The following is a 57,671-nucleotide window of genomic DNA, read 5'->3' as shown; positions in this document are numbered from 1 at the left end:
AGGAGGTCATCAATTCGCCCGTCGCCAGCTTGGGCAGGTACTTTTTCTTCTGCGCCTCGGTGCCGGAGATCATGATGGGGAGCGCCCCCAGCTCTTGCACCGCGACGATCAGCGCCGACGACGCGCATGCCTTGGAGATCTCTTCGACGACCTTGACGTAGGTCAGGAAGCTGCCGAGCCCGCCGTATTCCTCGGGGAAAGGGATGCCGAGCAAATCGTTTTTGGCGAACAGGTCGCGTAGGTCTTTGGGATACTCGCCGGTGGCGTCGATCTGCATCGCGCGCGGCTCGACCTTCTCGCGGACGAGCTTGCGCACGGTATCCAGGATCATCTGCTCGGCTTCGAGCATCTCGGCGGTGCGTTCCGGTGCGAGCATATGCGGTGAGCCTCCAAGTTCTGGTTGGGTCACAAATGTTTCGGGCCGATGGCAGACCCGCCCTGGCGCTAAAGAGACAGGCTGCGGACCGCCCATGCAAGCGATTTCACGTACCGAACCGGGCCGTACTCCGGAGGGGTCAGCTCCTCCAGCGCGACTCTGGTAGGGCCGGGCCACGAGTCGTTCGCGTCGTGCAGCGCGACGATGCCTCCGGGTTTGACAAAAGGCGTCCAGAGCACGAAGTCCCGGTGCACCGCCTCGTACGCGTGGTGAGCATCGATGAAGAGCAGGTCGACCGGCGCAGACCAACGAGGCGCGACATCGAACGAGTATCCCTGCACGGGCTCGACGATATGGCTCAATCCGGCCTGCTTCACGTTGCGCTCGAAGATCTCCAAGCGTCGTCCCGTCTCATCACTGCGGAGCGCCTCGGTGATCTGACCCTGGTAATCCGTCGGAGCCGGAGCGAACGGATCGATGCAATACAAGCGCGGATTCGCCTTGCCGGCCAGTCCGCCGGCAAGCATCAACGAGCTCTTGCCTTTCCAAGAGCCTAATTCGACGACTCGCGCATCGCGCTCGGGCGTGCTTTCCTTGGCGAGCAGGAAGAGCTGGTGCGCTTCATCGAGGTGGAGCCAGCCCTGAACGCTGTCCGAGAGCCCGATCCAGGGCCAACTCTCGGCATAGCGCACCCGCAGCCATGCTCGTGCGAGCGTTAGTCGAGCTGTCCTTGCAGCGTGCGGATCTCCTCAAGCAAACGCAACACGACGTCGACGCCGGCGAGATTGATCCCGCAGATATCCGTCAAGCGCCGGATCGTCGTGAGCCGCTCGATGTCGCCTGTGGAATAGAAGCGCACCTCGTTGACGAGCGTCGGGCGCAGCAAGCCCGCGCGCTCGTAGCGCACGAGCGTCTCGGGCTCGACGTCGAATTGCGCGGCGACCGCCGTGATCGCGTACAATGCTTCTCGCGTGTCGGTGTCCATTCGTTTGTGGAGCGGGATTCTTAAGTCCCGCTGCTTCCTTTCTTCGCCAGCTCCGCCAACTGCTTGAAGAGTTCGTGTTCCTTTTCGCTCAGGTTGGTCGGGACTTGGCCGACCAGCTTCACGTAGAGATCGCCTTTCTCCGAGGCGCCCAGTTTGGGCATACCCTTACCGGTCAAGCGCAACACGCGGCCGGACTGCGAGCCAGCCGGTATTTTGACGTCCACATGTCCGGTCAAGGTCGGCACCGTGATCTCGCCCCCGAGCACGAGCGTGTAGATGCTCACCGGCTGCTCGATATACACATCGTCGCCGCGCCGCTCGAAGAGCGGATCGCGAGCGAGCTTCACCACGAGATACAGATCGCCGTTCGCGCCGCCGCCGATGCCCGGACCGCCCTGTCCGGCGAGGCGGATGCGCTGCCCATCGCGCACACCGGCAGGGATCGTGACCTCGAGCGTTTTCTGCGTCGTGATCGTGCCGGTGCCGCGGCATGCATGGCATAGCTTGCCGTTGTCCGAGCCGGTTCCGCCGCAGCGCGGGCAGCGGGCTTGTGTTTGAAACGAGAACGAACGCGAGCCGCCCGAGTACGCATCGCGCAGCGACAGCTCGATGCCGGATTCCAGATCGCTGCCGCGCATGCCGCGGCGCGAGCGCGAGGCGCGCCCTGGCCCCGGACCCGAGCGCCCGAGGTCGCTGAAAAAAGTCTGGAAAAAGTCGGAGAAGCCGTTCTCGCCGAGGTCTTGGAAATCGAACTGGACCCCATCGCCGCCGAAGTTCTCGTAGCGGGATCCCTGGTTCTGCGCGCGCTGCTGCCAATCAGACCCGAGCGTGTCGTACTTCTTGCGCTTCTCCGGGTCGGACAGAACCTCGTTGGCCTCAGAGATCTCCTTGAATTTCTCTTCGGACTCTTTTTTGCGCGAGGGATTGACGTCCGGATGCCATTGCCGCGCAAGCTTGCGATAAGCCGATTTGACCTCTTTGGTCGTGGCGGTCTTCGGCACGCCTAGGGTCTTGTAGTAGTCCTTGTATTGCAGCGGCATATATCATTTGGCTTCTTCGCGGGCGACGACGACTTGGGCCGGCCTCAGCACCTCATCGCCGAGCATGTAACCCGGGCGCGCCTCTGCTACCACCGTTCCTTCAGGCGTCCCGTCAGCAGCCGGCTGCGTCGCCACGGCTTCCGCCACGAGCGGGTCGAAGGGCTTGCCGAGCGTGTCGATCGGGCGCACGTTCTCTGCCTCGAGCGCGGATTGGAACTGCCGCACGGTTGCGAGCACGCCGTCAACCAGTTGCTCCGCGGGCGTATCTTTGCGCCGATACTCGGCGGCGCGCTGCATGTTGTCGAGCACGGGGAGCAGCCGCCGCAGCACGTCGCGCTTGCCCTCGTCGGCGCGCTCGCGCGTGAGCCGCTCAGAGCGTTTGCGGAAGTTGTCCAGATCGGCAAGCGCTCGCAAATACAGGTTGTGCTGCTCTTCGGCTTCGGCCTTGGCGGCTGCAAGCTGCGCGTGGACCTGGTCGAGGCTGTCGCGCAGTGACGCAGACGGACGGCCGGGGCCGTCCGTCGCTTCTGCGTCCACGCCTGGGAGCGGTCCCGTCGATAACGAGTCGAACTCGTCGGTCGGGTTGAGTTCAGGCATCTTCTCGTGGAGCGGAATCGTCAGATCCCGCTGCTTCCTTCTTCAGTGCTCTTTGAACTCAGCGTCGATGACGTCCCCCTGCGGGGTGCCCGCGCCGGCCGAAGCCCCCGTGCCGCCCTCGGTGCCCGCAGCAGCGCCTTCTCCGGCGCCCGCCGCTGCGCCGTTGCCGGCTGCGCCATCGCCCGTCGCAGCGCCCGCGGCTTGACCGGTCTTCTGATAGACCAGTTGGGCGAGTTTGTATGAGGCTTCCTGGAGCGCGTCCGCCGCGCGCTTGATCTCGTCGGCTGAGCCGGATTTGAGCAGCGAGCGCACGTTGTCGAGCGCTTTCTGCACGTCCGCTTTTTCGGTGTCGGGCACTTTGTCGCCGATCTCCTTGAGCGTTTTCTCAGCGGCATAGGCCAGGCTGTCCGCGCGGTTGCGCGCCTCCGCCTCTTCCTTCTTACGGCGGTCCTCGTCGGCGTGCGACGACGCGTCGCTCACCATGCGGTCGACTTCCTCCTTCGAGAGGTTGCTCGACGCCGTGATGGTGATGCGCTGTTCCTTGCCCGTGCCCATGTCCTTCGCATTCACGTGCGTGATGCCGTTCGCGTCGATATCGAAGGTGACTTCGATCTGCGGCACGCCGCGCGGCGCCGGCGGGAGGCCTTCGAGCCGGAAGTGGCCGAGGGTCTTGTTGTCGGAGGCCATCTCGCGTTCTCCTTGGAGCACGTGGATGTCCACCGAAGTTTGGCCGTCATCGGCGGTCGTGAACGTCTGCGACTTGCGCGTCGGGATCGTCGTGTTGCGCTCGATGAGCTTCGTCATCACGCCGCCCAGCGTCTCGAGTCCCATGGACAACGGCGTGACGTCGAGCAGCACCACGTCGCGCACTTCGCCGGACAGGACGCCTGCCTGGATGGCTGCGCCGATGGCGACCACTTCGTCGGGATTGACGCCTTGGTGCGGATCCTTGTGGGTGAGCGACTTGACGAGTTCCTGGATGATGGGCATGCGGGTCGCGCCGCCGACCAGCACCACTTCGTTGAGCTGGTCCACGGTCAGCTTCGCATCCGCGATCGCATTCTCGAAGGGTTTGCGCGTGCGTTCAGTGAGATCCGCAGTCAACTGCTCGAACTTCGCGCGGGTCAGTTTGTAATCGAGGAACTTCGGACCGCTCTGGTCCGCGGTGATGAACGGCAGCGATATCTGCGTCTCCACCAGCGACGACAGCTCGACCTTCGCTTTTTCCGCGGCTTCGGTCAATCGTTGCATCGCTTGCCGATCGCTCGAAAGATCGATGCCTTGGTCTTTCTTGAACTCGGCCACGAGCCAGTCGACGATGCGCTTGTCGTAGTCGTCGCCGCCCAGCATCGTGTCGCCGTTCGTCGACTTGACTTCGAACACGCCGTCACCGACCTCGAGGACCGAGACGTCGAATGTGCCGCCACCGAGGTCCCATACCAAGATGGTCTCGTTGCCCTTCTTGTCGAGGCCGTACGCCAACGCAGCAGCCGTCGGCTCGTTGATGATGCGAAGCACTTCGAGCCCGGCGATGCGCCCGGCGTCTTTGGTCGCTTGGCGCTGCGCGTCGTTGAAGTAAGCCGGCACGGTGATTACCGCCTTGGTCACCTTCTCACCCAAGTAGGTGCTGGCGTCGTTGACCAGTTTTTGCAAGATCATCGCGGAGATCTCTTGCGGCGTATACGACTTGCCGTCGATCGTCACTTTGAAATCCGAACCCATCTTGCGCTTGATGGACGAGATGGTCCGGTCCGGATTGGTGATCGACTGGCGCTTGGCCAATTGACCGACCAGCCGCTCGCCGGTTTTGGTGAAACTGACGACCGACGGCGTCAGGCGACTGCCTTCCGCGTTGGTGATGACCGTGGGCGTCGTACCCTCCATGTAGGCCACGACCGAATTGGTCGTGCCGAGGTCGATGCCTACGACTTTAGCCATGTTCTTGGTTCCTTCCGAATATTTCCCGAATATGTAATGCCGAATATGTAGTGCCGGGGCTTTAGCCCCGGTTCGTCATCCCTGTGGCAGCTGCTCCGGCATCTGCGCGAGCGTTACGTTGTACGGCGTCAGGCTTCCCTTGCGCCAGACGAGCAATGACACCTTGTCTCCGATCTTCAGCTTGGAGACGGTGTTCGAGATGTCCGTCGGGTCTTTGACCTTGGTGTGGTTGAGCTCGACGATCACGTCGCCTTGCTGCAAGCCCACCTGGTCGGCCGGACTGCCATTGACCACGTTGGTGATGACGACGCCCTGCTTGCTGGTGTAGCCGAGATAGTTCGCCATGCGGTCGTTCACGGCCGACATGACGATGCCGATGTACGGGTGACTGATGTAGTGGTTGGTCTCGAGCTGCGCCAGAATGGGCTGCGCGAGGGTGATCGGGATCGCGAAGCCGATGTTCTGAGCGCGCGGATCGACGACCGCGGCAATGCCCACGACTTGACCGCTCACGGTGACCAGCGGACCACCGGAGTTGCCCGGGTTGATGGGCGCGGTGGTCTGCATGAGATCCGCATAGCGGATGGGCGGAATGCCGTAGTTCATGTCGCCCGCGACGATGTCCGTGCGATGGAGCGCCGACACGATTCCCAAGCTCACCGAGTTCTGGAACGATTCCGGCTCGCCGATGGCAAGGACGAATTGACCTTGCTGCAGCGCGTTGGAGTCACCGACGGGCAGCGCTGCCGGCAGGTTGGCGCCGTGGATGCGCAGCACCGCGAGGTCCGTGCGCAGATCCGAACCGACTTTTTCGGCGTCGACCTTCTTGCCGGTCGACAGCCATACTTCGATCTTGTCGGCGTTGTACACGACGTGCGCGTTGGTGGCTACGTATGCCGTGTCGCCCTCGCGCTTGACGATGAAGCCTGAACCGGATGCTTTGGCGATGAACGGCTGTGCCTGATCGCCGCCCTGACCCGGGACCGCGGGACCGAAGAAATCGTTAAAGGGGTTGACTTGTTGACCTTTGATGGTCGACTTGATGAGGACGACCGAAGGCTCAGCTCGTTTGACGGCTGCGATGATGCGCTGCTCGAGGTCGTCTCCGTTGCTGGAGATCGAGCTCGCGAACGCGGCGGTGACGCCGGTGGGCGAGACCGCCACCTGCGAGTGGCTGCCTTGCCAATTGACGATGATCGCCGCCCCCACCAGCACCCCAAGGATGCCGACGAGCAGCATGGCCAGCGTCGTTCGTATGGATGTGTTCATTGGAAAATCAGACTCCTAAACCGTGCCCCGCGGTCGCAAAAGAGAGTTAAGCGGTCCGCGCCGCCCCAGAGCCTGGACCATTTCAAACTACCCTGGTTTGGGGGCAGAAGTTCCCGCCGGAAACCGGGCTCATTGTCCCGTTCCGAGGTCCGGTAACGCAGATCAGCTTTCGTTAGCACTATAACATTGAGAGTGCTAACCGTCAAGAACGCGGGCGTTTTATCGCTTGAGCGTGCGGTTTGCGACCAGCTCGTCCGCCACGATCAGCCCGTCGCGCAGGCGGATGATGCGCTTCGCATGATCCGCGATGTCCTCGTCGTGCGTGACCATGATGATGGTATGGCCTTCGTCGTTGAGTTGCTGGAACAGACCCATGATGCTCTCGGCCGTCACCGAGTCGAGGTTGCCGGTCGGCTCATCCGCGAGCACGAGGGCCGGGTCGTTCACCAGGGCGCGCGCGATGGCCACGCGCTGCTGCTGGCCGCCCGACAATTCATTGGGACGATGGTAGAGCCGGTCGCCCAGCCCGACCTTCTCCAAAACCGCAGAGGCGCGCTCTTCGCGATCCCGATCGCCGCGATAGAACAGGGGCAGCGCGACGTTGCGCAGCGCCGAGGTGCGCGCCAACAGATTATAACCTTGGAACACGAAGCCCAGTTTCTTCAGGCGCACAGCTGCCAATTCTTGATCGGCAAGCGCGGCGACGTCAACGCCGTCGAGCCGATACAGACCCGTGGTCGGTTTGTCCAAGCAGCCGATGAGATTCATGAGCGTCGACTTACCCGAGCCCGACGGCCCCATGATCGCCACGTATTCGCCGGAGACGACCGAAAACGAAACGCCCCGCAACGCCGGCACCTTGATGTCGCCGATCATGTAGGTCTTGGTCATCTGCTCGATCTCGACGACTAAGTTCGTCTTGGGCCGGGCTTCGGTCAACGTTTCACTCATAGCGCAAACACTCGATCGGGTTGAGGTAAGAAGCCCGCACGGCGGGGTAGGTGCCGAACACGATGGCCACGCCGAACGAGAAGATCAGCGACACGGCGATGATCGGCGGCCACGCGAAGTTTACGATATCCGGCGTCAGCTTCGAGATCAGCGTGTGGATGACAAGTTCGGCCAAGCCGACCCCCGATACGAGTCCGATCAGTCCGCCGATGCAGCACATCAGCACGGCTTCGGTGAGGAACTGCACCAAGATGTCGCTGCGCGTGGCCCCGATCGCCTTGCGGATGCCGATCTCGCGCGTCCGCTCCGTCACCGAGACGAGCATGATGTTCATGATGCCGACACCGCCGACGATCAGCGAGATGCCCGCGACGACGCCGATCACGCCGGTGAGGATGGCGAACACCTTTTGGATGCCGTCGTTGAGGCTCTTGATGTCGCGCTCCTGATACTGCGCGCGTTGACCGTGGATCTTCTTCAGCGCCTCTATCGCCAGGTTGCCGACCCGCGCGACGTTCGCCGGATCGGACGCGACCACCGAGATGCCGAACACGTACGTGAAGCCGAGCGCCGGGATCAGCGAGTATGGGATTGAGATCGTGATCAGACCGTTGTTGCCGCCGAGCAGGCCGGCGTTGAGCGGGTCCGCCTGCACGCCGACCACCATGTAGTCGCTGCCGTTGAGCCGCACGGCTCTGCCCACCGCAGACGCCTCACCCGGAAAAAGCTCCTTGCGTGCTTGCGAAGACAGGATGCAGACGCGCCTGTGCGCGTCGATGTCGAGGCTGGTGAACAGCCGTCCTTCCGAGAGCGGCGTGGTGTCGAAGCCGGTGCCCGGGCCCGCCGTGACCACGCGGATGGTCTTGACGGTGTGGTTCACACGCGTGTCCATAGAGGTGGCCATGACCGGCAGGACCGCCACGGCGTCGGGCACGAGGCGCGCTACGCGCTTCACGTCGTCATAGCGGATGGCGGCGTTTTGCGGGTCCGGCTGATTCTGCTTGGGCAGCACGAGCGCAGAGGACTGCGAGTACGGCGACAAGATGTGCTGGACCGACTTCGTCGTCGAATCACCGACCGCCAAGATGGCGATGACCGAACCGACGCCGATGATGAGCCCCAACATCGTGAGCAGGGAGCGCAGCCGGTTGTTCCAGATGACTTCCAGCGCCTGCGCGAGGAACTCGAGAACTTTATTCATGGCGCAGACATTCGATCGGCGAGAGCGCGGCGGCGCGCGCCGCCGGATAGGTGCCGAAGAAGAGCCCGATGGCCACGGAGAAGCCGACCGCGGTGGCGAGGATCGAGAACCAGTTGATGGACGCCGATTGACCCGCGACCGCAGTCGTGATGAAAGAATTTGCCGCCAAAGCCGCGCCCACACCCAAAGCCGTGCCGATCATGCCTCCTATCAGCGTGATGGCGATGGCCTCCATCAGGAACTGCGCCAAGATGTCGCGGCGCGACGCGCCGATAGCCTTGCGGATGCCGATCTCGCGCGTGCGCTCGATGACCGAGACTAACATGATGTTCATCACGCCGATGCCGCCGACGACCAGCGCGATGCCGCCGATGGCGGAGATACCGACCGCCACGTACGCTATGACGCTGAGGAACACGCCGGCCTGCTGCGAGAAATCTTGCGCCTCGTATTTGGCGCGCGGTCCGTGGATGCGCGCGAGCTGCGCCTGCACTTCGTCGATGGTCTGCGCAGCGCTGGAGTCAGCAGAGCGGAAGACCTGCAATCCCAAGATGTTCGCGGTGGGCAGATGGTGGAAGGTCGTGTACGGAATGAACACGGTGTTGTCGCCGCCTGCGACCCCATTGAAGATACCCAGGCTGACGTCAGCGTACACGCCCGTCACCAAGAAGCGCCGACCCGCGACCCGGATATACTTTCCCAGGGCGGGGCCGTCGCCGAAGAATTTCTTCTTCGTCACCCACAAGATGTTGCAGATAGGCTTGGCGGCGGCGACGTCGTCCGCGGTGAATCGCTGCCCTTCAGCCATCGGCAGTTTATCCACCACGTAGTCGGAATCCGACGCCAGTTCGACGACTTCTTTGGTGTGCCCGAGCCGCACTGAGAAATACTGATCGTAGATCGGGAAAACTCTGAAACAGCGCGAGCAGCCGTCGCGAAGGATCGCGACATCCCGCCACTGGATCTGCGCCGCGCGGATGCGCCGCGACCCGGCGTCGGGGAAGAAGAAGATGCCTTGATCCCCAAACGTGCCGAGCGACGCAGCGATGGAGGTGGCGGCGCTCTGACCGAGCGCGAAGATCGAGATGACCGCAGCCGTGCCGATGACGATGCCGATCATGGTCAGCGCTGAACGCATCTTGTTGGCCCACAGCGTGTCCAGCGCCGAGGCGAAGAACTCCCAGATCTTCACGCGGAAAGCCTCAACGCTATCCGCCGCTCGCCGATGGGCTCCCGCTGGCGTTCGGCGCCGGCGTGGCCTCCGTGGTCTTCATGGGAGCGCCTTCCTTGAGCTGCTTGATGTTGCTGCTGGCGACGACGTCCTTTTCGGCGAGCCCCCTCGTGATGACGACCTCGGTATCGCTGGCGAGTCCCTTGCTGACCTCGACCTTGTGCGCCTTTTTGTCTTTCACCACGTAGACGTAATGCTTGCCGGCGTCATCGAACACCGCCGAAAGCGGCACGACCAGCGCGTGCGACGCCTTCCCGGTGATGATGTCGACGTCGCACGACATGCCGGCGCGCAGGAACGGGTAGGTCTTGTCCAACGAGATCGTGGTTTCAACGTTTTTCGCGCTGGTGCCGGCGGTGTTCTGCTGCACGACGACCGCTGCGATGCGCGCGACCGTTCCCGATAGCGAGCGGCCGGGGAAATCCTCGCCGCTGATGATGACATGCTGGCCGATCTTGACGTTGATGATGTCCTGTTCGTCCACTTGCGCCTTCACGACCATCGGTCCCGCGCCGGCGATGGTGAACAGCGCTTGCCCGGGCGTGATCGAGTCGCCGACCGACAGGGAGGTCGGGCCGCTGGCCAGGGCCGACGGCGTCGTTCCCACGGTTTGGATCACTCCGTCAAACGGTGCGCGCACCTCGGTGTCGGCAAGCTGCTGCGCGTGGTACTGCTCGCCGGTGGCCGCTGAAAAGACCTGCGCTTGAGCGCTTGCGACGGCGGCGCGATCCGCCTCGATCTGCGTGTCCAACTGGCCTCCGGTCTCGTGCAATTGCTGCTTGAGCAGATCGTACTGGCGCTGCGCCGCCGACAGATTCGCAACAGCCTCGTCATATGCGGCCTTGTCGCGATCCAGCTGCTGGCGCGGCAGGCCGTTGATCTTATAAAGCGCCTGGTCGGCGTCGTAGACCTCTTTGGCCGTATTCGTCGCTCGCCGCGCGTTGTTCAGCGTCTGTTCCGCCTGCACCAATTGCGAGGCGCCGGAGAGACCGATCGACGACGCGCCGAGGCCGCCCGAGATCTGGCCCTCCTTCTTAGCGTTGATGTCCGCTTGCAGCCGCGCTTGCGCGGACGTCAGACCGGCTTGCGCCTGCGCGACCGCCGCCTGGTCGGTCGCCACTTGGGTGACCAAAAGGCGATCGTCGAGCTTCATCAGCAGCTCGCCCCGCTGGACTCTTTGACCCTCGCGCGCGTACACGCGCAGGACGTTGCCGGTCGCTTGCGCCGCGATGCTGGCCGTCTGCGGCAGCGACAAGATGCCGTTTTCCGGCAGCTTCACCGTCAGCGTCTTTGGTTTGACCGTCACGACGTTGGCTTCGATCGGATCCGCGCCGTGATGCGCGGCGAAGCCTATGCCGATGATGAGCAGCACGGCGCCGATGATGAGGACGGCGCGCCAGACCTTGTTCTTCCAAAGCTTCTTCATAGCGTTCCCGTGGCGAGTTTGAGTTTTTCAAGAGAGAGCACGTAACCCACTTGCGCGGCGAGCAGGTCTTTGGCGGCCTGCAGGTAGGTTTGTTGGGCGTTGGTGGCGTCGAGTTCGCTGATGATGCCGACCTCATACTGGACTCTTGAGATGTCTGCGGTCTGTTTGGCGACCTTCACATTGCTGAGCGCGAGCTGCAGGTTTTGCTGATTCACCTTGACGCGGCGCGCGGCTTGATCGACGTCGATGAGCGCTTGACGCCGGGCGGCATCCAGAGCGCCGGCCTCTGACGAGATGCCGGTGTTCGCGCTCCGATGACCGGCCCTGCGCGCGCCCCAATCAAGGAGCGGCACCGACCACGTCGAGATGATGCCGATCGTGTAGAAGTGCGAACCGGGTGGGCCGCACGCCGACGCCGGTAGACCGTGCGCCAAGCACGCGTTGAACAGCGTAGCATTCGCGGTCGGCGAGACCTGATTGCCCCATTGCCCGTCGAGCGTCACGATAGGAAGGTTGGGCGCCTCAACAAGACCGGGCGCGAGCTTCGCGTTATCAAGCAGGGCCTGCGCGATCGCCACTTCCGGCCGATTCGCAAGCGCGATCGCGTCGAGCGCGGTCGTGTCGAGGTTCGGCGCCGGCGGCGCCGGTATGGACGGCAGGACCGCGAACTGCTGCTCGACCGGCGCGCCCACGGTCTGCGCGAGGTTTTCGCGAGCGTCTTCGAGGTCGGCCTGCGCCGAGGCGAGGTGCTCGAGACTCGTGTTGAATTGCACTTCGGCCTTGAGCTGATCGATGCCGGCGACCTTGCCCGCCTTGAAGTTGACCGCCGCGGCGTCGAGCAGCGCTTTGTTGTACGCCGCATCGCCTTTGGCGATATCCGCGAGCTGCGCATCCTCGATCAGCGTGTAGTACGAAGTTTCGACGTCGAGCGTGGTCTGCTCGCGCGCCAAGTGGAGCTTGTCCGCTGCGGCGTCGTAGCTGTGCTTGTCTTGGCGAGCGGTCAACAGCGCGCCGACGTTCACGGCATTGTAATTGCCGCGCAGCGCCGCCGTGTTCTGCGAGAATGTCTGGCTGGGCGTGAGGCCGATCTGGGCGAACGAGCCGGCATTGCCGCTCTGCTTGTTGAGCGTCGAAGCCAGCTCCCCGTTGACGGTCGGCAGCGTCAGCGCGCGATCGCGCGCGAACACCGCGCCGGCCGAATCGGCGGCGGCTTGCGCCGCAAGCACGGACGAATTGTGCGCCAGCGCGTAGTCGATCGCTTGCTGCAAGCTCATCGGCGAGGGCGCCGGCGCCGCGCACCGGCCCGCGAGCGGGGCCGCGAGCACGCCCGCGGCGAGCACCGCAACGAAGATGTTCCTCATGGCGCTACTTGGAGAACGCCGCGGCGATGCCGGCGCCGATGAGGGCGAGCACCACAACGGTCGCGATGGCCGCGCCGCGGCCCATCTTCACGGTGTGTTGCAGCGCGATCACGGCCACGACATACAACCAGATGTTGACGATGTTGAAGGAGTACAAGAACCCGGCGAGTTTCGGCGAGCCGTGCACGAACATGGCGAGTGACGGCAGCGCGAATAGGTCGATCGCGGAGTTCACGTTTTCTCCGCCGCGCAGCGCGACGATCACGCCGGCGATGATGCTGCCGACCGCCCCGATGATGTAGAGGTTCACGGCCGTCACCCACGCCAGTTTGAAGCGCGCCTCGCCGCCGCTGAGGGCGGCCGCGATCAGGTACACGAGCGCCCCGACCAGCCACACGACCCAGGGGCCGATCAGACCCCCGACAGCGATTGCGCTGAGTGGATAGATCCAGTGCGGGATCTTCGTTATGGCTTCGCGCGCCGCCGCGGCTTGGTCGGCCGGCATCTGCGAGAGCTGCTGCGCTTGCTGAGCAAGTGACATGTGCATGACGGCTTGCCAAAGGATGGCCTGACCGATCATGGTCAGCACGATGCCGCCGATGGCGGCCCAGCCCCACATCGGCACGCGGCCGAGCAGCGCAAACGCCTCCGCCGGCGAGAAGATCACGTTGAAGTACGTGGCAAGTCCATTCGCCTTTTCGGCGGGCGGCGTGGCAGTCGTCTCAAGCGTGGTGCTCATGGATCCCCTTTCCCTGAAGTTCGCGCTTACGAGATTTGGGTTCGCTTCGTCAACGTGATGACGAGCGATTGCGACGGCACGTCGATCACATCGACGATGAGCGTTTTCGGATCGTACCAGACGGTGAGCGGCAGCGGTGACATCACGCTGAGCGCGACGTCGCCGGCGGCCGCATTCGCCGGCTTCGCAGGCGCGGCGCCGGCATCGATTCTGAGCGCAAGCGCTAGATTCGCGCTGGGCACGAGCATGGTCAGCAGGCCGGCCTTCCCGGCTGCGACTTGCGCGGGCAAGACCATGAATCCGCTGACGAGAGCCTGATCCAAAATGGTGATGCCTTGCGTTCCAGGCTGCTGCACGAGCGGTACGCGTGATGCGCCGTCGACGTTCTGGATCGCCCTGGAGCCGGAGATCCCGAGGCGAAACGAATGGCTCGCGCCGCTTGCGGTATACGTCGCGACCCAGGTGAGCGGTGCGTAGTTGTTGCCGTCAACGGCCTCGTCGGCTTGCGCATCCACTGGTCCCAGTGGCGTGGTCAGCGTCTGCGACTCGCGGAAGTGCACGCCGTCGGCGCTCCGCCTAACGGTCACGGTGCTGTTGCCCAGCACACCGCCGTTCTGCTTGAGCGTGTACGAGTACACCCCGTCAGGTGACACCGGAGCCGCCGCATCCGCGTATGCCGGCGCAGCCGAAAGCAACGCGACGATGATCAATGCGATTTTTGGTTTAGGCATGACGTTGTCCACCCCCCAAGCGGACGTTGCCGGTACGTACGGCCGGCGCGAGCGTATGTTTCAATTCTTGTCCTGACGCGCGACCCGCTCGACGGTCTCGATCAGTTCGTCGACGCTGAAACCGAAGGCGCGTGACTCGCCCAACGCGCGGCGCGCGATGTCCTTGAGGCGCACTTGCTGGGATGACACGTCCGCCGGTTTGCCGCCCTCGCTCACGAAGGTGCCCCGGCCCCGACGGCTTGTGAGCAGCCCATCGCGTTCGAGTTCGGCGTACGCGCGGTTGACCGTGTTCGGGTTGACCGTCAATTGGACGGCTACTTCGCGCACGGTGGGCAGCTGATCGCCGGCCTTGATCTGCCCGCGCGATAGCGCGTGCAGCACCTGCTCCTTGATCTGCAGGTACACCGGCATAGGGCTTGCGTCATCGACTCGAAATAGCACGTCAGCTTGCTTGTCCTATTGTCCTAGTTGCCCAGGACAATAATAGCCATCGGCCCGTCTCGTGTCAATCCCCTAGACGCGAGCGCCGCGGTACGTGAAGAGCAGCCGTGATCTTTCTGGCCGCTCCGATGCTCGCCGCCGCGATAACCTACGCTCCAGCGCGCCATCACCACACCAAAAAAAGGCACCACGCGGCCGGTTTGTATAACGGCGCTCGCCCCGCAAAGGATCCCGGAATCATCCAAGAACGCGCCCTGCGCCGCCGCACGGTGCGTCTCGCGCGCATCGTCTACTTCGAGCGGCGCGAGGCCCAATTGATAGCCTTTCTCACCAAGACGCGCACGGAGACGCTGCTCTTCACAGATCCGGCGGTCGTGGATGCGGGCGGCGGCATCGCAGTCGGTCCGACGACGATCAGCATAGATTTTCTCGGCAGCGCCGTCGTCCGCGCACGCGTGCGGAACGGGTCAGCCGCGACTGCGACGATGCTGCTCACGGTGACGTTGCGGGCCGCCGACGGAGGCACGGCGCGAGCCTCGACCGTGCTGCCGGCTCTGCGTCCTGGGCAAACACGCCCGGTCGAATTGACGAGCCCGCAAGCCATCGCACCGACCAGCGCCATCTGGTCCGCCCAGCGCCTATAGATGTAGCGACCCGAACGAAGTTCGGGTGTAGTGCCGGGGCTTTAGCCCCGGTTAGCACAGGCCAAGCGCGCGCCGGCGCGAAACTAGGGCGTCTCGGATGCAGCACGAGTTTTTCCCTGTGGCGACGCCGCACGATGACGACGCGGTCCTCGCCGATCCTCCGCGCGGGCCTTATCTTCGGGTCGTCCCCCTCGGCGGCTGCGGCGAGATCGGCCGCAATATGGTCGTCTACGAGACCAACGACGATATCGTCGTGGTCGACGCCGGCGTCCAGTTCCCCGAAGAAGAGATGCTGGGCGTCGATCTCGTCATCAACGACATCAGCTATCTGCTCGAACGAAAATCAAAAGTCCGCGCGCTGCTCCTCACCCACGCGCACGAAGACCACATCGGAGGCGTCCCTTACTTCCTGGCGCAGCTCGCGCTGCCGGTCTACGGCACCGACGTCACGCTCGCGCTGCTGCGCGGCAAACTCAAAGAGCACAAGCTCTTGGATCGCGCCGATCTGCACGTCATCGAACCCGGCGAGGGCTTGAGATTCGGCGGCATCAGCGCGGAGTTCATCTCCATCACGCACAGCGTGTCCGGTTCGTGTTCGATCGCGCTCACCACGCCGCTGGGGACCGTCATCCACACCGGGGACTTCAAGTTCGATCAGACGCCGATCGACGGCCGGCCGTCCGACATCGCGGCGCTCGCCCGCTATGGCCGCGAAGGCGTCCTGTTGCTGGCTTCGGATTCGACCAACGCCGAGATCCCCGGCCACACGCTCTCGGAACGCGTGGTCGGGGAGACGTTCAACGACATCTTCGCGCATTGCGAGGGGCGCATCATCGTCACGATGTTCGCTTCGAACGTGCCGCGTCTGCAACAGACGGTCGACGCCGCCGCGCGCTACGACCGGAAGATATGCTTCGTGGGGCGCAGCATGCTGAACGTCTCGGGCATCGCGATCGAGCACGGCTATCTGAGCATCGCGCAGGGCCAGCTCATCCGCGAGCACGAGATCGACGATTATCCGCCGCACAAACTCGTCATCTGCACGACCGGGAGTCAGGGCGAGCCGACCTCGGCGCTGGTGCGCATGGCGGCGCGCGATCACCGCCGCGTGAAGCTGGTGCGCGGCGATACGGTGATCCTTTCCGCCACGCCCATCCCCGGCAACGAGCGCAGCGTCGGACGCACCATCAACAACCTCTTCAAGCTCGGGGTCGACGTCATCTATGGGCGCCGCCGCATGGCGCACGTCTCCGGACACGGCTGCCAAGAAGAATTGCTGTTGATGCTCAACTTGACGCAGCCCAAGTATTTCATGCCGGTGCACGGCGAATATCGCATGCTCGTGCAGCACGCCCGGCTCGCGCAGCGGATCGGCATCGAACCGCGCCGCATCTTCGTGACGGACAACGGCGAAGTCGTGCAATTCACGGCGCAGGGGGCGGAGCGCGCGGGGCGCGTCTACGGCGGACCGGTCTACGTCGACGGGTTGGGCGTCGGCGACGTCGGCGAAGTCGTGCTGCGCGATCGCAAACACCTATCGGCCGACGGCATGATCGTCGTGACCGTCACGGTGGACAGCCTCGACGGCAAGGTGCTCGCCGGTCCCGATGTGACCACGCGCGGCTTCACGTTCGGAGGCGCGGGCGAGGGCGACGGCCTTATGGACGAGCTCAGACGTCATGCAGCCTCCATCATGGAGGGCGGCGCAGCCAAGGGTCTGACCGAGTGGACCGCCATCCGCGAGCACGTCCACAAAGGCCTCTCCAAGTTCATCTACGAGCGCACCAAGCGCCGGCCGATGGTCGTGCCCGTCGTCATGGAAGTCTAGATTGGCCGAACAGGCCCTCAGACAGGACGCGGCCTTTGACGATGCGCCGCACACCACCGTCTTGGCCGATACCTGGCGGCGCTTTCGCAAGAGTCCGTCCGCGATCATCGGGCTTGCGGTCATCGCCCTGCTCGCGATCTGCGCGATCGGCGCGCCGCTTCTCTCGGGGCATCGCGATCCTCTCGCGCAGAACTTGGTCGTGACCACGCTGGCGCCGTCCTTCGCGCACCTCGCGGGCACGGACAAGCTCGGGCGCGACATCTTCACGCGGCTGCTGTTCGGCGCGCAGCTGTCGGTTTTGATCGGATTCGTTTCGGTCGGTATCGGCCTGTTCATCGGCACGGTCATCGGCGTGGTGGCGGGCTTCTGGGGCAAGACCCTCGACACTGTGCTTATGGGACTCATGGACGTGATGCTGGCCTTCCCAAGCATCCTGCTCGCCATCGCGATCTCGGCCATCCTCGATCAGCGAGTCAGCGACGTCGTCAAGATCTGCATCGCCGTCGGCGTGGTGGGGATTCCGGTGTATGCGCGGATCGCGCGTGCTTCGGTGCTGCAAGTCAAAGAGATGGAATACGTCGAAGCGGGGCGCGCGATCGGCAACGGCGTTCCGATGCTGCTCGCCCGCTACGTGCTGCCGAACATCCTCGTGCCGCTGGTCGTGCAAGCCACGCTCGGCGTCGGCACCGCCGAACTCGATTCTGCGGGCCTGTCGTATCTCGGGCTCGGCATTCAGCCGCCCACCGCCGAGTGGGGCTCGATGCTCAACGACGCGCGCGACTACTGGCTTTCCGCTCCCTGGGCGCTGCTTTTCCCAGGACTGGCGATCTCGATCACCGTTCTCGGTTTCAATCTTTTGGGCGACGGTTTGCGCGACGCGCTCGACCCAAAATCGAAATAAACAAAATAAAACGCTTGTAGTGCCGGGGCTTTAGCCTCGGTTCTACTTGGCCGCCGCGACGAGCGCTTGCAGTTCGGCGACATGCTTCAGAAACGCATTGCGGCCCGCACGCGTGAGCCGGTATCGTGTCTGAGGACGTCGATCGACGAATGCCTTTTCCTCGGTGACATAACCGGCTTGCGTAAGTTTGGCGAGGTGTGCGCCCAGGTTCCCGTTGGTCGCACCCGTCGCGCGTTGCAGCTCGCTGAATGCAACCCACTCGGAAGGCAGCAGCTCCGCCAAGACGCCGAGCCGCACCTTCGACAGCAATACCTCATCCATCGCTCTTCGCCATCGCGAACGAGATGCCGGGCAGGATGAAGCCTGCAAAGTTGCCGATGGCAAGGATCGCGCCGAGCCACACGGGTACGAGGAAGGCCACAGCGATCGAGGCGACTAGGGCAAGCCCGCCGAGCGTGAGCACTGTCGAGCGAAGGCCGAAGCCAAGGGCCAGGAGTGCAATCGACATGCCGGCCGCATAGAACACGCCGGGCGAGAATGGCGGAAAGAGGTTGGTGAATTCGTTCATGACGGTGAGGACGGTCATCACGCCGGCGGCAACCCAGAAGCTAAATGCGGCGAGTCGTCCGATCGTGCTCTGCCTGCTCGCGGTCCGTTGCATGCGGCGCCCATCCCATGCCGAAACTACAAGTGCGAGAGCCAGCACCGCGCCGGCGAGCCAGAAAGCACTGGGGCCGACTTTGCCCATGCCCACCAACTGACCGACAGTATTGAAGGCAATGCCGACGGCGCCCCACACGATGAACTGAAGGGCTGGAGGTGAGCCGGCGACTTCAGCGCGACGCAGAATGTCATCTACGGCGTCGAGGTGTTCCGCAGCTTGCGGTGCATCCATGACGGTCTCTCCTTACGAAGTTGTCAGAAATCTTGTGAAACGATCGTGTATTTCAGGCTTAATCTGTATTATAGACTAATCTGTGCGATAGCGCAACCCACCTGGTTCATGGTCGTCGAGAAGTACGCGAGGGGGAGCGTGCAAAGCAGCCCTCGAACGCATGTGCGGTGGCTGAACCACCGCTATGAAGCGTACCAAGATGGCGCGCTCGCGCCGGGTGGACCCGCTTCCCGGTCTCACCCTCAACCTGGAGATCGTCGGCATCGCGCTGCTTACCATCGCGATCCTGCTGGCGCTCGCGTTGCTGCTGCCGACCCGATCCGGGGCCTTCGGCGTGCTCGCCAACGCCTCGCTGCACTCGTGGTTCGGCGCCGGCGCATGGATCGCGGTGTTCGCGCTTGTGGCCGTCGCCATCATCATCTTCCTCGAGGTGCACGTGCTGCCGATGATGGCCGCGATGAGCGGTTGCGCGGTCGGACTGTTCTTCGCGCTCGACGGATTGCTCGGTACTTCGGCACGCGGCGGCTTGGTAGGCGACGCGGCGGCGCATGGTCTTCGCGCGCTGTTCGGCGTGACCGGCGCCGACGTCGTGCTGATCTTTCTCGTGTTCGCTTTTGTCGTGGCGCCCACAGGGATCTCGGTGAAGGCCTTGTTCGCGGGCATCGCGCGCGAGTCGGGCAAGCTCGCGAACAATGCACGCGCCGCCGCCGCAACCAGCCGTAACGGGTCCACCGCTCGCAGCGATGAGCTGCCGCTGCAAACGCTTCCCTTCGTGCGCGCGCCGCAGGTCGAAGCGCCGGAGCCGCAGATCGATGACGCTCGTGAGGAACCCGCCGTCATGACGCCGGCCGTCTCCGCGCCCGCCGCAGCATCAGCGCTCGTGGAGCTGCCGCGCCCGGCACGCAAGCTCAATGAAGAGCAGCCGCGCGCCACGGAAGCCGCGCGCCAGAAGCAGCAATCGCGCGGCGGCTATCGGCTGCCGGACTTCGCGCTGTTCAATCCCCCGGAAAAGCGCCAGCACAGCGAAACCAGCGCCGCCATCACGCTGGAAGAGACGCTCGCGTCGTTCGGCGTGAGCGCCAAAGTCACGCACCTCGAGCGCGGTCCCAGCATCACGCGCTACGAATTGACGCCCGCCAAAGGCGTCAAGGTGAGCGCGATCAAGAACCTCTCCGACAACATCCAGCTCGCCCTGGCGGCACAGACCGTTCGTATCGAGGCGCCGATACCGGGCAAATCCGCGGTCGGCATCGAGGTCCCCAACAGCGCGGTGTCCATCGTCGCGATCCGCGAGATCCTCGATCACCTGCCCAAGGGCGAAGCCAAGCTCTCGATCGGCTTGGGGAAAGACATCACGGGCCGCCCGATCGTCGCCGATCTCACGCGCATGCCGCACTTGCTCGTCGCCGGCGCGACCGGCGCCGGCAAGAGCGTCTGCCTGAACGTCATCATCGCCTCGCTGCTCACCACCTGCACGCCGGACCACGTTCAGATGCTGCTGGTCGATCCAAAGCGCGTCGAGCTTAACGCGTACAACGGCGTGCCGCATCTCATCAGCGACTGCATCACAGATCCGAAGATCGCCGCTGGCGCGCTGTACGAACTCACGAAAGAGATGGACGCCCGGTACGAGCGCTTCGCGCGCGCCGGGGTGCGCAAGATCGAAGAGTTCAACGAACTGCACCCGAACGAGCGGCTGCCCTACATCGTGGTCGCCATCGACGAGCTCGCCGACTTGATGCTCGTCGCGCCGACGCGCGTCGAGACGAGCATATGCCGCATCGCGCAACTCGCGCGCGCCACCGGCATCCACCTGGTGATCGCGACGCAGCGCCCCTCGGTGGACGTCATCACCGGCCTCATCAAAGCCAACATCCCGTCACGCATCGCGTTCGCCGTGTCGTCGCAAGTGGACTCGCGCACGATCCTCGACATGGCGGGTGCGGAACGGCTGCTCGGGCGCGGCGACATGCTGTTCTTGCCGATCGACGCGGCCAAGCCGCTGCGCGTGCAGGGCGCGATGGTGACCGGTGCCGAGATCGAGCGCCTTTGCGAATTCTGGCGCGAGCAGGGCGATCCCGACAATCGCTTGGCCATCGAGCCGTCGGAACTCGAGGATGAAGACGCTGGACCCGACGACGATTTCGCCTATGACGCCGCGCGGATCATCATCGAGCGGCAGATGGCATCGGTCGCGCTGCTGCAAGCCGAACTCAAGGTAGGGCATCCCCGCGCCGTGCGCCTGATGAAGATCCTCGAGCAGTTCCGCGTCGTCGGCCCTGCCGAAGGGACGAAGCCGCGCAAGATTCTCGTCGGTGAAGCCGACCTCGACCAACTTGCGACTATTCTCGCACCGCGCAACGGCGAACAAACGCTCTTATAGCACGCTCTAGAGGCGATAACAGGCCGGATTCGGCACCGCGCCGAAAAGCGCCGGACGATGCCGCACAATGGGTCTCGCTTTGCCGCCATCGCCGAAAAAGTCCGCGCGCACGAACCGTTGACTCGTGCGGACGGGACGTATCTCTATAAGGAAGCGCCGTTCCACGAACTTGGGCAACTCGCTCACGAATTGCGGACCGAGAAGAACGGCGATCGCGCCTATTACGTCTTCAAGCGTTACCTGAACACCACCAACGTCTGCTACGCGGACTGCAAATTCTGCTCGTTCGCCGCGTACGAGAAGGACCCGCGCTCGTACCGGTGGTCAGCCGAAGAGATCCTTGAGAAGGCCTGCGCCGAGCCGAACGACTACGACGAGCTGCATATCGTCGGCGGGCACGACCCGAAGCAGACCAGCCTGGAGTTTTGGCTGCCGGTCATCGAACAGATGCACCGACGGATCCCGCACGTGCAGTTGGCGCTCTTCACGGCCGCCGAGATCGACTACATGTGCAAGCGCGCCCGCTGCTCCTACGAAGAAGGCCTCACCCGGCTGCGCGACGCGGGCGTGACCTCGCTCAACGGCGGCGGCGCCGAGATATTGGTCAAGCGCGTGCGCGACCTCGTGTGCCCCATGAAAGCCTCGACCGAGGAGTGGCTGGAGGTCCATCGCGTCGCTCACCGGATCGGCATGCGGACCAATTGCACGATGCTCTACGGTCACGTGGAGACGATCGAGGAACGCGTCGAGCATCTCGCGCTGCTGCGCGAACTGCAAGCCTCAAGCGGCGGGTTCAAGTGTTTCGTGCCCCTGGCGTTCCACCCGGAAGACAACGAGCTCGAAGCATACGGTTGGACGGGTTCTATCGACGATCTGCGGACGATCGCCATTTCGCGCCTGATGCTCGACAATATCGACCACATCAAGGCGTACTGGATCTCGTATGGGATCAAACTCGCTCAGCTGGGACTGAATTTCGGCGCCGACGACATCGACGGCCCGGTGAACAACGAGCAGCGCATCTACCGCGATGCCGGCAGCAAGACCGATCAGAACACGCCGCTATCCGAACTGCGCCGGGCGATCGAAGAAGCGGGCTTCGTGCCGACGCGCCGCAACTTGCTCTACGGCGTGCTCGAAGCGGTCTAGCACGATGAGCGCGCAAAAAGTGCGCTGCGGGCGCATCAGCTTCACCAACGACCTGCCGGTCTACGCGGCCTTCGACTTAGAGGCGCTTGCGTTTCCGGGGACGCTGCGCGAAGGCGTCCCGACGCAGCTCAACCGCGCGCTGCTCGACGGCGAGCTCGATATGAGTCCGGTCTCTTCCTTTTACTATGCTCAGCACCGCGCGCAGCTCACCCTGCTGCCGTTCGTCTGCATCGGATCGCGCCGCGAGGTGAGGAGCATCTACTGCATCAGCGCGGTTGCGCCGCGCGAGCTTGAGGGGGTGCGCATCGCGGTGACCCGCGACTCGTCCACCGGGCGGGCGCTCTTCGATACCATCTGCCGCGAAGCGTATGGTTTCGAGGCGAAATACTACGAGTCCACGGACCCCTTCGAATCGTATCGACGCAAAGGCGATCCATGCTTGGTCATCGGAGACATGGCGATCGACGCAGCGCTGGCGGTTCCGCCCGAGCACGCGCACGACGTGGGCCGCTTGTGGTACGAGCTGACGGGCGCAGGCATGGTCTATGCGGTGTGGGCGGCGCGCAACAAGTTCGCGGACAAGCGGCCCGGCGACGTCGCTCAAGTGATGACCGCGCTTCGGGACTCCGTGCGCTGGAGCGAGTCGCATCGCCAGCAGGTGATAGGGTTAGCGGAGCGCGTGAGGCCGCGCCCGGCCGGATTCTACGACGCGTACTATCGCGCGCTCAACTACGATTTCGACGACGAAGCGCGCAAGGGCATGATGCGCTTTTTCGCGCTCGCCGCGACCCGCGGGGTGCTCGACGTCAAATCGCAGCTCGGTGAACCGCAGCCCGCGCGCAAGGTGATCCGGTATGCCTGACGTCAGGGCGCTGCTCGCCCGCGCCGCCGCCGGTGAGCGGCTCTCCCTCGACGAGGGGATCGCCGTGTATCGCGACGCATCGCTGCATGAGCTTGGAGCCGCGGCTCACCGCAGGCGGACGCTGCTGTATCCCGGCCCCGAAGTCTCCTACGTCATCGACACGACCATCAACTACACCAACATCTGCGACGTGCACTGCAGCTTTTGCGCGTTTTTCCGGCCCGAAGGCCACGCCGAGGGGTATACGATGACGCACGAGCAAGTGCTCGCCCGCGTCAAGTACGCTGCGGATCAAGGCGCGACCCAGATCATGATCCAAGGCGGGGTCAACCCCGAGCTGCCGATCTCGTATTACGTCGAGCTATTCCAAAAAGTGCGCTCGCAGTTCCCCGACGTCGACATCCACTCGCTGTCCACCAGCGAGATCTGCGGTATCGCCAAGCGCGAGCAGATGAGCGTCGAGGACGTGCTGAAGACGCTGCGCGCCGCCGGCCTGAAGTCGCTGCCTGGGGCGGGCGCCGAGATCTTGGTGGAACGCGTGCGCAAGCGCATCTCAGCCCGCAAGATCGACGACGACCGTTGGATCGAGGTCATGCGCATCGCCCAAGGCCTCGGCATGCCGACGACCGCAACGATGATGTTCGGGTCGGTCGAGACGCTCGAGGAGCGCATCCAGCACCTCGACTTGATACGCCGGCTGCAAGACGAGACCAACGGCTTCACCGCATTCATCCCATGGTATTACGTTCCGTACAAGACGCCGCTGAAAGGCAAGGAAGCCACCGGCATCGACTACTTGCGCGTGCTCGGCATCAGCCGGCTCTATCTCGACAATTTCCCGCACTTGCAGTCGTCGTGGTTGACGCCGGGGATGAAACTCGGACAACTCGGTTTGATGTTCGGATGCGACGACATGGGCGGCACGATCTTGGAAGAAAAAGTGGTGACGCTTGCCGGCAGCACCAACACCGCAAGCCGGGCCGACATCGAGCGGACGATCCGTCAGGCCGGCTACATCCCAGTCGTCCGCGACACGTATTTCAACAAGCGCGACTACCCGCTCGCCACAACCGCTTAAGACCGGGGCTAAAGCCCCGGCACTACACCAAGGATTTTTTACTTAACGAGACGCGGTGCGGAAGAACTCGACCAGGCTTTCGACCGGCGGCGGAAGCGCCATGCCTTTGAGCACGGCCGCGAAAAAACTGTCCTGAACGGCCTGCGGCGCGAACCCGGCGAGCTTGCGGACCAGCGCGCGCACGTTGGTTTCGGTCGTGTAGGTGGCGTCGGCGCCGAGCGTCTTTCTGAAATTGAAGGATGACGCCAGCAAGTACATGAGTTGCCCGATGCCGGCGGCGCGGATCGCCAGCGCGAAGTGCAGATCCTCGGAATGCTGGAAGCCCTCTCGCACTTCGAACAGCCGCTGGCGCGGCGGCTTGCGCGTTTGGGCCGCGAGCGCTACAGCCGTCATCGCTTCGCCGCCGATGCTCCGCTGCGGAAGCGTCGTGATCGTCTCGTGGCGGATGCGCGCGCCGTGCAGTGCGCGCACGCCGTCCCCGTCCAGCGTTCGATCCACGCCGCCGTCCTCAAACGCGACGTGAAGCGTGCGCGCTGCGTCCTCGAAGCGCAAGCCCGCGATGCGCGCGTTCGGCGGCAGCACCACCTCGAACTCAGGTCCGGACATCGTACTTAGTGTCCCTTCTGAGATGGCCAGGGCTCCGAGACGTAGTTGACGATGCTCTGGCCGGGATAGATCCCATTGACCTTGGCCTGGGTGATGGATGAAAGCAACGCCGAGCCGCCGGTGTTGGTCATGCTGATGCTGACGACTGAGAACGGCGCTTCCGGATCGTTCGGGTTGGACGCCGCCAGCTCGAACATGACGTGGTCAGTATCGTCGTAGACATCGCGCGTGCGCGTCACGATGTCGCCCGCCATCACTTGATACGACATCCGGTACGAGGAGTGCGGAGCTTTTGCAGAAAGAAGAGCCTTGCGCAGATCCTCTTCGGGTGTGCCGACCTTGATGCCCAAGGGACCCACGAAATTCGGGTCGGTCACCACCGACACGACGACGACGCGGTCGTGCTGCAGCAGCACTTCGCCGAACGGATAGGAAAGGACCAACGCGCTGATCCCAGGCACGGAGAAGTTTTGAGCGCTGCTCGGCTTGGCGAGGAGCACCTCCACTTTTTGGCGGCTGATCCCGGGCACCACTCCCGCGCGATAGCCGTCCTGGATGACCGCCTTTTGGGCGCAACCGCAAAGCGCGACCAAGGTTGCGCATGTCACGGCGGAGAGCCGGACTAAAGTCCGGCATACCACATCAGTCCGGCTTGCCACAGCTTTCATGGCTCGATGATGCCCGACGCGAGCACTTCTTCGCCCGAGACGTCGTACAGCACGAGCAGTTGGCCGGGAGACACGATGCTCGCCGGTTCCGACAGCCGCACGACCAGGCGCCCATCGCCGACGATGGATGCGCTCGCCGGAATCGGCTTGCTCCGATAACGGCACATCGCCACACCAGCCGCCTCGCCGCGCACAAACGCGGCCGGCTGCAGCAGGTTGGCGGCGGAGCATTCGATGAGGTCGCGGCATAAGTCATCGCGCCGGCCGACGATCACGGCGTTGCGCGAACGCTCGGTGCGCACGACATACCACGGGCCGTCGCCCTCACCGGACAGCGACAAACCTTTGCGCTGCCCCACGGTGTAGTTCAGCAACCCGTCGTGGCGGCCGACCACGTCGCCGTCGAGCGTCACGATCGGGCCGGGCGCCAGGCCTTCAGGAAAACGTCGAGCGATGAAACCGCGGTAGTCTCCGTCGACGAAACACAAGTCCATCGAATCAGGCTTTTCCGCGATGTCGATGTCAAAACGCCGCGCTGCTGCGCGCGTCGCTTCCTTTGTATACGCGCCGAGCGGCGCGATCACGCCCGCGAGCTGCTCGCGGCGCAAGCCGGCGAGCATGTAGGATTGATCCTTTGACCGGTCGGCAGCGCGCAAGAGGTGAGGTCCATCCTCACGCTGCTCGATGCGCGCGTAGTGCCCGGTGATGAACCTTCGCGCGCCGAGCGCCCGCGCGAACTCGAGCAGGGCGCCGAACTTCACCAAGTTGTTGCAGGCCACGCACGGGTTTGGGGTCCGTCCGGCCAGGTATTCGTTGCAGAAATAATCGACGACCGCCCGGGCGAAGCCGGCCTCGAAGTTGACCACGTAGTGGGGGATCCCGAGTAGGGCCGCCGCCCGGCGAGCATCCTCAAACGCCGTCGGTCCGCAGCACTGCCGGACCTTTTCCGAAAGCTCGCCCTCGCCGGGGCTCCACAGCCGCATGGTCAGCCCCACCGCCCGCTCCCCAGCGCCGACCGCAAGCGCCGTCGCGACGGCGCTATCCACGCCGCCGCTCATGGCGGCGAGCGCAAGCTCGCCTTGGGCCAAAGCTGAAGTGATTTCCGTCATGTTCTGCGTCACAAAATGTCCCGAGCAGAGGGAGTGTCCAAACGCTCCTCCAATTCCTTCAACCGGTACGGCCTCCATCCAACGACCCGGTCTCCCTGCTAGTTCGCTTGCCGGGCGGGTGAGCCATCCGCATTTTCCCTAAAAGAAAGCCCGACGATCGATCGTCGGAAGGGTGCGACGTGTCTGGGATAGGTGAGCAACTGGCCGCGGCGCGCGAAAAGCGCGGCATGACGGTCGTCGACGCTGCCCGCCGCTTGAACATCCGCTCGAGTTTCATCGCAGCGATGGAGCGCGAGGACTGGGCCGCCGTCGGCGAGCCCGTCTACGCGCGCGGTTTTTTGAAGAACTACGCCCGCCTGGTGGGGGCTGACCTCGTATCCGCGCTTTTTGAATTCGACGCGTCGGCGCAGCCGCAGCCGGTCGCGCCCGTCGAACATACGCAGACACCGCTTCCACTGCACGAAGAGCGCGCGATCGTCGAGCGGATCGCACAAGCGAACGCGACCAGACATACTTGGCTGTTAGGCTCGATGACCGCGATGGCCGCGGTGCTCGTCTTCGCAGTGCTGTACTACACGTTCATCGGACCCGGTCCGTCCAGCGGTCAAGCGCAGACCGCAGCGGTGGACAAGACGCAGACGGCGGCTGATAAGACGGTTGCGGGAGCGGCCACACAATCCGGTTCGAGTCAGATCTTCAGCAATGCTGCGGGCAGCGAACAAAGCGTCGCCCCTGCGCCGAACAAAAAAGGCGTCGTTCTGCGTCTGCAGCTGACCCAAGATAGCTGGCTGGCCGTGACCGTCGACGGCAAGCAGGTGCTCTACGAGACGCTCCCGGCCGGGACCGTGCGCGATTTCCACGCTAACCGCGCGATCTCACTGCGCGCCGGCAACGCGGGCGGCGTCATCGCGACCGTCGACGGTCAACAACTCGGTACGCTCGGCCAAAAGGGTCAGGTCGAGGAGCGCGTTTTCGCGGTCAAACCTGCGGCGCCGAGCGGAACCGGGCCGCGTGAGTGAGTTCTCCTTCGACATCGTCTCGCGCGTAGAAAAACAGAATCTCGCCGACGCGGTCGACCAGGTGCGGCGCGAGATCGCCACGCGTTTCGATTTCAAGAACTCAAAGTCGTCGATCGACCTCGGCGACATGCAGATCACGATCGTCGCCGACGACGAGCTCAAGCTCAAGAACGTCATCGACATGCTGCAGAGCAAGTGCGTGAAGCGCGGGGTGTCGCTGAAAGCCCTGAGCTATGGCAAACCGGAGGCGGCGGCACAAGGGACGATCCGGCAGGTCATCACGACGCAGCAAGGCATAGCCCAAGAACGGGCAAAGCGCCTCACTGAGGCCATCAAAGAGGCCAAACTCAAGGTCACCACGCGCATCCAGGACGAACAGCTCAGGGTGACGGCCAAGTCCAAGGACGAACTGCAGAAGGCGATAGACCTGGTCAGGAAGCTGGACCTGGATTTTCCGGTCCAATTCGTGAACTACCGCTGATGCCGACCGCCCCGGCGAAGCCCCGCCAGGTCTTCCTGGCCAGCCTCGGCTGCGCCAAGAACTTGATCGATAGCGAGATCATGCTCGGCCGATTGAGCAGCGAAGGCTGGGCGATCACGACCGACTCGCGAAGCGCCGATGCGATCGTCGTGAACACGTGCGCCTTCATCGACCCGGCGAAGGCCGAATCCACCGATACCATCCTGGAATACGCGGCCGCCAAACAGCCCGGGCAAAAGCTCGTGGTGGCAGGTTGCCTCGCACAGCGTTACGGCGCGCAGCTTCGCGAACTCGTGCCCGAGATCGACGCGATCGTCGGCACCGGCGCATTCCCCAAGCTGCCTGAGATCATGCGTGAAGTCGACGCCGGCGAGCGGCCGTTCCACCTCGAGGATCGAGACGCGTACACCGACCGATTGGGTTTCCTGCCGCGCGTCGTCACGACGCCCCGCGCGACCGCGTACCTCAAGATCTCAGAAGGCTGCAACCATGCCTGCGCGTTTTGCATCATCCCAACGCTGCGCGGGCTGGGCAAAAGCCGCACGATTCCGTCGCTCGTCGAAGAGGCGCGCGCGCTCGTCGAGCAGGGGACGAAAGAGCTCATCCTCATCGCGCAAGACACATCCGATTACGGGCGTGACATCGGTCTGCGCGACGGCCTCGCGCGGCTCATCGAGGCGCTCGAGGCGATCGAGGGGCTGCGTTGGGTGCGCATCCTGTACCTGTATCCGACGTCGATCAGCGACGCGCTCATCGAAGCGATGCGCGCCTCGGACAAAGTGCTCCCATACGTGGACATGCCGCTGCAGCACGCGCACCCGGCCGTGCTGCGGGCGATGCACAGGCCGCCGCAACCGGAGCGCTATCTCGAACTTTTCGCCAAACTGCGCGAGGCACTGCCGGGCGCCACGCTGCGCAGCACTTTCATCCTGGGATTTCCCGGGGAAACGACCGAGCATTTTCACTATCTTCTAACCTTCCTCGAGCGCGCACGGCTCGATCGCGTCGGATTCTTCACCTATTCACGCGAAGAAGGCACGGCTGCGTACGCTGCGAGCGCCCAAGCGCCCGAAAAGGTCAAGAAGGCGCGCCAAGCGGTCGCCCGCGAAGTACAGCGCTCGATATCAAATGCGGTCAACACAGCCCGCCGCGGCGAGCATTCGAGTGTGTTGATCGAAGGCAAGCGGCTCCTCGCGCCGTCCGCTTTGATCAGGCAAGCCCTGAACAGCCGCGTCGCATCGGTCGGCCGTTCGATGCGGGAAGCGCCGGAGGTTGACGGGCTCGTGTACGTCGCCGGCGAGCACGAAATCGGTCAATTCGTGGACGTCGAGCTGGCCGGGCACACGGATTTTGATCGATACGCGCACCCGCTGGGTACAAACTTAACAGAAGGAACGTGACCACGTTGCCGGACGAACCCTCAGAACAACCGCAACCGAAGCCGCGCTTGACGCGCCGCTCGGTCGCGCCTGCGCCTGCGCCTGCGCCGAAGCGCTCCCACTTCGGTCTGCTCGCGACTATTCTGATCGTGCTGTTCGTCGTCGGCGCGTCGGCAACGGCGTACGTCTACTATAAGGGCGGGGTGCGCAATGCGCTGGCGTCGCTTGACATTCTCTCGCCAGACCTGACGCAGGTCTTCGGGCGGCAGAAGCTGCGCGTGCTCGTCATGGGACTGGACGAGAACTGGACGACCAGCGATGAGATGTACACCAGCGCCACGCGCTCGGACACCATGCTCGCCACGAACATCGATCTGACGAGCAAGCAGATCGCGATCATCTCGATCCCGCGCGACACGTGGGTCCACATCCCGAAATCAGGCTACGGCAAGATCAACGAGGCGATCGCCGACGCCGGTCCGTGGCGAGCGATAAAAACCGTCGAAGACGAGTTGGCCTTCCCCCACTTCGACTACTACATCGTCCTGAAGATCGACGCCACGAAGAACATCGTGGATGCTATCGGCGGGCTCGACGTCAACGTCGAGAAAAGCATGGACTACGATGACGATTGGGGGCAGCTGCACATCCATTTGAAGAAGGGACTGCAGCACCTCAACGGCGAGCAGGCCGTCGGCTACATCCGCTTCCGGCACGATCCGGAAGGCGATTTCGGACGCATGCGCCGGCAGCGCCAAGTCATCGGCGACTTGGTGAAGCGCATCAAGGATCCATCGATCGTGAGCACGCTGCCTTCGCTGATCGCGTTGGTGCGCGACAACATCCGCACCAACATGCCGTACGACAAGATGTTCTATCTCGCGCTCGGCATGCGCGGCGTCACGCCGCAAATGGTGCACACCTCGCAACTTCCCGTGGTCGAGGGTTGGACCGCAGGTGAGTCGGTGCTGTTCATGGATCCCGTGGCCGCCGCTCCCGTCGTGCGCAAGTACATGGTCGTCGGCTTTTCCGGCGCGTTCGATCCCTCGACGGTCCACGTGAAAGTGCACAACGGCTCCGGCCAGCGCGGAGCGGCCACGTCGATGGCGGATTACCTGCGTGAAATGGGCTTTGACGTCGTCGAGACCGCCAACGCCGATACGTTCGGCACGAAAAAGACGACCGTCACGGGCCCGGACCAGAAGATCGCCGGCGAGGTGGCCAAGCGGCTGCCCATGCCCAATGTCGCCGTCGCGATCGGACCGGTCGATGGCGGCGACGTCGAAATCGTCGTAGGCCGCGACTATAACGCCCCGTAGTTCCCCCGGAAACAGCGTTCCGAGCCAAGCTCGGATGATCGGCACGTGGCGAGCGGTGCGCTTGGCGTTGATGCTGTGCGCGCTGCTGCTCGCCGCCTATTGGGGCAGGCGCTGGGTGAACCACGCGCGCTACGAGATGGCGCCGGTCGTGATTCCGGTGAGCGCGGAAGACGGCTCGCTGCTTCGGCCGACCGTATCGGCGTATCTGCGCCGCCTCGGACGCGATGTCCACGACGCGCTTGTTCCGCCGGCGCGCCGGCGCTACGCCGTGCTGACGTTCGACGACGGCCCGTACCCGGTGACCACCCCCGCGCTGCTCGCCGAGTTGCACAGGCTGGGAGTCCCCGCCGACTTTTTCTTCATCGGTCGCAACGCGATCGAACAACCCGCCATCGCTGCGCGCGCTGCGGCCGCCGGGATGGAGATCGGCAACCACACGCTTTCGCATCCTCAGATGACGTCGCTGGTCTTCGCCGCGCAGCTCGAAGAGATCGCCGATGGCGCGAGCACCTTGCGGCGCATCACCGGGCGCGAGGTGCGCCTATTCCGGCCGCCGCACGGCAACTACGATGCCGCGACGCTTGAGGCCGCGCACGCGGCCGGCCAAACGTTTGCGCTCTGGGACGTGGAGCCGGGCGATTGGCGGCCGGTGACCTCGACGTTCGTCGCGAATTTCGTCGTGACGCACGCTAAGTCGCCCGCGGTGATCCTGCTGCATGACGGGACCGAGCCGACGATCGAAGCATTGCCGCGCATCGTCGCAGCATACCGAGCCGCCGGCTACGAATTCGTCACGCTTTCGGAATTGATGAAGCGGCTGCCGCTGGACGACATCAACGACCCGCTCAACGTGACCATATGAAACGCCAGATAATCAAAACGCGGCCGCGCACCCCCTATGTCATCGCGCGCGTCGTGATCATCGCGATCATCGTCATCGTCGTGTTGGCGCTGGCATGGGCGTTGTGGAAACGCTCGCGGCAGGACTTCGATTTCGCGGTCCGGAACACGCAAACTCCGCCCGCTCTCGCCTTTGCAAGCTATGAACATCTATATTAAAGGAAGGAACCTGCGCGTCACCGAGGCGCTGCGCAAGCACGTCGAGGAACAAGTCGGCAGGCTGGAGCGCCATTACGACCGCATCCTGGACGCGCACGTGACCCTGCGCGCCGAGCGAGCCCAACGCATCGTGGACGTCACCCTTTCCTTGCCGCATCATCTCATCAAGGCGGAAGAGCGCTCGGCGAGCATCGATGCTTCCATCGACCTCGTGCGCGATCGCCTCGAAAAACAGCTGAAGAAGTACAAGACGCGCCTGATCGGGCGCCGCCACAAGCTGAACGGCAAGAGCCTCGGGGCGGCCACGCAGGCGGGGCGCCGAAACGGAACGGCCCGCATCGCGCGCACGAAACGCATGCGGGTGAAGTCGATGTCGCCTTCCGAGGCCGCCCTTCAGATGGAGCTGCTCGGCCACGACTTCTTCGTCTTCCTCAATGCCGACACGGACGAGATCAACGTGCTGTACCGGCGCAAGACCGGCGACTTAGGCCTGATCGAGCCGGTCCTCTAGTGTCGATTTTCTCAACTGTCAAATCGTGGGTCGACGGCAACGACCGCGAAGTCGCGCGCCTGCGCAAAGGCGTGGCGCGGATCAACGCGCTCGAACCCGAGCTTCAAGCGCTCTCCGACGAGCAGTTGGCCGGCAAGACCGTCGAGTTCCGGCAACGCCTCGACAAGGGCGCGCCGCTCGACGATCTGCTGAGCGAATCGTTCGCGGTCTGCCGCGAAGCCGCGCGCCGCACCTTGAACATGCGGCACTTCGACGTCCAGCTCATCGGCGGCATGGTGCTGCACGAAGGTAAGGTCGCCGAGATGCGCACCGGCGAAGGCAAGACGCTGGTCGCGACGCTGTCCGTGTACCTCAACGCCTTGACCGGACAAGGCGTGCACTTGGTCACGGTCAACGACTACCTGGCCAAGCGCGACGCTGAATGGATGGGCCCGGTCTATCGCGCTCTCGGGTTGTCGGTCGGCATCATCCAGCACTTCATGCCCCCCAACGAGCGGCGCGCCGCGTATGCAAGCGACGTCACCTATGTCACCAACAACGAAGCCGGTTTCGACTATCTGCGCGACAACATGGCGCCGCACGTCGATTATTGCGTGCAGCGCGAGCTGCATTACGCCATCGTCGACGAGGTCGATTCGATCCTCATCGACGAGGCGCGCACGCCACTCATCATCAGCGGTTCGCCGGAAGCCGTGCTCGGGCCGGGGTATAAAGACCCGTCGCACCTATATGAGAATTTCGCGCGCAACATCATGCCGCAGTTGCACCGCGACGAGGACTATACCGTCGACGAGAAGCAGCACGCGGTGCCCATCACCGAGAAGGGCGTGGCCAAGGTCGAAAAACTGCTCGGCGTGCAGAACCTGTACGATCCGGTGAACCTCGAGCTCGCGCACCAGTTGCAGGCCGCGCTCAAGGCCAAAGAGCTCTTCCGCAAGGACGAGCAGTACGTTGTCAAAGACGGCGAGATCATCATCGTCGACGAGTTCACCGGCCGCCTCATGCACGGCCGGCGTTACTCCGACGGCATCCACCAGGCGATCGAGGCCAAGGAAGGCATCAAGGTCAAGAGCGAGGATCAGACCCTCGCGACGATCACCTTCCAGAACTACTTCCGCCTGTACAAGAAGCTCGCCGGCATGACCGGTACCGCCAAGACCGAGGAACGCGAGTTCCGCGAGATCTACGGGTTGGACGTCATCGCGATCCCGACCAACGTGCAGGTCCGGCGCAAAGACTTCGACGACATGGTCTACAACCGGGAAGATGGCAAGTTCCGCGCAGTGATCAACGAGATCATCGAGATGAACAAGGCCGGCCGGCCGGTGCTGGTCGGCACGCGTTCGATCGAGAAGTCCGAGCGGCTCTCCGCGATGCTGGCCAAGCGCGGCATCGAGCACAACGTGCTCAACGCGAAATATCACGAAAAAGAAGCCGAGATCATCAAAGATGCCGGCCTGCGCAGCAAGGTGACCATCGCCACGAACATGGCCGGCCGCGGCGTCGATATCAAGCTCGGCGAAGGAGTGCCCGATCTCGGCGGCCTCCACATCATCGGCACGGAGCGGCACGAAGCGCGGCGCATCGACAATCAGCTGCGCGGGCGGTCCGGGCGCCAAGGCGACTTGGGGTCCTCGCGCTTCTATGTCGGCCTCGATGACGAGTTGATGCGCATCTTCGGCGGCGATCGCATCCGCGGCATCATGGAGCGCTTCAAGATCGACGACGACACGCCCATCGAAGCGGGCATCCTCACCGCCAGCATCGAGCGCGCGCAGAAGAAAGTCGAAGCGCATCACTACGAGACCCGCAAGCACGTGCTCGAATACGACGACGTCATGAACAAGCAGCGCTCGGTGATCTACGCCGAGCGCCGGCGCGTGTTGGAAGGCCACAACCTGCGGCCCTCCCTCACCGAAGTCATCCGCGGGCGAGTCGAACAGGTGGTGGAGACCAACTGCTCCGACAGCGTGCACCCACACGAGTGGGATCGCGAGCAGATCCTCAAAGAGCTGGAGACATCGATCCGCGGGTTGAGCAAGCGCGTTACCGCTGACGACCTCGAAAAGCTATCGAAGCCCGAGATGATCGAACGTCTGACGGCCGAAGCCGACGCGATGTACACGGAAAAAGAAGAGCGCTTCGTGGAGCGCTACAAGGAGCAGATGGACGAGAAAGGGCTGCGCGAGGGGTTGCGCATGCTCGAACGCGGCACGATGCTGCAGATCATCGACCGGCTCTGGATCGATCACCTGTACACGATGGACAGCCTCAAACAAGGCATCGGCCTGCGGGGTTGGGGCCAGAAGGATCCGCGCGTCGAGTACGAACGCGAGGCGTTCGAGCTCTTCGAGGACCTGAAGGCGAACATCCAGGAAGAGTTCTTGAACGCGCTGTGCCAAGGCGAAGATTTCCATTTGATGGTCCAGGCGCCGCCGCAAGCACCGCAGCAAGCGCCGCCCACTCAGGACAACGGCGCGCCGTTCGAAACCGGAGGCGGCAACGGCGCGCCGGGAGCGCAAAAAACCGTGCCGCGCGACACCAACGCCGCGCGTCGCTTCGATCAGCTGCGCACCAATCGCGACGATGCCGGCGGGCCTGCCCCGGTCCGCAAGGCCGAAGCGAAGGTCGGCCGCAACGACCCGTGTCCGTGCGGTTCGGGCAAGAAGTACAAGAAGTGCCACGGCCTGACGGCCGTCTAAGAGAAGAGTTGTGCCCGGCCATTACGGGACAGCACAGCCACGCGCCTCCAAACAATTCCCTACCGCGAAACGCGGCTACTTCTTAGCGACGCAGTTTCCGCTATTGGCATCCCACGTGTCTTTTGGTCCACACGTTGTCTGAACCCATTTGACTGCACCGGTTGGCAGGGTGATGCGGAGATGCCGCTTACTATGATTGTTGTCGGTCAACAGCTTGATCTTCGGGTCGCTGAGACTCCCGTAGTTCATACTCACGAATCTGCCGGTTCCCTTGATGCCATCGCCCACGATCACATCGGCGGATCCATGCATCGTCACCGGCGAGAAATTGGGCCACTCGCCTGCATTCTTGGAGTCGTCTTCGATGATGAATTCCGTCTGCCAGCCGAGCTTGCCGTTGCCCACCTCCCCGGCATTGAGCTTATAGGATGGGCAGTCTGAGCTTGTGGCCTTATCGCATTCCCATTGTGCGTGTTGGGTGCTGTCGACCATGTTCGTGCACTCGTAGCCACCGCTGAGATTCAAGTTTCCCTTCGCGTCGCAATACCACTCCTCCATGGAGATGTGGTCGCCGGTGTGAGGAGTGAATCTTGTTCCAGCGGTGTCGGTGTGTCCGCTGTGCTTGTCAAAGGTTTGGTGGTGGATCCCAAAGTATGCGATCGTCGGTGTTGTATTGACATCGACGATGGCTTGGAAAACATTGTCGAGCCCGTTCCATATCGTCGCCGCGGCGGTGGGACCGCGCTTTAACCTTGGGACAACGATGGTCGCCGAACTCGCCCCGTAACTGATCGTCTCAGCGGCCGTCGCCTTCTTTTGGAAGGAACCATAAAGCACGGCCCCGGTCCAGCCAACAGACGGGCTCTTGTGGACGCTTTCGGGCGGGTCCTCAGTTCGGCCTAGGTACGCTTGGCGCGAGATCGGGAACCACACCAACGTCCGGTCACGACGGAGCTTGTACGTCACCGCGCTCGCCGCAGCGAGCCACTCTTGGTACGCGTCTGGATCCTTTATCGGATCTGGGCGCAGTCCGTAGCCCGCCTCGAGCAGTTCTTTCGTCGTGAAGCGACGCGGGTCGCCGGTCAGTGCCGGCCGAACCGCCAGGGTCGTGCGCGATCCGTCAAACGGGCGCGGTTGGAACGTCACCTCCGACCGAAGATCGACGGAATAGGTCTTGGCCCGTTGGTTGGCATCGGTGCAATCGAGCGTCAGCCGCTCGACGCTGCTCGGGAGCGTCGGACGCACCGCGAGAAAGCGGACGACGCCATCCTCGTCCGCATAGACGTGGAGAGACTCGTTCGGGTCCTGGTTCCCTTCGGGTTGAAGCATGCAGTTGCTGTCTGCGGAAGCATCGACTGACGCCTGCTCAAATTGAGCATCACCGGCCGGCTCTGCGGGGGAAACCAGCAGACCCAAGAGCAGCACGATTGCGCAAACTACGCCGTAGCGATGGAAGGAACGGCTTTCCATTACGCCTCCTCTGATCAGAAGTTCCTCGGCGGACCCGGTTCTTTCTTTGCCGCCGGGGGCCCCTCTCCGGCTGGCGCATCGCACCGGACGTTTCAATCGGTAACCGGACGTTTGACAGTCGAATTCGATTTAGCAGGGGCGGGCTCAGAGTGTCCCAGAATGCCCGCCCCGCGTGCGGAGAGTGCATTCTGGATGAAAACAGCGTTGTACGGGCGGATCGTCTTTGGCGCGTCGGCGGTGCTGTTCGGCGTCATCTGCCTGATGTGGCACGACGCTGACACGTGGCAATCTCTGCGTAGGATCTGGAGCCTGCCTTTTGGCACAATCATCGGCGCGTGTCTCATGATCGTTCAAATCGGCGGTGGAATCGGGATGCTATTCCCGCGCACCGCGCGCTTGGCGTCGATCGTTTTAGGCGTCGTCTACGCGCTTTTCTCGCTGGCCTGCATTCCTGGTATCATTGCTGCACCGACCATCTACGCTCAATACGGCAGCTTCTTCGAACAGTTCTGCTTATTGTGCGGCGCGGTTGCCGGGTACGCGGCGACTGAGGCGAATGCAGCGCGGGCGGCAGCGCTCGGCCGAGCGGCGCGCCTTGGGCTCGGACTCTGCGCGATTTCGTTCACGCTGGCTCAGATGTTCTATTTTCATGTGACAGCGGATTTGGTTCCAACGTGGATTCCGCCAAATCAGATGTTCTGGGCGATACTCACGACGATCGCGTTTGCACTCGCTGCGGTTGCCATTCTCATCAATCGTCAGGCGCGACTGGCGATAGGCCTGATGACCCTGATGCTAGCGCTCTTTGGTGTCTTGGTTTGGGTCCCGCTGCTGATCGCTCACCCGGACGCGCATGGGAATTGGTCCGAATTCGCCCTGAATTTTCTGATTACGGGGGCCGCCTGGATGGTGGCTAGTTTGAGGTCTTTCTGAAAAAAGAAACCAAGTCAACGATTCGCTTCAGTGCCAAGTTGTTTCGGCCTGAGGCGACCGAAAAGGTTGGATCGCGGACCCTTCTAACTCTGCCCAAGAACGCGAGCGCGAAGCTTCCATCACGAGGTATGACGATGGTTGAGGGAACTATCAATGGCTTCCCTTTTCGTGCCGCTCTCGAACCAAACGGCAAAGGAAGTCACCGGCTCCGGGTCAACAAAGCCATGCACGATGCTGCAGGCGCAGACGCCGTAGACACGGTGACGGTTGAGATCACGCGGGCGGGAAAAGAACCGGAGACCAGGGTGCCAATGGGTCTACGCAAAGCCCTTGCAGCAGCCCCGCTGGCGCAGGCATTGTGGGCGGATATCACACCAATCGCGCGCCGTGACTGGATTCTCTGGATAAGCTCAGCCAAGCAACCGGAAACGCGCAGGCGCCGGATCGAGAAAGCTTGCGACATGCTTGCATCTGGAAAGCGACGAGTATGTTGTTTTGGCGGCATAAAGTGGCTTATGAAAGATCACGGAACATCAGGCGGAGTATGGCTTCACTTGCCGAACTGACCGCCGTCTAAGGATACATGATGAACGAACAGTTGCGCGCCGACCTCGACAAGATCAACGACCGCCTCAAAACGCTGCAGGTGCGCCTTTGACTATGCCGGCAAACAGCGCGAGATCGAGGCGCTAGAGCGCCAGTCGCACGGCGAATCTTTTTGGGACGACGCGCAAGCCGCGCAAAAACATATGAAGCGGCTTTCCGATCTGCGCGGCGAGGTCGAGCTTTTGGCGGGACTCGCCGGCAAGGCGAGCGAGATCGGCGAATACCTCTCGCTGGGCGACGCGGACGCCGGGCTCGAAGCTGAAGTCCAAGCTGAACTAGAGCGGCTTCGCGCATCGGTCGAAGCCGCCGAGACCACGGCCGTCCTCGACAGCGAGTTCGACAGCCACGGGGCGATCCTGACCATCCACGCCGGCGCGGGCGGCACCGAAGCCTGTGATTGGGCTTCCATGCTGCTGCGCATGTATCTGCGTTGGGCCGAGCGGCACGGTTACCGCACCGAGGTCGTCGACACGCTCGACGGCGACGAAGCGGGCATCAAGAGCGCGACGGTGGTCATCGAAGGCCGTAATGCGTACGGCTATCTCGAGAGCGAGCGCGGCGTGCATCGGCTGGTCCGCATATCGCCGTTCGACGCCGCCAAACGGCGCCACACGTCGTTCGCATCGGTCGATGTGACGCCTGACATCGAGGAAGGCGACGAGAAGATCGAGATCCGGCCCGACGAGATCGAGATCGAGACGTACAAGAGCGGCGGCGCCGGTGGCCAGTACGTCAACAAGACGGAGAGCGCCGTGCGCGTCATCCACAAGCAGAGCGGCATCGTCGTGGCGGTGCAGAACGAGCGCTCGCAGCTGGCCAACCGGAACCGCGCCATGAAGATGCTCGCCGCCAAACTGCTGCAGCGACGGCGCGAAGAGCAGGCGGAGAAACTAGCGCAGCTCGGCGGCCACAAGAGCAAGATCGAGTGGGGCAGTCAGATCCGCTCGTACACGCTGCAGCCGTACACGATGGTCAACGACCATCGCACCGACGTCAAGATCGCGAACGCGCAAGGCGTGCTTGACGGCGATCTCGACCCGTTCATGAACGCATATCTGCAGGAGCGGAGGAGTTAGGAAGAGCGACAAAGCTCAACAGCAATCCGATGATGCCGGAAATGACGATCAAGCCGGCCCACAAGTGCACAGAATAGTATACTGGCCTGCCGAGCGCGAAAAGCGTCAGATAGTGACACGCGGCGTATAAGCTGGGCAGCGCAAACGCGAACGTGCGAAAGTCGACCACACGGGCGACTGAGGGCTTCAGCGTGTAGAGCAGCGCGTCGCTCAAAACGCCCGTGGCGAAGACGCCCGGAAGCATCCAGTAGGTGTCGCCTTGGGTGGCCATCATCGCCGCATTGATGGTCAGGATGAGCGTGATCGAGCCGGCCGGAAGCCGCGTGCCGAACTGCCGCACGGCGAGCAGGATGATCGACGCCATGAGGGCGGCTTGGAAGAGTTGGCTGACGACTCCGCGGTCGGTTTTGAGTTCGAATATCGCCTGCGGCGGCTTGGGACCGGTGCCATAAAACCCGAGCGCGGGTGCGAATTGCGTCATGAAGGTCAGGACCGTGAAGACGGCCGCCAGCGAAAGCACCGCCGGCAGGTACGAAGCCGGCCCGCTCATGCGTTCGGGTCCGCGCGCCACCGCGGCGCGGAACGGACCCGCGAGCATCAACACGCCGCCCGTAGCGAGACCAACGTGCGTGGGGCTCAGCAGCGCCTCCGTGCTGACTTCGATGCCGAAGAACATATGCCACAGCATGTCGCCAAGGCCGCTAACCAGGAAGACCGCGATGCCGATGATCGACCACTCATAGCCCGCCGGGACGGACTGGGTCCAGCTGAATCCTTTCGCGTGATTCGCGACCATCGTCCATGCGAAGAAGAGCACCAGCAGGCCGAAGCCGCCATAGAACATCGCATGCCAGGGCGTGAAGAATGTGTCGATGGTGTCCAGGTGATTGTGCGCCCAGCCGTCGACGAAGAGGCCGCCGGTGAAGACCAGGCTCAAGATCGCGACCCACCAATCGAAGGTGAGTCCGTCAGGAGGACGAACCATGACCGCCCCTTCGCGCAAGAGTAATCCCATCCTAGGAGGAACGGCGAACGGGGACCGACACAGGTAAGGTTCGACAAGCGTGCCCGAAGTCTTGATCTGCACGGCCAGCAATTGGGTTGGTCCGGCTCGTATTCCGCGCTTGCTGCACGAAGCGGGCTGCACCGTCACGGTGTTCGGCGATCCTTCAAGCCTCGTCGCGCGAAGTCGCTACGTCAGCCGGCGCGTGCCCGCGCCCTCGAACGCCGACGCGTGCGCCGAGGCGCTGCGCGAGCACCTTGCGAGGCAGAGCCGCGAATACGCCTGGGTGGTCGTCATCGATGACCCGATGCTCATCGCGCTTGCGAAACACGCGGGCGAGGCGTGGCTGGACGGCTGGTTCCCGTTCGATCATCGAAGCGACGTCCTTCAATGCGCGATTTCGAAGAACGACTTCATGCGCAAGGCCGGTGAAATCGGCTTGCCCATTCCGGAGTTCGCCATCTGCGACACGTTCACGGAGACCGCCTCGGCCGCGCGGACATTGGGCTATCCCGTGATGCTCAAACTCGATCAAGGCTTCGGCGGCGGCGACGTTTGGAAAGCTACGGACGAGTCGGCGCTGCGCACGGCATACGACCAGCGCACCGACTTGAGGCCGTTCGCGCTCCAGCGCTTCCTCGACGGCCCGGTCGGAATCGTCGAAGCCCTCTTCGACCACGGACGGCTGCTCTGTTTTCAGTCGATGGTCAAACTGGAGACCTGGCCTACCCCATTCAGCCCATCGTGCACGCGCCGGCTGTTCTATCCGCCGCATGTCGAGGAAGTCCTCAGGCAGACGGGCGAGCTCACCGGCGTCCACGGCTTCTCCGGGTTCGATTGGATCCTCGATGCGCGCGATCAAGCGTTCAAGATCATCGAGTTCCATCCGCGCGTGACCAGCGGGCAGCATTTGAGCCTTCGCTCCGGAGATGTTTTCTCAAGCGCGATCGCCGGCATGCTGGCTGGGTGCGCCCCGTCGGAGGTGCGCAGGGTGCCGATGTCGCCGCGAGCCTTCAAGCTTTTTCCGCACTACCTGCACAAAGCGCTCACCAAGCGCAACATCTCGGCGATTTTGAGCTGGCTGCCGTTCGTCGATCGTTCGTGGGATACGCCGTGGGATGATGCGCCGCTCATGCTGGCGTTCGCCGAGCGGCTGTGGCAGAGTGTGCGCGCGAAAGGTTCAGCCGTGACGGCGGTCGAAAACAAGCCTCGTAATAACCCGCGGCTTGTCGCCAGACGAAGAGAAAACGGCGACGCACGACGGGAGAAGGGGGTGGTCGCCGTCAGTACAGACAGTCCTAAATTCAACCAGACTCTGACCGTCGGCGAAACATTTGCTCTCCACCCAGGCGCGAGAGCAGTGTTCGCCAACTTTCACCTCGGAGGATGCTCCAACTGCGCGATCTCGGAGTTCGAGACGATCGAGCAGGTTAGCGAGGGTTACGGCATTCCGCTCAGCATGATCATGGACGCGCTCAACGCGCTTCCACCCGTGCAGACACCGGAGCCGGCCCAGAGAGCGTCGTAACTCCCACCGCCCGATCAGGCCGCCGCTGGGCCCGGGCGATGAAGCTCCGGCGGGACCACCTCGACGAGCGTCAAAAAAGGCGCTCGTTTTTTTTGGAAGCCCGTATGTAGTGCCGGGGCTTTAGCCCCGGGGTCTGTAGTGCCGGGGCTTTAGCCCCGGGGTTTGTAGTGCCGGGGCTTTAGCCCCGGTCCGAGAACAAGGTCGCGATGCCGCAGATCTCCGTCGTGGTCGTCAGTTACAATGCCGCGGATGAGCTCGAACAATGTCTCCGCTCGCTGGCCGCGCTGCCGGACGTGCAGGCCGATCCGCAGCTCGCGCAAGTGATCGTCTCCGATAACGGCTCGGCCGACGACAGCGTCGCCCGAGCCAAGGCGGCGCTACCAGGCGTGGAGGTGATCGAGAACGGTTCGAACCTCGGCTTTGCCAAGGCGTGCAATGTCGGCGCGCGCCGGGCGAACGCGCCGCTGTTGTTCTTTTTGAATCCCGATGCGACGGCGCATGCCGGCGTCCTGGCCAATGCCGTCAAGTACTTCGCCGCGCACCCCGATGTCGCGATGGCCGGCGCAAAGCAATTGCACGAAGACGGCTCGCTCGCCGAATCCTGCGGCGAGTTCGATACCTGGTGGCAGGCGTATTTGCGCAGTTCTGCCTGGGGCGACCTGCCGCTGTTCCGCGCGCAGGCCAACGGTTACGAACTGAGGCAGTGGGATTACTCGAGCGAGCGCGACGTCGACATCGTGGTCGGCGCGGCGATGATCATCCGTACCGAAGTGTTCCGCCACCTCGGCGGCTTCGACGAGCAGTTCTTCTTGTACCATGAAGAGATCGACTTCGCACACCGCTTGCACGATCAGCGCTATCGCGTCGTATTTCTTCCCCAGTGCGTGGTCACGCACCGGGGCGAGGAGGGCGGCAGCAAGAAGCGCTGGGGCGCGCTCGGCGTGCTCAACTGGCGCCAGCGCAGCCGTCGCCTGTACTGGATCAAGCACCACGGCAAGATGTGGTACTGGTCGCTATCCGCGGCGTTGGTCGGCCGCTATTTCCTCTATGCCGGAGTCTTGCTCGTCGTCTTGTTCGCGGCGCGCGCCGTGATCGCCAAGCATCCATGAACGACGATCGCGCAGCCGCGCTCGAGCGACTTCACCAGACTGTTGATGCATGCCGCCGCTGCGCCATCGGCTCGACGCGCACGAAGGTCGTGTGCGGCGTGGGCGATCCGCATTCGCCGCTGGTCATCGTCGGCGAGGGTCCGGGCGAGAACGAGGACCGCCAGGGCGAACCGTTCGTCGGCCGCGCCGGCGAGCTGCTCACACGAATGCTCGCCGCCATCGGGCTGCGCCGCGAGGATGTCTTCATCACCAACACCATCAAGTGCCGCGCGACCACCGAGGAGAACGGGCGCGTATTCAACCGCGCGCCGATGCAAGAAGAAATGGCGAACTGCCGGGAATATCTCGACATCGAACTATCGGTGCTCAAGCCTCGCGTGGTGCTGGCGTTGGGGGCGCCGGCGGCCAAGTCGTTTCAAGGTGCCGGCTTTTCCATCACGCGTCAGCGCGGCGTCTGGTACCCGGGGCCGCTTGGCAGCGACCTCATCGTGACCTTCCACCCCGCGTATATCTTGCGTCTGACCGGCGGAAACATCAACGCGGTGAAGAAGTTGGTGTGGAGCGATCTGCAGGCCGTGCAACGCCGCCTCGCCGGCGAGGACGAGACCGCCGAAGCCGGACTAAAGTCCGGCATACCACAAGAGCCTGAGCTGCCAGATCAAGCGGCGTCCGAGGAGCAAGCGTTGGAATTGAAGTTCGATCTATGAGCACCGCGATCAAGGCTGCCACCAAACCGGCGGCAGGACCGCGCGACGCCCAGGCGACGTGGTGGGAAGGGCGCGCAAAAGAGGCGGGGCACGCAAGCGCGGCGGCGCTCGCGGAGGCGTTCGCTTTGCCGCGCTACCGCCTCGAACAAGTCTACCGCGCCGCGACCAAAGAGCTGGCGGAGGACCTCGGGGCGATCAGCGTGCTGCCCGCCGCCCTACGCACCGGGCTTGCGAAGGCGATAAAACTCTCCAGCCTGTCGCTCATCCGCGATGCCACGTCAAAAGACGGACAGACGACCAAACTGCTCTTCGCGCTCGCCGACGGCAAAGAAGTCGAAGCCGTGCTCATGCGCCATCGCGGAGGGCGCACGACTGCCTGCATCTCCTCGCAAGCGGGCTGCGCGTTGCGCTGCGATTTTTGCGCGACCGGCCAAGGTGGATTCTTCCGCAACCTGAGCGCGCTCGAGATCTTCGACCAGGCGCTGTTCGTGGCGCGGCATGCGCGCGCCGAAAAACGCGCGCTGACCAACCTCGTGTTCATGGGCATGGGCGAACCGTTCCTCAACTACGATGCGGTGATGGACTCGATCGCCATGCTCAACGACAAAAACGGGTTCAACCTGGGGGCGCGCCACATGACGGTTTCGACCGCGGGCGTGGTCACCGGGATCGAGCGTTTCACGCGCCAGGGCATCCAAGTGAACCTCGCGATCTCGCTGCACGCGCCTGATGACGACATGCGCACCAAACTGATGCCCATCAACAAGAAGTGGCCGATCGCCAAGCTGATGGCCGCCACCAACGAGTACGTCGCGGTGACCCGGCGCAAGGTCTTTTACGAATACGTGATGCTTTCAGGGGTCAACGACCGCCCTGACGACGCGCGCCAGCTCGCGGACCTGCTCGGCGGCCCGCTCCACCACGTCAACCTGATCCCGTACAACGCCACCGCGGCGTCGTACGGACGCTCTTCGCCGCAAGTGATGCGCCGCTTCCAGGAGATTCTGCGCGCGCGAGGCGTGCCTTCGACGATCCGGCACACGATGGGCGACGACATCGCGGCCGCGTGCGGCCAGCTCCGGGCGGAGCATACTCAAGAGGTCCAGCAACCCATACCAAAAAACTAGCCTTACGACATGCTCGAAGTCTTCAATGTTTCGAAGTCTTTCGGTAAGGTGCAGGCCGTGTCGGAGTTGTCGTTCACCGCGCAACCAGGCGCCGTCTTCGGCCTTCTCGGCCCCAACGGCGCGGGCAAGACGACGACCATCCGCATGGTGCTCGACATCCTCCGGCCCGATAGCGGCACGGTGAGCTGGTCGGGCAAGACGGTGGACGCGGACATCCGCCATACCTTCGGCTACCTGCCCGAGGAGCGCGGTTTGTATCCGAAGATGAAGGTGGCAGAGCAGCTGCTGTTCTTGGCGCGCATCCATGGGATGAGCGCGCCCGACGCGCGCAAGCGCATCGCAGAATTAGCCGACGAATTCAACCTCACTGAGAACCTCACGAAGAGTCCGCAAGAGCTTTCCAAAGGCAATCAGCAAAAGGTGCAGTTCATCGCGGCGGTCGTGCACCGGCCGCCGCTGCTGGTGCTCGACGAGCCGTTCGCCGGCTTCGATCCCATCAACGTTGAGATCCTCAAAGGCGCGATCAGAGACCTGGTCAAGGCGGGCACCGCGGTGCTGCTCTCCAGCCACCGCATGGAACAGGTGGAGGAACTCACGCGCGACATCTGCATCATCGACCGCTCGCGCGCGGTGATCAACGGCAGTCTCGTGTCGATCAAACGCGCATGGCCGGATCGCTTCATCCGCATGACGGCGCTCTCCGACTTGAGCTTTCTCGATCGATTCGACGGCGCAACGGCGCGCCCGTCGGACGACGGCTATGTCAACGTCAAAGCGTCGCCCAACGTCGCGCCGGCCGAGATCCTCAAGGCCGCCGTTGCCGCCGGTCCGGTGGATCATTTCGAAGTCGTCGAACCGAGCCTTAACGACATCTACCTCCACTACGTGAAGGCGGCGGAAGAACAGGCGGCGGCTTGAGCAGCGTCGGCATCATCTTCCAGCGCGAATACGTCCAGCGCATCAAAGGCGCGGGCTTCATCATCGGCACGATCCTCGGCGTGGTCGGCATCATCGGGTTGTCGTTCCTCCCGCTGCTCTTCGTCTGGCTCGACACTTCGTTTCAAAGTCCGCTCGTCGTCGTGGCCGCCGATCAAAAGACGGCGGCCGCCGTCAAGGACGCGCTCGGCCACTCCAATTACAAGATAACGATCGCAAAGGAGGCCGCCACCGGGCCTGAGCTGCCGGCGACGATCCGGACGGCGCTGAAGGCCGGCAAGTATGACGCAGCGCTCGTCGCTTACAAAGACGCGCAAGGCGAGGTCGGTTTCGCGTTCTTCCCCAGCAAATCGAGCAGCCTCGAAAAAGGAACGGGCCTACGGCAGTCGCTCGTCCGCGCGGTGCTCACCGTTGAAGGCACAGGGGCGAGCGCGCGCCTCGCCCAGCACGCGCTGAACTTCCCTTTCAAAGTCGTCAATTTGAACGAGCTCTACAAGAATGAAACCGAACAGTTCCTGTCGCAGGCGTTGGTGTACTTCTTGCTGCTGCTGCTCTACATGTCGGTGCTCTTGTACGGCGTGTACGTCGCGCAAGGCGTGATCGAAGAGAAATCCAATCGCATCATGGAGGTCATGATCGGCGCCGTCCGTCCGACCGAATTGCTCGCCGGCAAGATCCTCGGCATCGGCAGCCTGGCGCTTACCCAATTCTTGGTCTTCGTGCTTGCCGCGGGGGGCATGCTGGTGCTCGTCGGTTTGAACATCGTGCACGGCATGCATCTTCCGGCTGCTGCCAGCGGCGCGTCAGTGGCCCCTCAAGCCGGGCTGGGCGTCGCCACCGTGCCCCTGTCGATGCTGGGGTTCTTGGTCTTGTTCTTCCTCTTGGGATTCTTCTCGTATGCCGCGATGTTCGCCGGGTTGGGCGCGCTGTGCAGCAAGGCGGAAGACATCCAGCAAGCCAACGCATTTATGGTGATGCCGGTGGTCGTGGCCTACCTCTTGTCGATCTTCGCGTTGAACGATCCCGAAAAACCGCTGTTCGTCTGGGCCTCGATGGTACCGCTCATCAGCCCGATGCTGATGTTCACCCGGGTCGCCATCAGCTCGGTGCCCGCGTGGCAGATCGGGGTGGCCATCGGCGGATCGCTGCTCGCGATCTGGGGACTCACGCTGCTGGCCGGTAAACTGTATCGCGTCGGCGCGCTGATGTACGGCAAGCCGCCCAATCCTTCGGAGATCTGGCGCGCGCTGCGGGCGCCCTCGTAGGGATCGGCGATCGGCAACGTGGCGCGACCAAAACCGACCATGGACGAGATCACGGCGCTTGCAAAGCGCCGCGGTTTTATCTTTCAATCGAGCGAGATCTACGGCGGCGTGAACGGCATGTGGGACTACGGCCCGGTTGGCACGGAGCTCAAGCGCAACCTGCGCGAAGCGTGGTGGCGCGACATGGTGACGCTGCGCGACGACGTGGTCGGCATCGAGACATCGGTCATCATGCATCCGGAGGTCTGGCGGGCATCCGGACACGTGGACAATTTCACCGACATGATGGTGGACTGCAAGACCTGCAAGAAGCGCTGGCGCGCCGACCACCTCACAAGCGACCAGTGCCCTGCCTGCGGCAACAAGACGCTGACCGCGCCGCGCGCGTTCAACCTGATGTTCAAGACCTCCATCGGCGCGATGGAAGACGCCTCGTCCGAGGCGTACCTGCGCCCCGAGACCGCGCAGGGCATGTTCGTCGACTTCAAGCTCGCCTATCAAGCGGCGCGCAAGAGGCCGCCCTTCGGCATCGCGCAGATCGGCAAGGCTTTTCGCAACGAGATCACGCCGGGCAACTTCATCTTCCGCTCGCGCGAATTCGAACTGATGGAGATGGAGTTCTTCGTGCCGCCGCAGCCCGAAGACGAAGGCATGAAGTGGTACCGCTACTGGGTGGAGCGACGCTACCAATGGTGGCTGTCGCTCGGCGTGCAAGCCGAGCGCTTGCGCAAACACGAATATTCGGGCGCCGACCTCGCGCATTACAGCCGCGCGACGACCGACATCGAGTACGACTACCCGTTCGGTTGGGGCGAACTGGAGGGCATTGCGCACCGCGGCACGTTCGACTTGGACCAGCACGTCAAAGCGAGCGGCAAAGACCTTTCGTTCTTCGACGAAGAGAGCAAGACGAAATTCCTGCCCGCCGTGGTAGAGCCGGCGCTCGGATCCGATCGCGCCTTGCTCGTGTTCTTGATCGATGCGTATGAAAAGGAAGAAGACCGCACGGTGCTGCGCTTGCACCCAAGCCTCGCACCCTACAAGGTCGCGGTGTTCCCGCTCGTGCGCAACAAGCCGGACATCGTCGAGCTGGCCGCGCGCATCGAACGCGACCTGCGGCCGCACATGCGCACCATCTTCGATGACTCGGGCAACGTCGGCAAGCGCTACTATCGCCAGGATGAGATCGGCACACCGCTGTGCGTGACGGTTGACTACGAAAGCCTCGAGAAGCAGGACGTCACCGTGCGGGACCGCGACTCCAAAGCGCAGGTACGGGTGGCTATCGACAAGCTGCCGGGGTATCTCCAGGGGAGAATATTGACGATACCTTAGGCATGAGGATTTTGGGCTACGTCGTCCTGGCTCTCGTGGCGGCAGGGGTGTGGTACTATGCCAGTTCATCGTACCATCCGGTGTCGCACGATCCCAACGATAGATCGGCGATCGAATACTGGATGGCGCACGGCGACGACCGCACGACAATGGTCGCGTACTGCTCCAGACACCCGGAAGAGCAAAGAGTCGGGGACTGCGCGCGCGCGCTCGCCGCGCAAAGGAAGTTGGAGGGCACGGCGCAATCGGGGCAGGCCGGCAACTCGGGGACGGACCAGAACACCAGCGCGGCCGCGGACCAGCTGGAGGCGCAAAAGGCCTCAAACGAAATGCCCTGACGCGTGGGTAGACTCGCAGCGTCGTTCTCGCTGATCGTGTTCGCGGTCTTCGCGGCTGGGTGCGCTCGCACCACAGCGCCGGTCGCGCCGACCCCGCTGCTCGCGCCGACGCTCTCGCCGTTTCCCAACCCAAGCGAGGCGAAGTTCGTCACACTTGTGTCGGCCGATCTCCGCAAACGCTTCCCAAGCCCAAAGACTGCGATCGACGCCGGCTACTTCCGATACACCGCCGAAGACGACGCGGGCATCATTACCTACACGAACCTGCGTTGGTTCTCGGACGACCCAAAACATCCGACGCAGCTCTGGTACGACGCGAAGGGACGCCTGATAGGCGCGGACTTCACCATGCCGGTGTGGGACCGCGCGAAACGCCCGGCCGTTTGGGGCCTACAACCTGATCGCTGGGTGCATTTCATAGAGCACGTCCACTACGTCGTGCGCGGAGCGGATGGTCAAGAGCGATATGGGTCGCTGTTCAACGCCGTGTTTGAAAAAAACGGCGGTAATCCCGCGCATCCTGCGGCGCAACCGCTCGTGCGCGCCGGCATCGCGAAACGCGCAGGCGACGTGCGCCATGTGTTCTTGCTGCCCGAGATATGGATCACCAGTTTCTGGGTGATCCCAAATCCGAAGGGAGCGTTCGCCGATACTAATCCCGGCGTCACGCCGGCGAAGCGCCGGCATCAGAACGCTCACCCCATGCAGATGACGCCGTAGATCAGCGCGCGTGCTTCCGAGTCCCCCACATGTCGTGATGGCGAACGCAGAGGCAGGGTGACGTGACGTTCAGGTTCTCAGTCGTCTGGCCGCCGGCGTAGCCGGTAACCGTGATGGTGGCGGCGCCGGTAAAAGTGCCGCTAGGCTCCATGACCAAGAACGTGTTCGGCGGCGACGTCGCCGCAACCGTCACATTCGCGTTGTTGCTAGTCGCTCCGAATGGCCCCCCGTAGCCTACTTGCGACACGGAAAACGTTGCCTGACAGTTCACGGTCAAAGGATTGGGCGTTGCGACCACCGCTCCGAAGATGGGGCCAGGAGGCGAGTAGCCGCTGCAAGAGCCGAAGCCGCTCGCGGCCACGGCGATGCCGACCAAGACTGCGCCGATCGCGACTTGTTTCCAAACGATCGAGCTGCTTCTCATCTGTGCTTGACCTCCGACTTCAATGGGCACGCATCCCACATGTCGTGATGCCGCACGCACGTACAGCCGAGCGCCGTGACGGACGTGGTGCCCGTCATCCCTCCGCCGCCCGTCACCGTCACGATCGTCAACGTGCCGTCGGCGTTGGTGCCATCCCGAACGACGAATTCGGCCGGCACGATCGTCGGCGCGACCGTGACCCGTGTCGTGTCGGCGCTCACCGCCGTGAACGTGCCGGAGAAATTCTGCTGCGTCACCGTGAACGTGTGCTCGGTGGTCGGGCACGCGATGCTTATCGTCTGCGGATTCACGACGACGGGCCCGAGGCCGGTCCCAAAAACGCTATTGCATGAACTGAAACCGCCGGCCACGAGGAGCACGGCGGCGCAGCCGGCGGCGATGGCCAAACGCTGGAAGAGAACCGAGCGAACGATCACGATGTCGTCCTCCTGCGTCCCCTAAATTCGCCGACGGCAACGGGATTCTCTCTGTCCCGCGTCAAAGAACACAAGAAGCATGATTGCGTCCGTTCTGCCGGTTCTTGTACCGGTGGGTGAACGCGCGGGGGACACACCAGTAGTGAAATCGAGCAAGGCAGCCGTCAAGACCAAAAAGCCGTCCAAGAGCGCGTCCGCAAAGCCGTCGAGATCCAACGGCAAGGGCGTAGCCGTCAAAACGGACGGCAAGGTCAAAAAAGGCGCCCCCAAAGGCAAGCAGGACGGTTTCGCGGGGCTCGTGCTCGCGGAGATCGGCCCCAACGACCCCGTCCGGCCGATGCCGCCGCTGCCGCCGCCGCGCAAAGCCCAAAGCCGCAAGCTCGAACCGCCGACCAAACTCCACCTTGGCAAGATGACGTACACGTTCGAGGAGGGCGGCGCCGACATGCGCGACCTCCTCGGCGGCAAGGGTGCCGGCCTTGCCGAGATGACGCGCATCGGCTTGCCCGTGCCTCCGGGCTTCACCGTCACGACCGAAGTCTGCCGGCGCTACTTCGAATTGGGCAAGCAATTCCCGAACGGCCTCGATGAAGAGCTGCACCGGCGAATGGTCGAGCTCGAACGCAAGACCGGCAAGGAGTTCGGCGGCGAGAACCAACCGCTGCTCGTGTCGGTGCGCTCCGGCTCGCGGGTCAGCATGCCGGGCATGATGGACACCGTGCTCAACCTCGGCTTGAACAACCGGACCTGCAACGCGCTCGTCATCCTCACCAAGAACGACAAGTTCGCGTGGGATGCGTATCGGCGCTTCGTCCAGATGTTCGCGACCGTCGTACTGGGCATGAAGAAAGAGCCCTTCGAGGAAGTGCTCAAGCGCTACGTCTCCAAGGCGCGCGTGCAATCGGAATCCGAACTCACCGCGCTGGCCTTCCGCAACATGACGAGCGAGTATAAGGCGCTCGTGCGCCATCATACCAAAAAAGATTTTCCCGAAGACGTGTTCATCCAGCTGCGCATGGCGGTCGAAGCGGTCTTCAATTCATGGAACAGCAAGCGCGCGATCGAATATCGCCGCCACATGCACTATCCGGACTGGTGGGGCACCGCGGTCAACGTGGTCACGATGGTGTTCGGCAACATGGGCCCGGACTCGGGCACCGGCGTAGCCTTCACGCGCGACCCGTCGACCGGCGCGAAGAAACTCTACGGAGAGTATTTGCTCAACGCGCAAGGCGAGGACGTCGTTTCCGGCAGCCGCACGCCGGTCAAGATCTCGGAGCTGGAGAAACAGCAGCCCAAGATCTATCGCCAGTTCCTGGACATCGCCGACAAACTCGAGAAGCACTACCGCGATATGCAGGACATCGAATTCACGGTCGAGCGCGGCAAATTGTATATCCTGCAGACGCGCTCCGGCAAGCGCAGCGCGGCTGCGGCCGTGCAGATCGCGGCCGACATGGTGAAAGAACGTCACATCAGCCGCGAGGAAGCGCTGCGCCGCATCGAGCCCGCGTCCATCGGCGCGCTGCTGCACGCGCAGATCGACGAAAAAGCGAAGGGCACGCCGCTGGTCAAGGGCTTGAACGCCTCGCCAGGCGCAGCGACCGGCGTCGTGTGCTTTGATCCCGACGATGCGGTTGAGTTGAAACGTCGCGACAAGAAGTGCATCTTGGTCCGCCCGATGACCACGCCGGACGACGTGCACGGCATGATCGCAGCGGAAGGCATTCTGACGTCGCAAGGCGGCGCCACGTCGCACGCCGCGGTCGTCGCTCGCGGCATGGGCAAGCCGGCGGTGGTCGGTGTCGAGCAGATGCTCATCGACCTGCGCAATCGCCAGTTCACGGTGAAGAACAAGACCATCAAGGAAGGCGACTTAATCACGATTGACGGCACGACCGGCTACGTCTACGAAGGCGAGCTGCCGATGGCCGCGGCCAAGATGACGCCCCAGTTCGACCACATCCTCAAATGGGCGGACGAGTACCGGCGGCTCGGCGTATATGCCAATGCGGACACGCCCGAAGATGCCAAGAAGGCGCGCGATTTCGGTGCCGAGGGCATCGGGCTGTGCCGCACCGAGCACATGTTCATGCAGATCGAGCGCCTGCCCGTGGTGCAGGAGATGATCATGGCCGAGACGCCCGATTCGCGGCGCAAGTGCCTCGAGCAGCTCCTACCCATGCAGCGCGAAGACTTTCGCGGCATCTTCAAAGCCATGAAGGGTTTGCCGGTGACGATCCGGCTGCTCGACCCGCCGCTGCACGAGTTCTTGCCGAACCTCGAGGACCTGCTGGTCGAGGTCACCGAGCTGCGCGTGGGCAAAGGCGATGCAGCGGAGCTATCGGCGAAAGAGCGCATCCTGCGGCGCGTGCGCGCGCTGCACGAGAGCAACCCGATGCTCGGTCTGCGCGTGTGCCGCCTGGGCATCGTCTTTCCGGAGATCTATCAGATGCAGGTGCGCGCCATCATGGAGGCGGCCACCGAGCTGCGCAAAGAGCGCGTCGACGTGAGGCCGCTGATCATGATCCCCGGCGTGGGCACCGTGACCGAGATGAAGGCGCTGCGCGACATGGTCACGACCGAAGCCGACCGCATCATCAAAGCGGCCGGCACGAAGGTGCACTATCAGGTCGGCACGATGATCGAGCTGCCGCGCGCGTGCATCGTGGCGCATCGCATCGCCGAGTACGCAGAGTTCTTCTCGTTCGGGACCAACGACCTGACGCAAACGGTGTTCGGATACTCGCGCGACGACGCGGAAGCGTCGTTCATTCCAGTATATCTGGAGAAGAAGATCTTGCGCGAGGACCCGTTCCAGATCATCGACCAGGACGGCGTAGGCGAGATGATGCGCATGGCGATGGAGCGCGGCCGCATGACCAAGCCCGATATGAAAATGGGCATCTGCGGCGAGCACGGCGGCGAGCCGACGTCGGTCGAGTACTGCCACAAGATCGGTTTGGACTACGTCTCATGCTCGCCGTTCCGCGTGCCGGTGGCGCGCTTGGCGGCAGCGCAATCCGTTCTGAAGGAGCGAGACGCCGAAGCAGCAGCGTCCAAGAAGGTCGATCAAGACTAAGGCCTTGTCAGCGCGCCTCGACGGCGTGACTGAGCCGGCATGAGCACAACACTTTCGATTCGGGAAGAGCTCGAGGCGCGCGAGGCCGTCACGCTATCACGGCACGCCGCGCTGGCAAGCAGGTCGCGCGGCCGGCGCGATCCCGAACCCGAGGACCCGGTGCGCACCTGCTTCCAGCGCGACCGCGACCGCATCATCCACAGCAAAGCGTTCCGGCGGCTGATGCACAAGACGCAGGTCTTCCTGTCGCCGCTCGGCGACCACTACCGCACCCGCCTGACACACACGCTCGAGGTCATGCAGATCGCGCGCACCATCGCGCGCGGCCTGGCGTTGAACGAGGATCTCGTCGAGGCCATCGCGCTGGGCCACGACGTAGGCCATTCACCCTTCGGGCACGCCGGCGAGGATGCGCTCACGGACGTATGGGCCGAGTACGAGCCGGGCGCGCGCTTCATCCATTCCGCGCAAAGCCTGCGCGTGGTGATGCTGTTGGAACGCCGCGGCGACAAAGTCGGCTTGAACCTCACCGAAGAGGTGCTCGACGGCATCGCCAAACACAGCAAGCACAAGGGAGCGCTGGCGGGATACACGGACATCCCCTTCACGCTCGAGGGCCAGATCGTGCGCTACGCGGATCGCCTCGCCTACATCAACCACGATATCGACGACGCCGTGCGCGCCGGCATCATCGACGACGCCGATCTGCCCAAGGCCGCCATCGAGAAGCTGGGCGCGCGGGGCACCATCCGCATCGGCACGCTGGTGCGCGACATGATCGAGCAGTGCCGCGACGCCAACGAGATCCGGCTGTCGGAACCCGTGCTCGAGGCGGTCGAAACCATCAAGCAGTTCATGTTCGCGCGCGTCTACTTCAACGACGAGGCCAAGCGCGAGGAGCCGAAGGCGAAAGAGATCGTGAAGCGGCTGTTCCGCCACTATCACGAACATCCGGACGATCTGCCGCCGATGTTCCGCGAACAGCCGCTCGCCGCCGACACGCTGCCGCGCCGGGTGTGCGACTACATCGCCGGCTTCACCGACCGTTTCGCGGTGAAAAGGTTCCGGGAGCTTTTCCCTCAAGATGAAGCGCTCGTGCCTAAAGAGTGGGACGTCTAATGTCGGTGGTCCTCAAAAAGCTGGATTTGTGAAATGCCGATCTTTGTCGAGGGACTTGGCGGCTTGGCAATCATGACGGCGGGAATATTCGCTCTGCTTTTCCCGCGAGTCGTCCAGCGATTCACGGTTGGCATAACGCGACCCGAAAAATCTCGGATGGATGCCTTTTATGAGTGGTGGTTTGCATCTGATTGGTTCTTCTGGGGGCTTATTGGTTTTGGCCTGGTGTCGTCGGTTTTTGGGTTCGCAATAGTCTTCGAAGTCGTAACGCGGGCATTGCGCCATGCCGTTTGACGCCGGCGTCGTCGCCGAAATCCAAGCCAAGGTCGATCTGCTCGCGTACGTCAGCCAATACGTCACGCTGAAGCGGCGCGGCCGCGAATACGTCGGGCTGTGCCCGTTTCACGCCGAGAAGACGCCGTCGTTCAATCTCAATCCCGAGAAACAGGTATGGCACTGTCACGGCTGCGACGCCGGGGGCGACCTCATCAAGTTCGTGCAGCGCTACGAAAACGTCGACTTTCCGGCCGCATTGCGCATGCTGGCAGCGCGCGCAGGCGTGGTCTTGCAAGAAACGCCGGGCATGCAGCGCCGGCGCAGCGAGCGCGAGGCGATCTATGAGGCCAACGCGGCGGCGCAGCGCTTTTTCGCGGCGGGGCTGCTCAAGAGCGCCGAAACCCTGGCATACGTCAAGCGCCGCGGCATCGAGCCTGAGACCGCCGAGCGCTTCGGGATGGGCTACGCGCCCGATTCGTGGGATGGTTTGACCAATGCGTTGGCGCGCTCGAGCATCGACGCCGGCATGGCTGAACAGGCCGGGCTGATCAACCGACGCCAGCAAGGCGACGGCTATGTGGATTTTTTCCGGAACCGCTTGATGTTTCCGATCTACAACCTCACCGGCGAAGTGATGGCGTTCGGCGGCCGGGCGCTTGGCGACGATCCGCGCAAGTACCTCAACACCCGCAATACCGCGGCCTACACCAAGGGTGAGCACGTCTACGCGCTGCACATAGCCCGCCGAACGGCGTCGGCCGACGACGCGATCATCGTCGTCGAAGGTTACCTCGACGCGATCTCGCTGCACCAAGCGGGATTCGGCAACGCTGTCGCGAGTCTCGGCACCGCCTTCACCCCCGAACAAGCCCGCGAGCTGCGGCGCGTCGCGCATAACCTCTACCTCTGTTTCGACGGCGACGCCGCCGGGCAAGCCGCCACTGCGCGCAGCATCGACATGCTCGTGGAAGAAGGCCTGAAGATCCGCATCGTGCAGCTCCCCGCCGGCAAGGACCCCGATGAACTCATCCTCGCCGAAGGCCCCGCGGCCTTCCGCGCGCTGATCGACAGCTCGCTCCCGTGGGTAGATTTCAAGATCGAACAAGCGTGCCGGCGCATCGCGACGGCGTTCGGCAGCAAGAGCGACGCCGCGCGCGAGGCGCTGGCCGTCATCGCCCAGGTCCGCGATCCGATCGAGCGCGATCAATACGTGAAAGTGATGGCCAGGCGCCTCGACGTCAGCGAAACAGCATTGCGCCAGACGCGACATTCCGCCGACCGCTCGTCGCAGCCGCGAGACAGCGCGCACGCGATCGTACGCCGCGCAGCGCAGCCCACGCAACCGACTTCATTCGAGCGCGACCTGCTGCAACTCGTGTTGGCGCGCCCGGAGCTGCTCGACCAAGCCGTGGCGCAGATCAAACCCAACGACGTCGAAGATGATGAATTGCGCGCGGTGTATCACACGCTTGCGTCGCACGCGCTCGATCTTGCGCGCGGCCTCAATCCGTTATCCCTGTTCTCCGAAGATTCGATCGGTGGGGAGTTGACGCTACTCTCGCTCGCCTCACCGCCGCTCTCGCACGAAGACGACAGTCGGCGGCTTGCGTTGATTGTGCTGCGCTTCGACCGCAGGAAGCTGGAGCGGAGGCTTTCGAGCGTCGATGCAGAAATGAATCGGCTCCTCAAAGCGGGTACAATCGTACCGGAGCCGCTACGCGAAGAATACAACACGCTGGCGACCTCGCTGCACGGCCCCGCCGCGGAAACCAAAGAAGGAACATCCACGCCGTGAGCGCGGCAAAGAAACCCAAGACAGGCACAAAAAGCCAGATCCCAGGAGCGGCCAGCACCAACGGCCAGCCCCCGGGCGTGCTATTGTCTCGCGAAGCGGCGGTCAAAGCGCTCATCGAACGCGGCAAGAAACAAGGCTTCCTCACCTACGATGAAGTGGCGGCCGTCACCGCCGCCTACGACGAGGACGACCCGGAGAAGGGCAACGAGCTCGTCGAGGACATCATGGGCCAGGGCATCGAGGTCACCGAGATCCCCGATGTCGGCGCCGAGGACGAAAAAGCCGAAGACCCAGAAGCCGCGGTCGAAGAGCCCGTAGTAGAGATCCCGGTACCGGCGGGCATCGCGCTTGATGACCCGGTGCGGATGTATCTCAAAGAGATCGGCCGGGTACCGCTGCTCGGCATGGCGCAGGAGCAGGAACTGGCTAAGGCGATCGAGCGCGCCGAGCTGGAGCGGGATGCCGCCAAGACCGCAAGCCGCCTGCCGAGTCAAGTGATTCTAGATGCCGGCGATCTCGCCAAACGCGATCTCACCGAGGCGAACCTGCGGCTGGTCGTGAGCATCGCCAAAAAATATGTCGGCCGCGGCATGCTGTTCTTGGACCTGATCCAAGAAGGCAACCTCGGCCTCATCCGCGCGGTCGAAAAATTCGACTACAAGAAGGGCTACAAGTTCTCGACCTACGCCACGTGGTGGATCCGGCAGGCCATCACCCGCGCGCTCGCCGATCAGGCACGCACCATCCGCATTCCCGTGCACATGGTCGAGACGATCAATCGCTTGGTGAAGATCTCGCGCCAACTGCTGCAAGAGCTGGGCCGCGACCCGTCGGTGGAGGAGATCGCCAAAGAGATGACGCTCACGCCTGACAAGGTGCGCGAGGTCATGAAGATCGCACAAGAGCCGATCTCGCTCGAGACCCCGATCGGTGAAGAAGAAGACAGCCATCTGGGCGATTTCATCGAGGATCCCGATGCCGTGGCGCCGGCAGAAGCCGCGTCGGTCACCATGCTCAAGCAGAAGATGGGCGACGTTTTACAGAATTTGACGGACCGCGAGCGCAAAGTGCTCGTGCTGCGCTTCGGCCTCGAAGACGGCCATCAGCGCACGCTCGAGGAAGTCGGGCAGGAGTTCGGGGTCACCCGCGAGCGCATCCGGCAAATCGAAGCCAAGGCGCTGCGCAAGCTGCGCCACCCGTCACGCTCGCGCAAGCTCCGCGCCTTTCTCGAGGGCTCCTCGCGCGAATACCTTTAGACCGTAGCTGCTGATCTCGTCCGTTTGAATCAGCGAAGTAAAAAAACCGCCGGCTCCCGCCGGCGGATTTTTTTGAACCGAAAGAAAAATCAAACCGCCGGAACTTGCGTCGCCGGCGCGGTAGATAAATCCCGCGCTCGCATCGCCGCCACGATCGCCGCGGCGTACAGCAAGCCCAGCATCAGGAAAGCGATTTGCAGGCTGGAATGCTGCGCCAGCCATCCCAGCAACAGGCTCATCACCACCTGCA

General features: G+C 63.4%; 55 protein-coding genes (1 of these 55 running past the window's edge). 31 read left to right on the top strand and 24 right to left on the bottom strand.

What is annotated here, in order from left to right:
* From VN934_10735 to VN934_10665, 15 genes are all read right to left on the bottom strand, one after another.
* A protein-coding gene (locus tag VN934_10735) for an acyl-CoA dehydrogenase family protein (GenBank protein ID HXM19266.1) crosses the window boundary here: on the bottom strand, window positions 1-376 show its beginning. The gene continues 779 nt to the left of window position 1, outside the view; 376 of the gene's 1,155 nt are visible here — the first part of the coding sequence; its start codon is at window positions 374-376; the stop codon falls past the left edge of the window.
* A 68-nt stretch (window positions 377-444) separates the two neighbouring features.
* The gene (locus VN934_10730) at window positions 445-1,068 is read right to left on the bottom strand and encodes a class I SAM-dependent methyltransferase (GenBank protein HXM19265.1); all 624 of its coding nucleotides are present in this window, start codon (window positions 1,066-1,068) and stop codon (window positions 445-447) included.
* Between the two features lie 23 nt (window positions 1,069-1,091).
* Window positions 1,092-1,361: a MerR family transcriptional regulator gene (locus VN934_10725; GenBank protein HXM19264.1), complete on the bottom strand. Its 270-nt coding sequence runs from the start codon at window positions 1,359-1,361 to the stop codon at window positions 1,092-1,094.
* 20 nt (window positions 1,362-1,381) lie between these two features.
* Window positions 1,382-2,401: a DnaJ C-terminal domain-containing protein gene (locus tag VN934_10720; GenBank protein HXM19263.1), complete on the bottom strand. Its 1,020-nt coding sequence runs from the start codon at window positions 2,399-2,401 to the stop codon at window positions 1,382-1,384.
* Between the two features lie 3 nt (window positions 2,402-2,404).
* Window positions 2,405-2,998, bottom strand: a complete 594-nt coding sequence (locus tag VN934_10715) for a nucleotide exchange factor GrpE (protein ID HXM19262.1) — start codon at window positions 2,996-2,998, stop codon at window positions 2,405-2,407.
* A 42-nt stretch (window positions 2,999-3,040) separates the two neighbouring features.
* Entirely contained in the window at window positions 3,041-4,936 is a 1,896-nt protein-coding gene (dnaK, locus tag VN934_10710; GenBank protein ID HXM19261.1) for a molecular chaperone DnaK, read from the bottom strand.
* A 75-nt stretch (window positions 4,937-5,011) separates the two neighbouring features.
* On the bottom strand, window positions 5,012-6,205 hold the full coding sequence (locus tag VN934_10705) for a trypsin-like peptidase domain-containing protein (GenBank protein ID HXM19260.1): 1,194 nt from the start codon (window positions 6,203-6,205) through the stop codon (window positions 5,012-5,014).
* A 219-nt stretch (window positions 6,206-6,424) separates the two neighbouring features.
* Window positions 6,425-7,156 (bottom strand): ABC transporter ATP-binding protein, encoded by a 732-nt coding sequence (locus VN934_10700; protein ID HXM19259.1) that lies wholly within the window; start codon window positions 7,154-7,156, stop codon window positions 6,425-6,427.
* Entirely contained in the window at window positions 7,149-8,357 is a 1,209-nt protein-coding gene (locus VN934_10695; GenBank protein ID HXM19258.1) for an ABC transporter permease, read from the bottom strand. Before VN934_10695 ends, VN934_10700 begins: the two co-directional genes overlap by 8 nt.
* Entirely contained in the window at window positions 8,350-9,549 is a 1,200-nt protein-coding gene (locus VN934_10690) for an ABC transporter permease (GenBank protein ID HXM19257.1), read from the bottom strand. Before VN934_10690 ends, VN934_10695 begins: the two co-directional genes overlap by 8 nt.
* Before the next feature lie 16 nt (window positions 9,550-9,565).
* The gene (locus VN934_10685; GenBank protein HXM19256.1) at window positions 9,566-11,014 is read right to left on the bottom strand and encodes an efflux RND transporter periplasmic adaptor subunit; all 1,449 of its coding nucleotides are present in this window, start codon (window positions 11,012-11,014) and stop codon (window positions 9,566-9,568) included.
* Window positions 11,011-12,375 (bottom strand): TolC family protein, encoded by a 1,365-nt coding sequence (locus VN934_10680; protein ID HXM19255.1) that lies wholly within the window; start codon window positions 12,373-12,375, stop codon window positions 11,011-11,013. The genes VN934_10685 and VN934_10680 overlap by 4 nt, the downstream gene beginning before the upstream one ends.
* 4 nt (window positions 12,376-12,379) lie before the next feature.
* Window positions 12,380-13,114, bottom strand: coding sequence for a YIP1 family protein (locus VN934_10675; protein ID HXM19254.1), 735 nt, complete (start codon window positions 13,112-13,114; stop codon window positions 12,380-12,382).
* Between the two features lie 26 nt (window positions 13,115-13,140).
* Window positions 13,141-13,845: a hypothetical protein gene (locus VN934_10670; GenBank protein ID HXM19253.1), complete on the bottom strand. Its 705-nt coding sequence runs from the start codon at window positions 13,843-13,845 to the stop codon at window positions 13,141-13,143.
* 60 nt (window positions 13,846-13,905) lie between these two features.
* Window positions 13,906-14,286, bottom strand: coding sequence for a GntR family transcriptional regulator (locus VN934_10665; GenBank protein HXM19252.1), 381 nt, complete (start codon window positions 14,284-14,286; stop codon window positions 13,906-13,908).
* A gap of 107 nt (window positions 14,287-14,393) precedes the next feature.
* Between VN934_10665 and VN934_10660 the strand changes: the two genes are divergently transcribed.
* From VN934_10660 to VN934_10650, 3 genes are all read left to right on the top strand, one after another.
* Window positions 14,394-14,930, top strand: coding sequence for a hypothetical protein (locus VN934_10660; protein ID HXM19251.1), 537 nt, complete (start codon window positions 14,394-14,396; stop codon window positions 14,928-14,930).
* Between the two features lie 97 nt (window positions 14,931-15,027).
* A complete protein-coding gene (locus tag VN934_10655; protein HXM19250.1) occupies window positions 15,028-16,758 on the top strand; it encodes a ribonuclease J in 1,731 nt (576 codons plus the stop codon).
* Between the two features lies 1 nt (window position 16,759).
* Window positions 16,760-17,659, top strand: a complete 900-nt coding sequence (locus tag VN934_10650; protein ID HXM19249.1) for an ABC transporter permease — start codon at window positions 16,760-16,762, stop codon at window positions 17,657-17,659.
* Between the two features lie 42 nt (window positions 17,660-17,701).
* Here the strand turns inward: VN934_10650 and VN934_10645 are convergent, their stop codons facing one another.
* Window positions 17,702-17,980 (bottom strand): transcriptional regulator, encoded by a 279-nt coding sequence (locus tag VN934_10645; protein ID HXM19248.1) that lies wholly within the window; start codon window positions 17,978-17,980, stop codon window positions 17,702-17,704.
* On the bottom strand, window positions 17,973-18,554 hold the full coding sequence (locus VN934_10640; protein ID HXM19247.1) for a hypothetical protein: 582 nt from the start codon (window positions 18,552-18,554) through the stop codon (window positions 17,973-17,975). Before VN934_10640 ends, VN934_10645 begins: the two co-directional genes overlap by 8 nt.
* Before the next feature lie 199 nt (window positions 18,555-18,753).
* Here VN934_10640 and VN934_10635 point away from each other — a divergent pair, with 199 nt between their 5' ends.
* From VN934_10635 to mqnC, 4 genes are read left to right on the top strand one after another with little or no spacing between them, the layout of a single operon-like run.
* Window positions 18,754-20,937 carry a DNA translocase FtsK gene (locus tag VN934_10635; protein HXM19246.1) on the top strand — a complete coding sequence of 728 codons (2,184 nt, stop codon included), beginning with the start codon at window positions 18,754-18,756 and terminating at the stop codon, window positions 20,935-20,937.
* 57 nt (window positions 20,938-20,994) lie between these two features.
* Window positions 20,995-22,086, top strand: coding sequence for a CofH family radical SAM protein (locus tag VN934_10630; protein HXM19245.1), 1,092 nt, complete (start codon window positions 20,995-20,997; stop codon window positions 22,084-22,086).
* A 4-nt stretch (window positions 22,087-22,090) separates the two neighbouring features.
* Window positions 22,091-22,948: a menaquinone biosynthesis protein gene (locus tag VN934_10625; GenBank protein ID HXM19244.1), complete on the top strand. Its 858-nt coding sequence runs from the start codon at window positions 22,091-22,093 to the stop codon at window positions 22,946-22,948.
* The gene (gene mqnC / locus VN934_10620) at window positions 22,941-24,026 is read left to right on the top strand and encodes a cyclic dehypoxanthinyl futalosine synthase (protein HXM19243.1); all 1,086 of its coding nucleotides are present in this window, start codon (window positions 22,941-22,943) and stop codon (window positions 24,024-24,026) included. Before VN934_10625 ends, mqnC begins: the two co-directional genes overlap by 8 nt.
* A 42-nt stretch (window positions 24,027-24,068) precedes the next feature.
* Here the strand turns inward: mqnC and VN934_10615 are convergent, their stop codons facing one another.
* Genes VN934_10615 through mnmA form a run of 3 tightly spaced genes read right to left on the bottom strand, consistent with a single transcriptional unit; the run spans window position 24,069 to window position 26,409 of the window.
* Entirely contained in the window at window positions 24,069-24,632 is a 564-nt protein-coding gene (locus VN934_10615; GenBank protein HXM19242.1) for a hypothetical protein, read from the bottom strand.
* 5 nt (window positions 24,633-24,637) lie between these two features.
* Complete coding sequence (locus tag VN934_10610; GenBank protein HXM19241.1) at window positions 24,638-25,240, bottom strand: hypothetical protein; 603 nt, start codon at window positions 25,238-25,240, stop codon at window positions 24,638-24,640.
* Window positions 25,241-25,296: 56 nt separating this feature from the next.
* Window positions 25,297-26,409, bottom strand: coding sequence for a tRNA 2-thiouridine(34) synthase MnmA (mnmA, locus tag VN934_10605; protein ID HXM19240.1), 1,113 nt, complete (start codon window positions 26,407-26,409; stop codon window positions 25,297-25,299).
* Window positions 26,410-26,588: 179 nt separating this feature from the next.
* Between mnmA and VN934_10600 the strand changes: the two genes are divergently transcribed.
* The 8 genes from VN934_10600 to secA are packed head-to-tail and all read left to right on the top strand — an operon-like array spanning window position 26,589 to window position 34,879.
* Window positions 26,589-27,428 (top strand): RodZ domain-containing protein, encoded by an 840-nt coding sequence (locus VN934_10600; protein ID HXM19239.1) that lies wholly within the window; start codon window positions 26,589-26,591, stop codon window positions 27,426-27,428.
* Window positions 27,421-27,909, top strand: a complete 489-nt coding sequence (locus VN934_10595) for a YajQ family cyclic di-GMP-binding protein (protein HXM19238.1) — start codon at window positions 27,421-27,423, stop codon at window positions 27,907-27,909. The genes VN934_10600 and VN934_10595 overlap by 8 nt, the downstream gene beginning before the upstream one ends.
* Window positions 27,909-29,309 (top strand): 30S ribosomal protein S12 methylthiotransferase RimO, encoded by a 1,401-nt coding sequence (rimO, locus tag VN934_10590; GenBank protein HXM19237.1) that lies wholly within the window; start codon window positions 27,909-27,911, stop codon window positions 29,307-29,309. The genes VN934_10595 and rimO overlap by 1 nt, the downstream gene beginning before the upstream one ends.
* Window positions 29,306-30,607 (top strand): LCP family protein, encoded by a 1,302-nt coding sequence (locus tag VN934_10585; GenBank protein HXM19236.1) that lies wholly within the window; start codon window positions 29,306-29,308, stop codon window positions 30,605-30,607. The genes rimO and VN934_10585 overlap by 4 nt, the downstream gene beginning before the upstream one ends.
* A 34-nt stretch (window positions 30,608-30,641) precedes the next feature.
* Window positions 30,642-31,469 (top strand): polysaccharide deacetylase family protein, encoded by an 828-nt coding sequence (locus tag VN934_10580; protein HXM19235.1) that lies wholly within the window; start codon window positions 30,642-30,644, stop codon window positions 31,467-31,469.
* Complete coding sequence (locus tag VN934_10575; GenBank protein ID HXM19234.1) at window positions 31,466-31,666, top strand: hypothetical protein; 201 nt, start codon at window positions 31,466-31,468, stop codon at window positions 31,664-31,666. Before VN934_10580 ends, VN934_10575 begins: the two co-directional genes overlap by 4 nt.
* Window positions 31,650-32,177, top strand: coding sequence for a ribosome-associated translation inhibitor RaiA (raiA, locus tag VN934_10570; GenBank protein ID HXM19233.1), 528 nt, complete (start codon window positions 31,650-31,652; stop codon window positions 32,175-32,177). Before VN934_10575 ends, raiA begins: the two co-directional genes overlap by 17 nt.
* Window positions 32,177-34,879: a preprotein translocase subunit SecA gene (secA, locus tag VN934_10565; protein HXM19232.1), complete on the top strand. Its 2,703-nt coding sequence runs from the start codon at window positions 32,177-32,179 to the stop codon at window positions 34,877-34,879. The genes raiA and secA overlap by 1 nt, the downstream gene beginning before the upstream one ends.
* A 75-nt stretch (window positions 34,880-34,954) precedes the next feature.
* On the opposite strand, the gene VN934_10560 is transcribed toward secA, so the two are convergent.
* Complete coding sequence (locus VN934_10560) at window positions 34,955-36,349, bottom strand: hypothetical protein (GenBank protein HXM19231.1); 1,395 nt, start codon at window positions 36,347-36,349, stop codon at window positions 34,955-34,957.
* 192 nt (window positions 36,350-36,541) lie between these two features.
* On the opposite strand from VN934_10560, the gene VN934_10555 reads away from it, so the two are divergent.
* Together VN934_10555 and prfB are read left to right on the top strand one after the other, a co-directional pair.
* Window positions 36,542-37,282 carry a hypothetical protein gene (locus VN934_10555; GenBank protein HXM19230.1) on the top strand — a complete coding sequence of 247 codons (741 nt, stop codon included), beginning with the start codon at window positions 36,542-36,544 and terminating at the stop codon, window positions 37,280-37,282.
* Window positions 37,283-37,962: 680 nt separating this feature from the next.
* Window positions 37,963-38,964: a peptide chain release factor 2 gene (prfB, locus tag VN934_10550; GenBank protein ID HXM19229.1), complete on the top strand. Its 1,002-nt coding sequence runs from the start codon at window positions 37,963-37,965 to the stop codon at window positions 38,962-38,964.
* Here the strand turns inward: prfB and VN934_10545 are convergent.
* On the bottom strand, window positions 38,930-39,949 hold the full coding sequence (locus tag VN934_10545; protein ID HXM19228.1) for a hypothetical protein: 1,020 nt from the start codon (window positions 39,947-39,949) through the stop codon (window positions 38,930-38,932). The two genes, prfB and VN934_10545, sit on opposite strands and share 35 nt — an antisense overlap.
* A gap of 79 nt (window positions 39,950-40,028) precedes the next feature.
* On the opposite strand from VN934_10545, the gene VN934_10540 reads away from it, so the two are divergent.
* The 9 genes from VN934_10540 (at window position 40,029) to VN934_10500 (ending at window position 49,032) form a co-directional block, all read left to right on the top strand.
* Window positions 40,029-41,495: a hypothetical protein gene (locus VN934_10540; protein HXM19227.1), complete on the top strand. Its 1,467-nt coding sequence runs from the start codon at window positions 40,029-40,031 to the stop codon at window positions 41,493-41,495.
* A gap of 206 nt (window positions 41,496-41,701) precedes the next feature.
* Window positions 41,702-42,604 carry a glycosyltransferase family 2 protein gene (locus tag VN934_10535; protein ID HXM19226.1) on the top strand — a complete coding sequence of 301 codons (903 nt, stop codon included), beginning with the start codon at window positions 41,702-41,704 and terminating at the stop codon, window positions 42,602-42,604.
* Window positions 42,601-43,311: a uracil-DNA glycosylase gene (locus VN934_10530; GenBank protein HXM19225.1), complete on the top strand. Its 711-nt coding sequence runs from the start codon at window positions 42,601-42,603 to the stop codon at window positions 43,309-43,311. Before VN934_10535 ends, VN934_10530 begins: the two co-directional genes overlap by 4 nt.
* Window positions 43,308-44,438, top strand: coding sequence for a 23S rRNA (adenine(2503)-C(2))-methyltransferase RlmN (gene rlmN / locus VN934_10525; GenBank protein ID HXM19224.1), 1,131 nt, complete (start codon window positions 43,308-43,310; stop codon window positions 44,436-44,438). The genes VN934_10530 and rlmN overlap by 4 nt, the downstream gene beginning before the upstream one ends.
* A gap of 9 nt (window positions 44,439-44,447) precedes the next feature.
* On the top strand, window positions 44,448-45,356 hold the full coding sequence (locus VN934_10520; protein HXM19223.1) for an ATP-binding cassette domain-containing protein: 909 nt from the start codon (window positions 44,448-44,450) through the stop codon (window positions 45,354-45,356).
* Window positions 45,353-46,639, top strand: a complete 1,287-nt coding sequence (locus VN934_10515) for an ABC transporter permease (protein HXM19222.1) — start codon at window positions 45,353-45,355, stop codon at window positions 46,637-46,639. Before VN934_10520 ends, VN934_10515 begins: the two co-directional genes overlap by 4 nt.
* A gap of 18 nt (window positions 46,640-46,657) precedes the next feature.
* Window positions 46,658-47,974 (top strand): glycine--tRNA ligase, encoded by a 1,317-nt coding sequence (locus VN934_10510; GenBank protein HXM19221.1) that lies wholly within the window; start codon window positions 46,658-46,660, stop codon window positions 47,972-47,974.
* Between the two features lie 2 nt (window positions 47,975-47,976).
* The gene (locus VN934_10505; protein ID HXM19220.1) at window positions 47,977-48,312 is read left to right on the top strand and encodes a hypothetical protein; all 336 of its coding nucleotides are present in this window, start codon (window positions 47,977-47,979) and stop codon (window positions 48,310-48,312) included.
* A 3-nt stretch (window positions 48,313-48,315) separates the two neighbouring features.
* Entirely contained in the window at window positions 48,316-49,032 is a 717-nt protein-coding gene (locus VN934_10500; GenBank protein ID HXM19219.1) for a hypothetical protein, read from the top strand.
* A 1-nt stretch (window position 49,033) separates the two neighbouring features.
* Here VN934_10500 and VN934_10495 read toward each other — a convergent pair whose 3' ends face one another.
* Window positions 49,034-49,456: a hypothetical protein gene (locus VN934_10495; protein HXM19218.1), complete on the bottom strand. Its 423-nt coding sequence runs from the start codon at window positions 49,454-49,456 to the stop codon at window positions 49,034-49,036.
* Entirely contained in the window at window positions 49,453-49,893 is a 441-nt protein-coding gene (locus VN934_10490; protein ID HXM19217.1) for a hypothetical protein, read from the bottom strand. Before VN934_10490 ends, VN934_10495 begins: the two co-directional genes overlap by 4 nt.
* Before the next feature lie 142 nt (window positions 49,894-50,035).
* Here VN934_10490 and ppdK point away from each other — a divergent pair, with 142 nt between their 5' ends.
* From ppdK to rpoD, 5 genes are read left to right on the top strand one after another with little or no spacing between them, the layout of a single operon-like run.
* Window positions 50,036-52,975 (top strand): pyruvate, phosphate dikinase, encoded by a 2,940-nt coding sequence (gene ppdK, locus VN934_10485; protein HXM19216.1) that lies wholly within the window; start codon window positions 50,036-50,038, stop codon window positions 52,973-52,975.
* A 39-nt stretch (window positions 52,976-53,014) separates the two neighbouring features.
* Window positions 53,015-54,094 carry a deoxyguanosinetriphosphate triphosphohydrolase gene (locus VN934_10480; GenBank protein HXM19215.1) on the top strand — a complete coding sequence of 360 codons (1,080 nt, stop codon included), beginning with the start codon at window positions 53,015-53,017 and terminating at the stop codon, window positions 54,092-54,094.
* Window positions 54,095-54,127: 33 nt separating this feature from the next.
* Window positions 54,128-54,388, top strand: a complete 261-nt coding sequence (locus tag VN934_10475; GenBank protein HXM19214.1) for a hypothetical protein — start codon at window positions 54,128-54,130, stop codon at window positions 54,386-54,388.
* A complete protein-coding gene (gene dnaG / locus VN934_10470) occupies window positions 54,378-56,165 on the top strand; it encodes a DNA primase (GenBank protein ID HXM19213.1) in 1,788 nt (595 codons plus the stop codon). The genes VN934_10475 and dnaG overlap by 11 nt, the downstream gene beginning before the upstream one ends.
* Window positions 56,162-57,421: an RNA polymerase sigma factor RpoD gene (rpoD, locus tag VN934_10465; GenBank protein HXM19212.1), complete on the top strand. Its 1,260-nt coding sequence runs from the start codon at window positions 56,162-56,164 to the stop codon at window positions 57,419-57,421. Before dnaG ends, rpoD begins: the two co-directional genes overlap by 4 nt.
* Window positions 57,422-57,671: the final 250 nt, after the last annotated feature.

This window comes from Candidatus Tumulicola sp., assembly GCA_035601835.1.
Lineage (GTDB): Bacteria > Vulcanimicrobiota > Vulcanimicrobiia > Eremiobacterales > Eremiobacteraceae > DATNNM01.
The sequence above is the reverse complement of the archived record's forward strand: the minus strand, read 5'-3'. Positions and strand labels throughout refer to the sequence as shown.

Coding starts and splice junctions, on each gene's coding strand:
- VN934_10725 (HXM19264.1), bottom strand. CDS start 1,361: ATGGACACCGACACGCGAGAAGCATTGTACGCGATCACGGCGGTCGCC.
- VN934_10720 (HXM19263.1), bottom strand. CDS start 2,401: ATGCCGCTGCAATACAAGGACTACTACAAGACCCTAGGCGTGCCGAAG.
- VN934_10715 (HXM19262.1), bottom strand. CDS start 2,998: ATGCCTGAACTCAACCCGACCGACGAGTTCGACTCGTTATCGACGGGA.
- dnaK (HXM19261.1), bottom strand. CDS start 4,936: ATGGCTAAAGTCGTAGGCATCGACCTCGGCACGACCAATTCGGTCGTG.
- VN934_10705 (HXM19260.1), bottom strand. CDS start 6,205: ATGAACACATCCATACGAACGACGCTGGCCATGCTGCTCGTCGGCATC.
- VN934_10700 (HXM19259.1), bottom strand. CDS start 7,156: ATGAGTGAAACGTTGACCGAAGCCCGGCCCAAGACGAACTTAGTCGTC.
- VN934_10695 (HXM19258.1), bottom strand. CDS start 8,357: ATGAATAAAGTTCTCGAGTTCCTCGCGCAGGCGCTGGAAGTCATCTGG.
- VN934_10685 (HXM19256.1), bottom strand. CDS start 11,014: ATGAAGAAGCTTTGGAAGAACAAGGTCTGGCGCGCCGTCCTCATCATC.
- VN934_10680 (HXM19255.1), bottom strand. CDS start 12,375: ATGAGGAACATCTTCGTTGCGGTGCTCGCCGCGGGCGTGCTCGCGGCC.
- VN934_10675 (HXM19254.1), bottom strand. CDS start 13,114: ATGAGCACCACGCTTGAGACGACTGCCACGCCGCCCGCCGAAAAGGCG.
- VN934_10670 (HXM19253.1), bottom strand. CDS start 13,845: ATGCCTAAACCAAAAATCGCATTGATCATCGTCGCGTTGCTTTCGGCT.
- VN934_10655 (HXM19250.1), top strand. CDS start 15,028: ATGCAGCACGAGTTTTTCCCTGTGGCGACGCCGCACGATGACGACGCG.
- VN934_10645 (HXM19248.1), bottom strand. CDS start 17,980: ATGGATGAGGTATTGCTGTCGAAGGTGCGGCTCGGCGTCTTGGCGGAG.
- VN934_10640 (HXM19247.1), bottom strand. CDS start 18,554: ATGGATGCACCGCAAGCTGCGGAACACCTCGACGCCGTAGATGACATT.
- VN934_10635 (HXM19246.1), top strand. CDS start 18,754: ATGGCGCGCTCGCGCCGGGTGGACCCGCTTCCCGGTCTCACCCTCAAC.
- VN934_10630 (HXM19245.1), top strand. CDS start 20,995: ATGCCGCACAATGGGTCTCGCTTTGCCGCCATCGCCGAAAAAGTCCGC.
- VN934_10625 (HXM19244.1), top strand. CDS start 22,091: ATGAGCGCGCAAAAAGTGCGCTGCGGGCGCATCAGCTTCACCAACGAC.
- mqnC (HXM19243.1), top strand. CDS start 22,941: ATGCCTGACGTCAGGGCGCTGCTCGCCCGCGCCGCCGCCGGTGAGCGG.
- VN934_10615 (HXM19242.1), bottom strand. CDS start 24,632: ATGTCCGGACCTGAGTTCGAGGTGGTGCTGCCGCCGAACGCGCGCATC.
- mnmA (HXM19240.1), bottom strand. CDS start 26,409: ATGACGGAAATCACTTCAGCTTTGGCCCAAGGCGAGCTTGCGCTCGCC.
- rimO (HXM19237.1), top strand. CDS start 27,909: ATGCCGACCGCCCCGGCGAAGCCCCGCCAGGTCTTCCTGGCCAGCCTC.
- VN934_10580 (HXM19235.1), top strand. CDS start 30,642: ATGATCGGCACGTGGCGAGCGGTGCGCTTGGCGTTGATGCTGTGCGCG.
- VN934_10575 (HXM19234.1), top strand. CDS start 31,466: ATGAAACGCCAGATAATCAAAACGCGGCCGCGCACCCCCTATGTCATC.
- raiA (HXM19233.1), top strand. CDS start 31,650: ATGAACATCTATATTAAAGGAAGGAACCTGCGCGTCACCGAGGCGCTG.
- VN934_10560 (HXM19231.1), bottom strand. CDS start 36,349: ATGGAAAGCCGTTCCTTCCATCGCTACGGCGTAGTTTGCGCAATCGTG.
- VN934_10555 (HXM19230.1), top strand. CDS start 36,542: ATGAAAACAGCGTTGTACGGGCGGATCGTCTTTGGCGCGTCGGCGGTG.
- VN934_10545 (HXM19228.1), bottom strand. CDS start 39,949: ATGGTTCGTCCTCCTGACGGACTCACCTTCGATTGGTGGGTCGCGATC.
- VN934_10535 (HXM19226.1), top strand. CDS start 41,702: ATGCCGCAGATCTCCGTCGTGGTCGTCAGTTACAATGCCGCGGATGAG.
- VN934_10530 (HXM19225.1), top strand. CDS start 42,601: ATGAACGACGATCGCGCAGCCGCGCTCGAGCGACTTCACCAGACTGTT.
- rlmN (HXM19224.1), top strand. CDS start 43,308: ATGAGCACCGCGATCAAGGCTGCCACCAAACCGGCGGCAGGACCGCGC.
- VN934_10520 (HXM19223.1), top strand. CDS start 44,448: ATGCTCGAAGTCTTCAATGTTTCGAAGTCTTTCGGTAAGGTGCAGGCC.
- VN934_10505 (HXM19220.1), top strand. CDS start 47,977: ATGAGGATTTTGGGCTACGTCGTCCTGGCTCTCGTGGCGGCAGGGGTG.
- VN934_10495 (HXM19218.1), bottom strand. CDS start 49,456: ATGAGAAGCAGCTCGATCGTTTGGAAACAAGTCGCGATCGGCGCAGTC.
- VN934_10480 (HXM19215.1), top strand. CDS start 53,015: ATGAGCACAACACTTTCGATTCGGGAAGAGCTCGAGGCGCGCGAGGCC.
- VN934_10475 (HXM19214.1), top strand. CDS start 54,128: ATGCCGATCTTTGTCGAGGGACTTGGCGGCTTGGCAATCATGACGGCG.
- dnaG (HXM19213.1), top strand. CDS start 54,378: ATGCCGTTTGACGCCGGCGTCGTCGCCGAAATCCAAGCCAAGGTCGAT.